This window comes from Micromonospora sp. NPDC004551 (assembly GCF_040609975.1).
Taxonomy (GTDB): Bacteria; Actinomycetota; Actinomycetes; order Mycobacteriales; family Micromonosporaceae; genus Micromonospora.
In genome coordinates, this window is record NZ_JBEXLM010000032.1 from 1 (window position 1) to 56,200 (window position 56,200).

The 56,200-nt window shown below is 67.9% G+C and carries 55 protein-coding genes and 6 pseudogenes (1 of these 61 cut by a window edge); 41 read left to right on the plus strand and 20 right to left on the minus strand.

Annotated elements, in window-relative coordinates:
• The coding region (locus ABZW14_RS28225) for a transposase (RefSeq protein WP_355352123.1) at nucleotides 1-468 on the plus strand (468 nt) is incomplete at its 5' end.
• Nucleotides 469-1,274: 806 nt separating this feature from the next.
• On the opposite strand, the gene ABZW14_RS28230 is transcribed toward ABZW14_RS28225, so the two are convergent.
• The 3 genes from ABZW14_RS28230 to ABZW14_RS28240 all read right to left on the minus strand — a co-directional run bounded on the left by ABZW14_RS28230 (nucleotide 1,275) and on the right by ABZW14_RS28240 (nucleotide 3,192).
• Nucleotides 1,275-1,622: an immunity 8 family protein gene (locus ABZW14_RS28230; RefSeq protein WP_355352126.1), complete on the minus strand. Its 348-nt coding sequence runs from the start codon at nucleotides 1,620-1,622 to the stop codon at nucleotides 1,275-1,277.
• A gap of 666 nt (nucleotides 1,623-2,288) precedes the next feature.
• The gene (locus ABZW14_RS28235; protein ID WP_355352129.1) at nucleotides 2,289-2,780 is read right to left on the minus strand and encodes a hypothetical protein; all 492 of its coding nucleotides are present in this window, start codon (nucleotides 2,778-2,780) and stop codon (nucleotides 2,289-2,291) included.
• A gap of 148 nt (nucleotides 2,781-2,928) precedes the next feature.
• Complete coding sequence (locus tag ABZW14_RS28240; protein ID WP_355352132.1) at nucleotides 2,929-3,192, minus strand: DUF2283 domain-containing protein; 264 nt, start codon at nucleotides 3,190-3,192, stop codon at nucleotides 2,929-2,931.
• Nucleotides 3,193-3,300: 108 nt separating this feature from the next.
• On the opposite strand from ABZW14_RS28240, the gene ABZW14_RS28245 reads away from it, so the two are divergent.
• From ABZW14_RS28245 to ABZW14_RS28265, 5 genes are all read left to right on the plus strand, one after another.
• Nucleotides 3,301-3,918, plus strand: coding sequence for a hypothetical protein (locus tag ABZW14_RS28245; RefSeq protein WP_355352135.1), 618 nt, complete (start codon nucleotides 3,301-3,303; stop codon nucleotides 3,916-3,918).
• Nucleotides 3,919-4,009: 91 nt separating this feature from the next.
• On the plus strand, nucleotides 4,010-4,912 hold the full coding sequence (locus ABZW14_RS28250; RefSeq protein ID WP_355352138.1) for an IS5 family transposase: 903 nt from the start codon (nucleotides 4,010-4,012) through the stop codon (nucleotides 4,910-4,912).
• A gap of 476 nt (nucleotides 4,913-5,388) precedes the next feature.
• Nucleotides 5,389-5,955: a hypothetical protein gene (locus tag ABZW14_RS28255; protein WP_355352141.1), complete on the plus strand. Its 567-nt coding sequence runs from the start codon at nucleotides 5,389-5,391 to the stop codon at nucleotides 5,953-5,955.
• 127 nt (nucleotides 5,956-6,082) lie between these two features.
• Nucleotides 6,083-6,958, plus strand: a complete 876-nt coding sequence (locus tag ABZW14_RS28260; protein WP_355352144.1) for a transposase — start codon at nucleotides 6,083-6,085, stop codon at nucleotides 6,956-6,958.
• Between the two features lie 27 nt (nucleotides 6,959-6,985).
• Nucleotides 6,986-7,450 carry a hypothetical protein gene (locus ABZW14_RS28265; RefSeq protein WP_355352147.1) on the plus strand — a complete coding sequence of 155 codons (465 nt, stop codon included), beginning with the start codon at nucleotides 6,986-6,988 and terminating at the stop codon, nucleotides 7,448-7,450.
• A 50-nt stretch (nucleotides 7,451-7,500) separates the two neighbouring features.
• Here the strand turns inward: ABZW14_RS28265 and ABZW14_RS28270 are convergent, their stop codons facing one another.
• Complete coding sequence (locus ABZW14_RS28270; protein ID WP_355352150.1) at nucleotides 7,501-8,787, minus strand: IS256 family transposase; 1,287 nt, start codon at nucleotides 8,785-8,787, stop codon at nucleotides 7,501-7,503.
• A 249-nt stretch (nucleotides 8,788-9,036) separates the two neighbouring features.
• On the opposite strand from ABZW14_RS28270, the gene ABZW14_RS28275 reads away from it, so the two are divergent.
• Nucleotides 9,037-10,071 (plus strand): IS110 family transposase, encoded by a 1,035-nt coding sequence (locus tag ABZW14_RS28275; RefSeq protein ID WP_355352153.1) that lies wholly within the window; start codon nucleotides 9,037-9,039, stop codon nucleotides 10,069-10,071.
• A gap of 30 nt (nucleotides 10,072-10,101) precedes the next feature.
• Here the strand turns inward: ABZW14_RS28275 and ABZW14_RS28280 are convergent.
• Nucleotides 10,102-10,994, minus strand: a pseudogene (locus ABZW14_RS28280) (IS5 family transposase).
• Nucleotides 10,995-11,182: 188 nt separating this feature from the next.
• Complete coding sequence (locus ABZW14_RS28285; RefSeq protein ID WP_355352156.1) at nucleotides 11,183-11,872, minus strand: class I SAM-dependent methyltransferase; 690 nt, start codon at nucleotides 11,870-11,872, stop codon at nucleotides 11,183-11,185.
• A 314-nt stretch (nucleotides 11,873-12,186) separates the two neighbouring features.
• Between ABZW14_RS28285 and ABZW14_RS28290 the strand changes: the two genes are divergently transcribed.
• The gene (locus ABZW14_RS28290) at nucleotides 12,187-12,549 is read left to right on the plus strand and encodes a DUF4262 domain-containing protein (protein ID WP_355352159.1); all 363 of its coding nucleotides are present in this window, start codon (nucleotides 12,187-12,189) and stop codon (nucleotides 12,547-12,549) included.
• Between the two features lie 288 nt (nucleotides 12,550-12,837).
• A complete protein-coding gene (locus ABZW14_RS28295) occupies nucleotides 12,838-14,301 on the plus strand; it encodes an NF041680 family putative transposase (RefSeq protein WP_355352162.1) in 1,464 nt (487 codons plus the stop codon).
• A gap of 3 nt (nucleotides 14,302-14,304) precedes the next feature.
• Here ABZW14_RS28295 and ABZW14_RS28300 read toward each other — a convergent pair whose 3' ends face one another.
• The gene (locus tag ABZW14_RS28300; RefSeq protein ID WP_355352298.1) at nucleotides 14,305-15,285 is read right to left on the minus strand and encodes an RHS repeat-associated core domain-containing protein; all 981 of its coding nucleotides are present in this window, start codon (nucleotides 15,283-15,285) and stop codon (nucleotides 14,305-14,307) included.
• Between the two features lie 661 nt (nucleotides 15,286-15,946).
• Between ABZW14_RS28300 and ABZW14_RS28305 the strand changes: the two genes are divergently transcribed.
• Complete coding sequence (locus ABZW14_RS28305; protein ID WP_355352165.1) at nucleotides 15,947-16,798, plus strand: alpha/beta hydrolase; 852 nt, start codon at nucleotides 15,947-15,949, stop codon at nucleotides 16,796-16,798.
• A 201-nt stretch (nucleotides 16,799-16,999) separates the two neighbouring features.
• On the opposite strand, the gene ABZW14_RS28310 is transcribed toward ABZW14_RS28305, so the two are convergent.
• Nucleotides 17,000-17,407, minus strand: a complete 408-nt coding sequence (locus ABZW14_RS28310; RefSeq protein WP_355352168.1) for an SIS domain-containing protein — start codon at nucleotides 17,405-17,407, stop codon at nucleotides 17,000-17,002.
• Between the two features lie 452 nt (nucleotides 17,408-17,859).
• On the opposite strand from ABZW14_RS28310, the gene ABZW14_RS28315 reads away from it, so the two are divergent.
• From ABZW14_RS28315 to ABZW14_RS28325, 3 genes are all read left to right on the plus strand, one after another.
• The gene (locus ABZW14_RS28315) at nucleotides 17,860-18,468 is read left to right on the plus strand and encodes a hypothetical protein (protein ID WP_355352170.1); all 609 of its coding nucleotides are present in this window, start codon (nucleotides 17,860-17,862) and stop codon (nucleotides 18,466-18,468) included.
• A gap of 388 nt (nucleotides 18,469-18,856) precedes the next feature.
• Nucleotides 18,857-19,576, plus strand: a complete 720-nt coding sequence (locus ABZW14_RS28320) for an alpha/beta hydrolase (RefSeq protein ID WP_355352173.1) — start codon at nucleotides 18,857-18,859, stop codon at nucleotides 19,574-19,576.
• A 144-nt stretch (nucleotides 19,577-19,720) separates the two neighbouring features.
• On the plus strand, nucleotides 19,721-20,353 hold the full coding sequence (locus ABZW14_RS28325; RefSeq protein ID WP_355352176.1) for a DUF5996 family protein: 633 nt from the start codon (nucleotides 19,721-19,723) through the stop codon (nucleotides 20,351-20,353).
• On the opposite strand, the gene ABZW14_RS28330 is transcribed toward ABZW14_RS28325, so the two are convergent.
• Nucleotides 20,334-20,387 carry a hypothetical protein gene (locus tag ABZW14_RS28330; RefSeq protein ID WP_355352301.1) on the minus strand — a complete coding sequence of 18 codons (54 nt, stop codon included), beginning with the start codon at nucleotides 20,385-20,387 and terminating at the stop codon, nucleotides 20,334-20,336. The two genes, ABZW14_RS28325 and ABZW14_RS28330, sit on opposite strands and share 20 nt — an antisense overlap.
• Here ABZW14_RS28330 and ABZW14_RS28335 point away from each other — a divergent pair.
• The 4 genes and pseudogenes from ABZW14_RS28335 to ABZW14_RS28350 form a co-directional block, all read left to right on the plus strand.
• A pseudogene (locus tag ABZW14_RS28335) lies at nucleotides 20,375-20,557 on the plus strand (DUF5996 family protein); the annotation flags it as partial. The gene ABZW14_RS28330 and the pseudogene ABZW14_RS28335 sit on opposite strands and share 13 nt — an antisense overlap.
• Before the next feature lie 349 nt (nucleotides 20,558-20,906).
• A complete protein-coding gene (locus ABZW14_RS28340; protein ID WP_355352179.1) occupies nucleotides 20,907-21,809 on the plus strand; it encodes a polyphosphate polymerase domain-containing protein in 903 nt (300 codons plus the stop codon).
• A gap of 3 nt (nucleotides 21,810-21,812) precedes the next feature.
• Entirely contained in the window at nucleotides 21,813-22,490 is a 678-nt protein-coding gene (locus tag ABZW14_RS28345) for a DUF4956 domain-containing protein (RefSeq protein ID WP_355352182.1), read from the plus strand.
• A gap of 41 nt (nucleotides 22,491-22,531) precedes the next feature.
• Nucleotides 22,532-24,181, plus strand: coding sequence for a CotH kinase family protein (locus ABZW14_RS28350; RefSeq protein ID WP_355352185.1), 1,650 nt, complete (start codon nucleotides 22,532-22,534; stop codon nucleotides 24,179-24,181).
• A gap of 81 nt (nucleotides 24,182-24,262) precedes the next feature.
• Here ABZW14_RS28350 and ABZW14_RS28355 read toward each other — a convergent pair whose 3' ends face one another.
• Nucleotides 24,263-24,532, minus strand: coding sequence for a hypothetical protein (locus ABZW14_RS28355; RefSeq protein WP_355352188.1), 270 nt, complete (start codon nucleotides 24,530-24,532; stop codon nucleotides 24,263-24,265).
• 554 nt (nucleotides 24,533-25,086) lie between these two features.
• Here ABZW14_RS28355 and ABZW14_RS28360 point away from each other — a divergent pair.
• From ABZW14_RS28360 to ABZW14_RS28410, 11 genes are all read left to right on the plus strand, one after another.
• The gene (locus tag ABZW14_RS28360; protein WP_355352191.1) at nucleotides 25,087-26,325 is read left to right on the plus strand and encodes an efflux RND transporter periplasmic adaptor subunit; all 1,239 of its coding nucleotides are present in this window, start codon (nucleotides 25,087-25,089) and stop codon (nucleotides 26,323-26,325) included.
• A 29-nt stretch (nucleotides 26,326-26,354) separates the two neighbouring features.
• Nucleotides 26,355-27,059 (plus strand): response regulator transcription factor, encoded by a 705-nt coding sequence (locus tag ABZW14_RS28365; protein ID WP_355352194.1) that lies wholly within the window; start codon nucleotides 26,355-26,357, stop codon nucleotides 27,057-27,059.
• Entirely contained in the window at nucleotides 27,056-28,552 is a 1,497-nt protein-coding gene (locus tag ABZW14_RS28370) for a HAMP domain-containing sensor histidine kinase (RefSeq protein ID WP_355352197.1), read from the plus strand. The genes ABZW14_RS28365 and ABZW14_RS28370 overlap by 4 nt, the downstream gene beginning before the upstream one ends.
• Before the next feature lie 41 nt (nucleotides 28,553-28,593).
• Entirely contained in the window at nucleotides 28,594-29,838 is a 1,245-nt protein-coding gene (locus tag ABZW14_RS28375) for a biotin/lipoyl-binding protein (RefSeq protein ID WP_355352200.1), read from the plus strand.
• On the plus strand, nucleotides 29,835-30,527 hold the full coding sequence (locus ABZW14_RS28380) for an ABC transporter ATP-binding protein (protein WP_355352203.1): 693 nt from the start codon (nucleotides 29,835-29,837) through the stop codon (nucleotides 30,525-30,527). Before ABZW14_RS28375 ends, ABZW14_RS28380 begins: the two co-directional genes overlap by 4 nt.
• Nucleotides 30,524-31,714 (plus strand): ABC transporter permease, encoded by a 1,191-nt coding sequence (locus tag ABZW14_RS28385; RefSeq protein WP_355352206.1) that lies wholly within the window; start codon nucleotides 30,524-30,526, stop codon nucleotides 31,712-31,714. The genes ABZW14_RS28380 and ABZW14_RS28385 overlap by 4 nt, the downstream gene beginning before the upstream one ends.
• Before the next feature lie 14 nt (nucleotides 31,715-31,728).
• Nucleotides 31,729-32,199, plus strand: coding sequence for a hypothetical protein (locus ABZW14_RS28390; RefSeq protein ID WP_355352209.1), 471 nt, complete (start codon nucleotides 31,729-31,731; stop codon nucleotides 32,197-32,199).
• Nucleotides 32,200-32,725: 526 nt separating this feature from the next.
• A complete protein-coding gene (locus tag ABZW14_RS28395) occupies nucleotides 32,726-35,494 on the plus strand; it encodes a LuxR C-terminal-related transcriptional regulator (protein ID WP_355352212.1) in 2,769 nt (922 codons plus the stop codon).
• 61 nt (nucleotides 35,495-35,555) lie between these two features.
• Nucleotides 35,556-37,826: a helix-turn-helix domain-containing protein gene (locus tag ABZW14_RS28400; protein ID WP_355352215.1), complete on the plus strand. Its 2,271-nt coding sequence runs from the start codon at nucleotides 35,556-35,558 to the stop codon at nucleotides 37,824-37,826.
• A gap of 103 nt (nucleotides 37,827-37,929) precedes the next feature.
• Entirely contained in the window at nucleotides 37,930-38,613 is a 684-nt protein-coding gene (locus ABZW14_RS28405; RefSeq protein ID WP_355352218.1) for an alpha/beta hydrolase, read from the plus strand.
• Between the two features lie 17 nt (nucleotides 38,614-38,630).
• The gene (locus ABZW14_RS28410; protein WP_355352221.1) at nucleotides 38,631-39,497 is read left to right on the plus strand and encodes an alpha/beta hydrolase; all 867 of its coding nucleotides are present in this window, start codon (nucleotides 38,631-38,633) and stop codon (nucleotides 39,495-39,497) included.
• A gap of 241 nt (nucleotides 39,498-39,738) precedes the next feature.
• Here the strand turns inward: ABZW14_RS28410 and ABZW14_RS28415 are convergent, their stop codons facing one another.
• Together ABZW14_RS28415 and ABZW14_RS28420 are read right to left on the minus strand one after the other, a co-directional pair.
• The gene (locus ABZW14_RS28415; protein ID WP_154226559.1) at nucleotides 39,739-39,882 is read right to left on the minus strand and encodes a hypothetical protein; all 144 of its coding nucleotides are present in this window, start codon (nucleotides 39,880-39,882) and stop codon (nucleotides 39,739-39,741) included.
• A 195-nt stretch (nucleotides 39,883-40,077) separates the two neighbouring features.
• A pseudogene (locus tag ABZW14_RS28420) lies at nucleotides 40,078-40,320 on the minus strand (transposase); the annotation flags it as partial.
• Nucleotides 40,321-40,348: 28 nt separating this feature from the next.
• On the opposite strand from ABZW14_RS28420, the pseudogene ABZW14_RS28425 reads away from it, so the two are divergent.
• Nucleotides 40,349-40,453: pseudogene (locus tag ABZW14_RS28425) on the plus strand (transposase); the annotation flags it as partial.
• A 56-nt stretch (nucleotides 40,454-40,509) separates the two neighbouring features.
• On the opposite strand, the gene ABZW14_RS28430 reads toward ABZW14_RS28425, so the two are convergent.
• The gene (locus ABZW14_RS28430; protein WP_355352307.1) at nucleotides 40,510-41,061 is read right to left on the minus strand and encodes a hypothetical protein; all 552 of its coding nucleotides are present in this window, start codon (nucleotides 41,059-41,061) and stop codon (nucleotides 40,510-40,512) included.
• Between ABZW14_RS28430 and ABZW14_RS28435 the strand changes: the two are divergent.
• Nucleotides 40,985-41,425 (plus strand): annotated as a pseudogene (locus tag ABZW14_RS28435) (ionic transporter y4hA); the annotation flags it as partial. The gene ABZW14_RS28430 and the pseudogene ABZW14_RS28435 sit on opposite strands and share 77 nt — an antisense overlap.
• A gap of 71 nt (nucleotides 41,426-41,496) precedes the next feature.
• On the opposite strand, the gene ABZW14_RS28440 reads toward ABZW14_RS28435, so the two are convergent.
• The 3 genes from ABZW14_RS28440 to ABZW14_RS28450 form a co-directional block, all read right to left on the minus strand.
• Nucleotides 41,497-41,964: a hypothetical protein gene (locus ABZW14_RS28440; protein ID WP_355352224.1), complete on the minus strand. Its 468-nt coding sequence runs from the start codon at nucleotides 41,962-41,964 to the stop codon at nucleotides 41,497-41,499.
• Nucleotides 41,965-42,673: 709 nt separating this feature from the next.
• Complete coding sequence (locus tag ABZW14_RS28445; RefSeq protein WP_154226557.1) at nucleotides 42,674-42,874, minus strand: hypothetical protein; 201 nt, start codon at nucleotides 42,872-42,874, stop codon at nucleotides 42,674-42,676.
• A 727-nt stretch (nucleotides 42,875-43,601) separates the two neighbouring features.
• The gene (locus tag ABZW14_RS28450) at nucleotides 43,602-43,781 is read right to left on the minus strand and encodes a DUF397 domain-containing protein (protein ID WP_154226556.1); all 180 of its coding nucleotides are present in this window, start codon (nucleotides 43,779-43,781) and stop codon (nucleotides 43,602-43,604) included.
• Nucleotides 43,782-44,198: 417 nt separating this feature from the next.
• Between ABZW14_RS28450 and ABZW14_RS28455 the strand changes: the two genes are divergently transcribed.
• The 5 genes from ABZW14_RS28455 (at nucleotide 44,199) to ABZW14_RS28475 (ending at nucleotide 47,547) form a co-directional block, all read left to right on the plus strand.
• Entirely contained in the window at nucleotides 44,199-44,465 is a 267-nt protein-coding gene (locus ABZW14_RS28455; RefSeq protein WP_355352227.1) for a hypothetical protein, read from the plus strand.
• A 351-nt stretch (nucleotides 44,466-44,816) separates the two neighbouring features.
• Entirely contained in the window at nucleotides 44,817-45,434 is a 618-nt protein-coding gene (locus ABZW14_RS28460) for a transposase (RefSeq protein ID WP_355352230.1), read from the plus strand.
• Nucleotides 45,383-46,171 (plus strand): transposase, encoded by a 789-nt coding sequence (locus tag ABZW14_RS28465; RefSeq protein WP_355352233.1) that lies wholly within the window; start codon nucleotides 45,383-45,385, stop codon nucleotides 46,169-46,171. Before ABZW14_RS28460 ends, ABZW14_RS28465 begins: the two co-directional genes overlap by 52 nt.
• Nucleotides 46,168-46,482, plus strand: coding sequence for a hypothetical protein (locus tag ABZW14_RS28470; protein ID WP_355352236.1), 315 nt, complete (start codon nucleotides 46,168-46,170; stop codon nucleotides 46,480-46,482). The genes ABZW14_RS28465 and ABZW14_RS28470 overlap by 4 nt, the downstream gene beginning before the upstream one ends.
• A 441-nt stretch (nucleotides 46,483-46,923) precedes the next feature.
• Nucleotides 46,924-47,547 carry a hypothetical protein gene (locus tag ABZW14_RS28475; protein WP_355352239.1) on the plus strand — a complete coding sequence of 208 codons (624 nt, stop codon included), beginning with the start codon at nucleotides 46,924-46,926 and terminating at the stop codon, nucleotides 47,545-47,547.
• A 311-nt stretch (nucleotides 47,548-47,858) separates the two neighbouring features.
• Here the strand turns inward: ABZW14_RS28475 and ABZW14_RS28480 are convergent, their stop codons facing one another.
• Entirely contained in the window at nucleotides 47,859-48,239 is a 381-nt protein-coding gene (locus tag ABZW14_RS28480) for a hypothetical protein (protein ID WP_355352242.1), read from the minus strand.
• Nucleotides 48,240-48,638: 399 nt separating this feature from the next.
• A complete protein-coding gene (locus ABZW14_RS28485) occupies nucleotides 48,639-49,685 on the minus strand; it encodes an IS110 family transposase (RefSeq protein WP_355352245.1) in 1,047 nt (348 codons plus the stop codon).
• 704 nt (nucleotides 49,686-50,389) lie between these two features.
• On the opposite strand from ABZW14_RS28485, the gene ABZW14_RS28490 reads away from it, so the two are divergent.
• The 3 genes from ABZW14_RS28490 to ABZW14_RS28500 all read left to right on the plus strand — a co-directional run bounded on the left by ABZW14_RS28490 (nucleotide 50,390) and on the right by ABZW14_RS28500 (nucleotide 51,862).
• Entirely contained in the window at nucleotides 50,390-50,725 is a 336-nt protein-coding gene (locus ABZW14_RS28490; protein ID WP_355352248.1) for a hypothetical protein, read from the plus strand.
• Nucleotides 50,726-50,733: 8 nt separating this feature from the next.
• Nucleotides 50,734-51,201 carry a barstar family protein gene (locus ABZW14_RS28495; RefSeq protein ID WP_154226551.1) on the plus strand — a complete coding sequence of 156 codons (468 nt, stop codon included), beginning with the start codon at nucleotides 50,734-50,736 and terminating at the stop codon, nucleotides 51,199-51,201.
• A 202-nt stretch (nucleotides 51,202-51,403) separates the two neighbouring features.
• Entirely contained in the window at nucleotides 51,404-51,862 is a 459-nt protein-coding gene (locus tag ABZW14_RS28500) for a DUF3592 domain-containing protein (RefSeq protein WP_163636776.1), read from the plus strand.
• Nucleotides 51,863-52,000: 138 nt separating this feature from the next.
• Here the strand turns inward: ABZW14_RS28500 and ABZW14_RS28505 are convergent, their stop codons facing one another.
• Nucleotides 52,001-52,555 carry a DUF3592 domain-containing protein gene (locus ABZW14_RS28505; RefSeq protein ID WP_355352252.1) on the minus strand — a complete coding sequence of 185 codons (555 nt, stop codon included), beginning with the start codon at nucleotides 52,553-52,555 and terminating at the stop codon, nucleotides 52,001-52,003.
• A gap of 289 nt (nucleotides 52,556-52,844) precedes the next feature.
• On the opposite strand from ABZW14_RS28505, the pseudogene ABZW14_RS28510 reads away from it, so the two are divergent.
• The 3 genes and pseudogenes from ABZW14_RS28510 to ABZW14_RS28520 all read left to right on the plus strand — a co-directional run.
• Nucleotides 52,845-52,958 (plus strand): annotated as a pseudogene (locus ABZW14_RS28510) (helix-turn-helix domain-containing protein); the annotation flags it as partial.
• 66 nt (nucleotides 52,959-53,024) lie between these two features.
• Nucleotides 53,025-53,877, plus strand: a protein-coding gene (locus ABZW14_RS28515) for an IS5 family transposase (protein ID WP_355352255.1) whose coding sequence is annotated in 2 segments (ribosomal slippage) — nucleotides 53,025-53,347 and nucleotides 53,346-53,877 — 855 coding nt in all. Because the reading frame shifts where the segments join, the coding sequence is not laid out codon by codon here.
• 322 nt (nucleotides 53,878-54,199) lie between these two features.
• A complete protein-coding gene (locus tag ABZW14_RS28520) occupies nucleotides 54,200-55,105 on the plus strand; it encodes a glycoside hydrolase family 6 protein (RefSeq protein ID WP_355352258.1) in 906 nt (301 codons plus the stop codon).
• A gap of 264 nt (nucleotides 55,106-55,369) precedes the next feature.
• Here the strand turns inward: ABZW14_RS28520 and ABZW14_RS28525 are convergent, their stop codons facing one another.
• Nucleotides 55,370-56,200 carry the 3' end of a bifunctional polysaccharide deacetylase/glycosyltransferase family 2 protein gene (locus ABZW14_RS28525; protein ID WP_355352261.1) on the minus strand. The gene runs 1,395 nt beyond the window's last position, so the window shows 831 of its 2,226 coding nt (coding positions 1,396-2,226); the start codon falls outside the window, past its right edge; the stop codon is at nucleotides 55,370-55,372.

Here is a 56,200-nt window from a genome sequence, read left to right on the forward strand (position 1 = left end):
GGCGCCGCCCGGCTGCTGGTCGAGATCGCCGACATCACCCGGTTCCCGAACCGGGCCCACTTCGCCTCCTGGAACGGCACCGCCCCCATCGACGCCTCCTCCGGTGAACAAGTACGGCACCGGCTCTCCCGTGCCGGGAACCGGCAGATCAACCGGGTCCTGCACATCATGGCCACTGTTCAGCTGCGCAACCCCACCGAAGGACGCGCCTACTTCGACCGGAAGAAAGCCTCCGGCAAGACATCAATGGAAGCGATGCGCGCCCTGAAACGACGCCTGTCCGACATCGTCTACCGATGCATGATCAGCGACGCGGTGGCCACCATGGCGGCGGGCCCGGGAGGACACCGGGGAACGACTACTGACTCCAGCGTGACCGACTCTCATCCCCCAGCCGGCTCTTCGGAGAAGTCACTTCCCGGACCCGCCGTGACCCAGGATAGAACCCTCCTCCCGGCGGTGTCTTGACACAGAGGGGAGCCATGATCGAGCGCACTACTCTCGGCATGTGCGGACGTCGTCGGCCTGTGAAGCGGAGCCACGGTTGTGACGATTTCGGGCACGCCGAAGAGCTCACCAAGTAGGAGGCCCTGGTCAGAGGCTTTCGGGTGGGATTCGCATCTCAGGCAACGGGATCCCGGCCGACGCCAGCACGGCAGTACCAGTGTCATACGTCGATGCGCGACCGCCCTCTTGACTGGCGTCAGAAGCCCCAGGACGACGGCCGGCACCAGCCAGGCGGGGAGCAGCGAACCCTGACCACTTCGGCGTTCTCTGGGAGGTCACGCCGGACCGCTCACCCACCTCACCGCAGGTCAAAGCCCTCGGCTCTGTCCAGTGTTGGTGAGCACTTCGGGCGCGGTGACCACTTCGCCAACCTGCACCCAATCTGCTCCCACTTGCAAGGCCAGGTGATTCAGCAGCTCCTTACCGCCGTGACCTGCGGACACTCCCCTACCAGGCAACATACAGCACTGTCGACTGATGCCTAAAACGGCTGAGCACTCCGTGTGAAGCAGGACGCCGCACCCACTCTGACCTGCGTAAACGAGAATCCGCAGGTCGTGGTGGGTGCAGATGAGCGCTGTCCGGCGCCGTTGGGTGCCGTTCAGCGCCGTTCAGTGCACCTGGTTGCTCCCAACCTGCTCCCCAATCTCGGGCCCGGGACCGGCGACACCTGATCGGCTGGCACGGTCGTTCGTCGCGCAGGACCCGCGCCCGTGTGGGCGCCGGACACGGGATGCCCAGCCTCCCCTGTGACGCGCGGCAGGCCATCAGCCGCGGTAGTCCTCGAACTCCCACAGGCCAATCCGACCGACCTTCTGAGCGAGCTCGACACGGCTGGGCGCCTCGATGTTCCCGATCAGCTTGCGCAAGGCTGCCTCGACCGTCGCCGGCGAGAACTCCGCCACGAACAGCCAGTGCCGCCCCAGCAGGAAGGATTGCCTGGCCAACAGGTCGACCAGGGCGGCAGGCGTGCACGCAGTGACCTGGTACTGCTCCTCGCCTGGCTCGCCGAAGACACCGACATACACCTCGGCGAGCTGCACGGTGTAGACGGGATCGAAGGGCTGGCCAGTTTCCAGGTCCGGGAACCGGACCTGCCGCACTTCCGCACGCATGGGGGCAAGCTACCGCCTGGCCCGTCCCGACGACCTGTGCATTACGAGATCAAATTGGCGGCCTAGCGTCACCTGGCCAGAGCCTGCCTGGCCTGGGGAAACACCTCTCGGCACCTTTCAACGTCGGTGGTCGCGATCAGGCCTCTTAAGGACTAATTGAGGACTGAGGCGTTGTCCCAGGTTGCCCAGAGGTCAGGCTCGCCAACCGACTCAAGACCCGTTGCCAGGAGCAGCGAGACAACAGCGACCAGACGAGTGAAGACCAAGGATGAAGAGCCATACAAGCCCTCACCGATGCCCGTGATGACCAGACCCCTAGCAAGGCCGCGACCTGCGGCGCGAAGGGCCTCCGCGTACTCCGGCTCGGTCAGCCCAAACGTGGCTTCATCGCATGGGACGGACAACGCAACGAGCGTAGCCGTGAGGTCGATCCGGATGCCTGGAGTGGCGGCAGCACATGCCATGAGTAGGCCATACGAAGACGCGTGCCCTAGGCGACCCCGATACTCGACGCCGATGACGTCAGGCTCGGCTGGCACCGGACCGTCGGCGCCGGTCCATGCCATGAGTCTGGAGGTCTCCCGCCGCGCAAACTCCCTCAGCATGGCCGGACCATATCGGAATGCCGGGGGCTGGCGGCCTTGGGTTAGAAGGTCGGTGGATGAGCTAAGCCGCCAGCGGCTTCCAGCGCTTGGTGACAACCGGGTCAGTATGCGGGGCAGGCCATACCTGCAGTCGAAGTCGCTCCGTGGTCGCCGGATCGTCGTCGGAATTAATGCCGCGACGTTCCGCTTCGGCCAAGTTGCTTCTCGCGGCTCGTACGCGAACCGGTCCCGCCGCTACCCGGAACCGTGCGGCCCCCGGCTCGTAGTCGGTGCAGCCCATGACGACGAGTCGGCCCGAGGAAACTTGCAGGCTTGCCTCCACGACGTGGTCGAACTCCGCGCTGTCGTCTTCTGGCGCTGCCTCCAACACCTCCACGGTCACGGCCACGTTGACGTTGACGGTGGTGCCGACCGCCATGGCGTCCGTGTCGACGGCAAGGTTGTCGAGCACCGCCTCTTCGGTCCAGGCGTCCCCAAGACCGGTCGCAGATCCGTCATCGAACAGGTGGACCTGGTAGTGGTCCGCGAAGAGTTCCAGCTCCGTCGAGATCAAGGCACCCTCCCAGTCTTCGCGCCCTGCTCAGTCTCGTCGCAGACCAAGGTCAACTGTCAAGCATGCAGTGGGACGGATTGTCGTACTCCACTTGACGCTTGCGTGACGGATTAGTGTCAGAGGTTGGGTGACACGTCCGGCTAGACGATCATGGCTTGTTGTTTGTCTGATCTTGGCTGTTCAGTATGGCTTGCAGGAGAGCGGGCGGTAGCCGGTTGTGGGCGCCGAGGATTTCCAGGCCGATGACGTGGCCCTCGGGGTTGAGGTCGTGGTTGAACATGCCTTGGTCGGGGTCGAACGGTATGACCCGCTGTGCGGCCGCGGGTGGGATGGGATGGTCGAGGTAGATGTATGCCGCGTCGGCGTCGCTGTCGTAGCTGCAGAGCAGCAGGATGCGTGTCTGCGTGTGCATGGTCGTCAGGTTGGCATATGGCCGGGATGGTTGGCGTGCCGCCGGGATGGCTCTGGCTTGCGTGCCTTGAACGGGGCGACGGGCTTGGCGGTGGTGCGGGGCGCTTCGGTGACCATCACCACCGTCAAACCGGTCGCCCGGTTCAAGGTCCGGAAACCCGAACCTCCGCGACCGACGGCTCCAACCGCGAAGCCACCACCCCTGCCGTCTGACACGCTGAAACGAATGCGCACCCTGGGGTCGTCTGCTGAGTTCCGCGAACAGTCATGGCCCACGATCGCCGCACGCCTACACGGCGTCCTCGACGACAGCGCCACCTACGAACCAGTGCTGGACATCGTCGACAGCGTCATCGCGTTCGAAGCCGAAGCCCTGCTGGCCGGCACGACCTCAATGTTCGACCTCATCGTCACGCCGAAACCCGTCACACCACCCCCCGTCGACGTCGTCAGGGTCCGCTCGACCAACGGCTGGATCACCGTCGAGCACATCACCCACACCGGCCGAAACGACCGGATCCAAAGACCAGCGCAGGAAGGAGTCGCCCTGTTCTGGCGGTTCATGATCGAAAAGTTCGGCATCCACCTACGCCGACCGGCGCACCACCCGACCAAGCGGCTCCATAACAGGCGGAATCAAGCCCCTCGCAGGGCATTCGCCAGGACTTGCAGCCTGAGCCGTAAGAGATCGTCTAGCCCGTGTTTCGTAAGGGCTTCCGGACGGTGAGGTAGGCCCGGCGTGGCGGTGATCTATAAAAGTTGAGGTCTCCGGTAGATCGGTTAGCGACCAAGCAAACCGAAGACCGACCGGAGACCTCGTGCCCAGGGTAGCGGCAGCGAGGCGGCACGACCTCACCGACGCTCAGTGGGCAGGGCTGCAGCCTGTCCTGCCTACGGAGTCGGGTCGGGGGCGTCCGCCGCGGTGGACGAAACGGCAGATCATCGACGGGATCCGGTGGCGGGTCCGGACCGGAACCCCGTGGCGGGACGTGCCGCAGGTGTATGCGCCGTGGCAGACCTTGTATCGCTGGTTCCGGCGCTGGCAGCGCGACGGCACGTGGGCGAAGGTCCTGGCCGGGTTGCAGGCCGGCGCTGACGCCGGCGGGAAGATCGACTGGACGGTGAGTGTCGATTCCACGATCAGCCGCGCCCATCAGCACGCCGCGGGCGCCCGCCGCAACGGCCACCTGCAGAAGGAACCACCCGGTGGTGTTGCCACCGAGCCTGACGATCATGGGCTGGGTCGATCGAGGGGCGGGTTCACCACCAAGACGCACCTGGCCTGCGAGCAGGGCCGCAAGACCCTCGCCGTGGCGATCACCGGCGGGCAGCGTGGAGACAGCCCGCAGTTCATCACCGTCCTGGACCGGATCAAGGTTTATCGGGTCGGTGGCGGCCGGCCCCGCACTCGTCCCGACCTGGTCCTGGCCGACAAGGCGTACACCAGCCGCGGTAACCGCGGGTACGCCCGCCGCCGAAAGCTGCGGGTCTGCATCCCGAGCAAGGCCGACCAGGACGCCCACCGCAAGGCCAAGGGATCCAACGGCGGCCGGCCGCCCGCCTTCAACCCAGACCTCTACCGGCTACGGCACGCCGTCGAGTGCGGCATCAACCAGCTCAAGCAGCACCGCGCCATGGCCACCCGCTACGAAAAACTCGCCGTCCGCTACGAAGCCACCGTCACCATCGCCATCATCAACCAATGGCTCCGAGCCTTATGAAACACGCGCTAGCCGGACGTGTCACCCACGTCCGGAGACTGGTCCGTCACGCACGTCCTCAGACCCGACACGCTCAGCAACGAGGCCCACACTCTGCCGACAGGCGCACATCCTCCGGGTCGGCGATGTCGGCGACGAGGATCGCGTACGTGAGGTCGAGCAGGCCCTGGGAGTGATGCTCTCATGGCCGGCCGTCGGAGCGCTCGTGCCTCATCCCGGGACCATCCGCACCGAACCATCGGACGGCCTGCACATTGTTTGGCGGCCTGATGATCCCGTCACGGGCCCAACAACCCAGCGCATGCATCGCGCCGACGTGCCCAAGCTCAGCCGCTTTGAGGTACCACTTGACCGACGTGGCCGATCCCTTCTCGTCCTGAGCTCCCCGCCGCCCGCACCTGCCGGCGGGGCGTCCGACCGCCGGTCGGAAACATCCTGCGGATTTGGTGAAGTAGTTCCCTGGGACACTGACGACGATGACGACTGACGACCTCAACCCCAGCTCACGCAAGGTCACCGCTCGATCGCGATATGGGCCGGCGATCGGCGGCGCCACACTCGCCGTTCTGGTTAGCGGCTTCCTTCCCTGGTTCCAGTCAGGTTGGGCCGTTTCCATGAACGGGGTGAGCAGCTACGAGACCAACAGCGCGTCGGCATGGGCCGCGTCCACCGCCTGGAGCACCGCCCTCATGCTCAGCGCGACCTCGGCCGCAGCCGCGATCCTGCTGGCCCGCATCGATCGTCAGCCGCCAAGCTGGGCGTACCTACGATGGGCACCTCCCACACTCTCCCTCCTTGGCATCGCGCTCGTGCTCTGGACCTGGATCGAGATTCCCCGCGCCGACACTGTCGGCGCCGGCGGGTGGACCACCGGTTCAGTCGGCCACATTGGCGACATCGCCCGTGATCGGCTACAGATCCTGCACCTCGACGGCCTGCGTTACGACGTCGGTTGGGGTCTGTACATCGGCATTCTCGCCATGTCCTCGCTGTGCACCTTGCTCGTTGGTCACGCTCTTCGCGCTCGTCGATCTGCCACCTAGAGATGTGACCACGAGCGAGGCAGTCGCTCCGCAAAGACGCACGGCGCCCCGCTGGTCGCCGCCAGCCGGAGATATCGATGGGACAAGGCACCTCTTGGCCGGCATGAGGGACTCCGTACGACAGCCGGTGCCGCCCAACAAGGCAGCCGCGCTGCCTGACCACTTCGGCCTTCCCTGGGAGGCCACGCCGCACCGCTCGACCGCATCACCGCAGGTCAAAGCCTCGTGCCTGTCCGGTGTCGGTCAGCACTTCGGACGCGGCGACTGCTTTGCCAGCCTGCACCCAATCTCCGGCCGCGCCAGCGGCACCCCGAAGACCCGTCACGCCCAGGTCGAGATGATCCGGGCTCTGCGCGTCGCCCGCCGCGGAGCGATGAAGGCTCGGATTCAAGACGGAGGCCAGGTCGAAGCGCTCATCGTCTCGGCCCCCGAACCCGTGAGACAACTGGTGCGCGGGCTGGCCGGCAAGAAACGCATCCGCGTCTGCGCCGCTCTCAGGCCTGGCACGGTGTCCGATCCGGCGACCGCCACCAAGCTCGCTCTGCGCAGCCTCGCCCGACGCTGGCTCGCCCTTCAGGCCGAGATCGACGACCTCGACAGCCACCTGGCCGCCCTCGTCACCGCCGCCGCCCCGGATCTGGTCGCGCTGCCTGGCGTCGGAGTCGACACCGCTGGACAACTCCTCGCCACCGCCGGCGACAACCCTCACCGCTTGCACTCCGAAGGGGCTTTCGCCCGGCTCTGCGGCGTCGCCCCCATCCCGGCCAGCTCCGGACGGACCGACCGCCACCGCCTACATCGTGGCGGCGACCGCGAAGCCAACCGCGCCCTCTGGCGCATCACGCTGGTCCGCATGCGCTGCCACCAGCCCAGCAAGGACTACGTCACCCGCCGCACGGCAGAGGGCAAGACCAAGACCGAGATCATGCGCTGCCTCAAGCGCTACAACGCCCGGGACGCCTACCGACTGCTCACAGCTGACCACCTAATCGAGCGTGCTTGAAGCCTCCGCAGGGACGATCATGTCCGAGTGAACTACCTGACCTGGAACGATGTCGCCGAATGGTTCGTGGGCGACTGCTCGGTGCTTGAGGCCTACGTCCTCGATGCCGACGAGACCGACTGGCAACGGATGATCGACCTCGTGAGAGCCCAGGGATGGCGGTTCGACTACACGGTCGAAGACCACTCCCTGCCACTACCACAGCAGGTCGCTGAGATCTTCGCCCGCACCTCCGAAGCGTCCATCGCCATGCGCATCTGGCCAGCGCCCAACCTGCAGGCCAACACCCACTTCTTCAGCGAAGACGAGGTCGTGTTCCACTTCGACCGCGAAGATCTACAGGGCCAGCACCAACTGGACCTCCTGTGCTGCTCCATGCGCAGCCTCGGACGCCACCTCGGAAAGCCAGTGCGCCTCACACCGGAGGACAACCCACAGCACCCTTTGATCATCTACTCACCCACGGAGGATCGGTTCACCCTGACCGCTTGACGGAAATAGGAGCGGGGCTGTCTCGCTAACGGTGTTTCCGGCGATCTTGGTTAGTAGGATTCAGCGGCTGGGAAGCGGTCGCTGAAGGTGATGGCGAAGGCGTTCAACGCGGGTTTCCAGCGCATCGTCCATCGGGTTCTGCCTGCTCCGGTGGGGTCCAGGGATCGGGTCACCAGGTACAGACACTTCAATGCGGCCTGCTCGTTGGGGAAGTGGCCGCGGGCCTTGACCGCCCGCCGGTAGCGGGCGTTGAGGGACTCGATCGCGTTGGTCGAGCAGATGACGGTGCGGATCTCCAGGTCGTAGTCGAGGAACGGGATGAACTCGGCCCAGGCGTTGTCCCACAGTCGGATCACCGCCGGATACCGGCCACGCCACTTGTCGGCCAGGTCGTCGAACGCGGCCCTGGCCGCGTCAGCGTTGACGGCCGTGTAGATCGGCTTGATGTCGCGCTTGAGTTCGTCCCAGTACTTGCGGGAGGTGAGCCGGAACGTGTTGCGGATCAGGTGGATCACGCAGGTCTGCACCACGGTCTGGGGCCACACGTTGGTGACCACCTCGGGCAGGCCCTTGAGGCCGTCGCAGACGAGGAAGAACACGTCCTTCACGCCGCGGTTGCGCAGGTCGGTCAGCACGCTCATCCAGAACTTCGCGCCCTCACCGCCGGCGCCGGCCCATAGCCCGAGGATGTCCTTCTCCCCGTCGAGGGTGACCCCGATCGCGGCGTAGAACGGCCGGTTGGCGACCTGCCCGTCCCTGACCTTGACCACGATGGCGTCGATGAACACGGCGGCGTAGATCTCATCCAAGGGCCGGTGGGACCAGTCGGTCATCTCCTCGATCACCTTGTCGGTGATCCGGGAGATAGTCTCCTTGCTGACCGCGGCGCCGTAGATCTCGGCGAAGTGCGCCGAGATCTCCCCGGTCGTCAAGCCTTTGGCATACAGCGACAACACGACCTCGTCGACGCCTGAGAGGCGCCGTTGCCGCTTGCGCACGATCTGCGGCTCAAAGGTGCCAGCGCGGTCACGTGGCACGTCGATCTGCACCGGCCCCGACGCGTCGGTCAGCACGGTCTTCGACCGGCTGCCGTTACGGATGTTGCCCGAACCGGCACCGGCCGGATCGTGCTTCTCATAGCCGAGGTGCTCGGTCATCTCCTCGTTCAACGCGGTCTCCAGGACCGTCTTGGTCAGCTGCTTGAGCAGCCCGTCCGGCCCGGTCAGCGACAGACCCTGTTCCTTAGCCGCCCGGAGCAGATCGGCGGCGGCCTTCGCCTCCGCCGACGGCTCGGGCCGCTTCTTCCGTCCGGTCGCATCGTCCAGTGTCGCGGTCATCACGGCACCCTCCTCACCAGGCACAACGCCCGATGGGTTAGGCCGGAAACACCGTTAGATCCAGTGTCATCCTCGAAGGGTCCGGCAGGTTCGCTCCACCTGTTACTTGCCTTCGTGGCTGTTGTGCATTCTGCGGCCTGCCGGACGTGAAGGACCGGCCGGTATGGCTTAAGAGGAGCGTGTCAGCGCCCGACTGGGATCTGCCTACCGACCGGCCCGCATCCCCTCGGTCAGAAGGAGACACCACCCATGGTGGTCATCGGGATCGACGCGCACAAGCGCACCCACACCGCGGTCATCGTCGACGCTAATGGGCGGCAGCTCGTGACGAGGACCTGCGGCTCCACCAGCAAGGACCACCTGGCGTTACTGCGTTGGGCAAGCCGGCACGGCGCCGACCGGGTCTGGGCACTCGAGGACTGCCGCAACATGACCCGCCGCCTCGAGCAGGATCTGCTCGCCGCCGGCGAACGCATCGTCCGGGTCCCGCCGAAGCTGATGGCCCACATGCGCGACGCCGCTCGCACCTACGGCAAGTCTGACCCGATCGATGCCCTGGCCGTCGCCCGCGCCGCTCTGCGCGAGGACAACCTGCCCGTGGCACACCTGGACGGACCCGACCGCGACGTCCGGCTCCTCGTCGACCATCGCGAAGACCTCATCGCCGAACGCACCCGGGCGGTCAATCGGCTGCGCTGGCACCTGCACGAACTCGACGCCGACTGGGACCCACCCGCTCGATCGCTGGACCGCAGCAGCAACCTCAATCGCATCAGCCAGCGCCTCGCCGGTCTGCCCGGCCTCGTCGCCCGTCTCGCCGCCGCGATCACCGAGCGATGTCGTCAGCTGACCATCGAGATCGACGCTCTTGAAGCCGAGATCAAGACACTGACCGAGCAACTCGCCCCCACGCTGATGGCCATACCCGGCTGCGCGTCGCTGACCGCGGCGAAGATCCTCGGCGAAACCGCCAGCATCCTGCGGTTCCGGTCCGCCGCCGCCTATGCCCGCCACAACGGCACCGCGCCGCTGCCCGTCTGGTCGTCGAATCGGACCCGACACCGCCTCAGCCGCACCGGCAACCGCCAGCTCAACGCTGCTCTGCACCGCATCGCCATGACCCAAGCGCGCTGCCACCCACCGGCGCGGGACCTCGTCGCTCGCCGCAAAGCCGGCGGCGACGGCGGCCTGGAGGCCCTCCGCGTCCTCAAACGGCGCCTCTCCGACGTCGTCTACCAAGCGCTACGCGCCGACCTCGTCACCCGCCAACCCGTCGCCGCTTGACAGAGGAGCAATCCACACTCCCGAAGTCGGTCACAGCCACTCGTTGATGGCTGCGAGGTGGATGGTGGCCTCGTAGCGGACGGCCAGCTTGTCGAAGCGGGTGGCCACGGCCCGGTTGCGCTTGAGTCGGTTGATGCCGCACTCCACGGCATGACGCTGCTGGTAGAGGTGCGGGTCGAAGGCCGGCGGTCGGCCACCCTTGGATCCTTTTGCTCGCCGGTGAGCGTCCTGGTCGATCTTGCTCGGGATGGTTGCGGCGATCCCACGTCGGCGCAGGTAGGCCCGGTTGGCCTTCGAGGTGTAGGCCTTGTCGGCCAGGACCCGGTCCGGGCGGGTCCTCGGGCGGCCGGTGACCAGGCGGGGAACGCGGATCGCGGTCAGGACCGGGATGAACTGCGGACTGTCGCCGCGGTGTCCGGCGGTGAGCACGACCGCGAGGGGCTTCTGTCCCTGCTCGCAGCCCAGGTGCAGCTTCGTGGTCAACCCGCCGCGGGACCGACCCAGCGCGTGGTCGGCCGGCTCAACCATGACGCCGCCGGGTGCTTCGGCCTGCAGATCCCCCTTTTCCTCGCCCCGGCCGCGTGTTGATGGGCGCGGGCGCTGGTCGAGTCCACCGACACGTCCCAGGTGATGCGTCCGACCGCGTCGGCCAAGGCCTGCAACGCCGTCAGGACTTGCTGCCAGGTGCCGTCGCGCTGCCAGCGCCGGAACAGGGCATACACCGCAGACCAGGAGCCGTACTGCGGTGGCACGTCTCGCCACGGGGCACCCACCCGGATCCGCCACCGAATCCCGTCAATCAACTGCCGCCTGGTCCATGACGACGGTCGACCTGGTCGCTTACCCGCAGGCAGCAGCGGCTGCAGCACCGCCCACTGCGCGTCAGTCAGATCGAACCGCCTCGTCACCGCTAGGGTGTCCACGAGGTCTCCGGTGGTCTCCGGTTTTTCTTGGTCGTTAAACCATCTACCGGAGACCTCGCCATATCTCGATCTCCGACACGCGAAGATCCTCAAGCCAGCTCAAGCCCTGGCACCGACTTCGACACAGGCCCTAGCGGCAATGGTTCCCCCAGATACGTGCGCGCGCCCCGATGTGGGCTGCGAAGTCATCAGCACGGCGAGTGGTCGATCGGCCGGCGCCAGATCGCTTCCCACTGGATCCACTGCCCGGGGGCGGGTGGTGTGCGCTCGGTGCTGTCAGCTCTGATCGGTAGCAACGCGGGCCATCCCTCGAACAGCTGGTGCAACTCGCCGTCACTGAAGAAATGGATGCTCAGGCCGTTCTTCGGTCCGGCGGTGTACTGCACGGTGAATCCTCCGTCCGGGTGCTGCTCCGTGACTTCGTGTGCCGGCCACACGTCCGTGCCGGTGGCGTTGACTCGCACACACAACAGGCCCCCACGTTCAACTCGCCGCTGTGCGGCCCGCACGTGCCGGTGCGCCTGCTCGCGGTTGCCGTGCTGAAACACCTGAATGCCGATGACGAGTGGCCAGGTGTCGCCGGCGGGCAGGGAGTCCAAGTCGCCATGCCAGAGACGATCCGCCCGGTCGGGACGACGTTGCGCGAGCTGTTGGACCGCCTCATCGGAGACGTCCAGGCCGAGAACGTCAATGCCGCCATCGACCAGCGGCAGGAGATTCCGGCCGTTGCCGCAGCCGACATACAGGCCAGCGGTGATGCCCTCCACCGAGGCAGTCAGAAGGATGTCGTCAACGAACGGGACGGGAGGCTCGTCAACGTACCGTCCCCGTCGGTACTCGTCGTTCCAGGCGTCAGAAGCGGACCTCGCCACACTCATCGCGCCACCCTGTCAGACAACCGTGATCTATGCGGCCCGCCGTAGAGGCTGTGTTGACCTTCGGTGCCAAAGTGAAGGGCGGATCTCCTCGTCGGGCAGTCGTCAGACCGTGCAGCCTCCCCGGACGGGGACAAGGTGGAGCGCCTCGCCAGCCGAGTCTCAATGGCGGTCGTCAAGGCCCGGCATGGCGACCGAGGGATCATGAGATCAAGATGGGCCTCCCGGCGACCTGCGCAACCAGGTCCCTGCCAGCGGAAACACCTCTCGGTATCTCTCATCACTCCCCCGCCATCCGTCGGCCTCTTGCGGAGCAGATGCGGACCGCTAGGCTGTCGGCGGCTCCCCTCACCGCACACGACTACCCCGAGCTGATCGTCGCCGGACTCGACCCGGCCACCTCTCAAGCACTGCTCAACGACCTCGCGAGCAGGGCCTACGACAAGACCGAACATTTCCATCACGGTCAGCGCATCGGCGACCTCATCGCCGGATACGACGCCGTCATCATCGACGGCGACCCGACCGCGCAGGTGCACCCAGGCGGCCCGATCGGCCGATACTGCCGCGACCGCGTCCGCCTGCAGCAGGTTGTCTGGCCTGACTGGCACAGCCGCTACCCCAGGGACACCGCCTACGCGTTCCCCTCCGCCGTGCAGCCGCTGATCGGGCAGCCTTAGACCTCGGCCCCCGAGGGGCCGGATGCGATGTCGCGTCCGGCCCCTCGCCGCGAGGTCCTTCGTCGCCGGAAACGCCTGTCAACGGCCAGCACGAGGAAGAAGATTGGCCTTTTTTGTTTTGCGGCTTTCCGTGCCACCAGGTTCGGTGGGTCGTAGAAGCGGTCGCGGTCGCTAACTTGATCTTTAACCTCCGCGAGTCCTCTGGGGACCCTGGCTGGTCACGGAAACAGCCCTTGGTCGATGATCTTCTTGTCTAGGGAAGAGCACCAATAACCAAGGGCTGTTCTGGTGACCAGTGTGCATGATCGTGCTGCGGCTGACGCCGTCGGGGACCTGGACAGGTTCCGGCGAGAGTTCTACGACTGCTTGACCGCGCGGGCTGACGCGTTGTTCGACCTGGCAGACGCGGTGTTGTGCGCCGATGGGCCGGTCCGGTCATTGGTAAGGTTGTCGCTGGTGGGTGAGCACCGCCGTGGTTTTGGGGCGTTGTACGACGCCCTCGCCTGCGGGCGGCTGGACATCGACCGGCTGCGTACTGCTCTGGCCGGTGTGCCGCTGCCTCGGGCGGCCGACGGGCGTCTCGTGCTGGCGGTGGACATCACCTGCTGGCTGCGGCCGGACGCACACACCTCGCCGCAGCGGATCCTGTGCCACACCTACGGTCGCGGCAAGGACCAGACGATCATGGTCCCGGGCTGGCCGTACTCGATGGTCGTGGCCCTCGAGGCGGGCCGCAGTTCGTGGACCGCGCCGTTGGACGCGGTGCGGCTGACGCCCGGCGCCGACGCGGCGACGGTCACCGCCGGGCAGGTGCGCGACATCGTGGGCCGGCTGGTCGCTGCCGGCCAGTGGCAGGCCGGTGACCCGGACGTGCTGGTCGTGGCCGATGCCGGCTACGACGCGCCCCGCCTGGCGTTCCTCCTGGCCGACCTGCCCGTGCAGGTCCTGGCGCGGATGCGCTCGGACCGGGTACTACGCCGGGCCGAACCGCCCCGCCTGCCGGGGACGAACGGCCGCCCACCCCGCCACGGCGGCGAGTTCGTCTTCGGCGATCCCGCCACCTGGGGCGAACCCGACGCAGCCACCGTCACCGACACCCGCCTCTACGGCACCGCATGGGCCCGAGCCTGGAACCGGCTGCACCCCCGGCTGACCCACCGGAACGCCTGGACCAACTCGGCGAAGGTGCTGCCGGTCATCGAGGGAACAGTCATTCGCTTGGAGGTCGCCCACCTGCCCAGCGGCGCGACCCCGAAACCGGTGTGGCTGTGGTGGTCCGGCGTCGACCCCACCACCGCTGACGTCGACCGGCTCTGGCAGACGTTCCTGCGCCGCTTCGACATCGAGCACACATTCCGCCTGTTCAAACAGACCCTCGGCTGGACCTGCCCGAAAATCCGCACACCGCAGGCAGCCGACCTCTGGACCTGGCTGATCCTCGCCGCCCACACCCAGCTCCGCCTGGCCCGCGCCGCGGCCGTCGACCTGCGCCGCCCCTGGGAGAAACCAGCACCACCGCAGCGCCTGTCACCCGCCCGCGTCCGGAGAGGGTTCCGACACCTCCGCGCGAAATCCACCTGCCCCGCTGGGGCACCGAAACCCTCCCGGCCAGGACCTGGACGGCCACCCGGCCGCCGCAACACCCGGCCCACCCCACGTCACGACGTCCACATCGCGACCACCAAGAAGACCAACAAACCGGGCACCAAGAAGACGAAGACCGCGAATCCCCGCCCACGCCGAACAGGTTAAAGATCAAGCTAGGGCCCCGCCCAGAACGCCGGCGAGGAGTTGTCGCCAGTCGATGGTTCCGGTTGAGACAAGCTGGTTAGTCGCGTTCTCGGAGACGCCAGCTGCTGCTCCAGCAGCAGCGAGCCGCGGGTAGGAGATCTCAGCGATGCCTGCGGTTCCGCCCAGGAGGCCGCCGACTCCACCGCCGACCGCTCCAGCAAGTCCTCCGATCAGCGCGCCTTGGGAGCGTTGGCCCCCTGGTGCGAAGGCTGCACCTAGACCGGTCCCGATGGCGGCGCCCGTCATGATGGCGCAGCCGATGCCTGCGGTGGCCGCGCAGACTGCCACCGCGGCGACGGCTGTGGGGCCCACGACCACCATGGCGCGTTGGTTGTCGCTGAGTTTGCTGCCGCCGATTCCCCAAAGCCACTCTGGAGGGAGGCCGCTGGGGTCACTGAGGGTAATGGGGTTGTGGTGTGCGTAGGCGAAGGGGTTGAGGCTGTTCGGGTTCTCGGGGTCGAGGAGGGGGTCCGGGGAGATGAAGGTGCCCGTCTCGGGGTCGTATTCGCGCGCGCCGACATCGAGGAGTTTGGTGGAGGTGTTGATGGGTGCGTTGAGGAAGCGTCGGTCGGTGGGCCAGCCGGTGGCGCCGGTGCGGTCGGCTCCGTAGGGGGTGTACCAGCGTCGTTGGATGGCGCCGGTGGTGGGGTCGACGGTGAGGTTGGCGCTGGTTTGGTGGTCAGCGGCGAGCCAGTCGAGTCCGTTCTTGGTGCGGACGGCGATGGTCGCGTCGTTGTGGGTGTAGTAGCGGTTCCCAGTTAGGTTCTTGCCTTCGAGGCGGAGTTCTTCGCTGCCGAGGTAGAGGCTTTTGCCGGTGGGGTCGGTGCGGATGAGGAGGCCGCCGTCGGCGTCGTAGAGGTGCTTGGTTTGTTCGGTGCCGTTACCGGCGGTGACGGTGGCGGTGTCGAACTGGTTTTCGGTGGTGAAGGTGTAGTCGGTTTTGATACCGGCGACGGTGCGGGTGCCGGGTCAGGCAGAACACGTCGAGGCAACCGGAGGCGACGGCCAACAGCACCAGCAGCCGCATCACAACCCGTCTCGACAGGACCGGGTCGTCGGCTTCGTCCGCGTCGCCCGGTCCAGTCAATCCCCCGGTCCGGATGTCTGTCGTACGGCTGCCCTCCTCGACCCAATGGCGCTCAGTGCGGCTCTTCCCGTGGTCGCGCCGTTCATGCCCCCGTCTGGCGGCATGCGGTGGACATGATCAGGCTGGCGAACATGGTCACGATGACCACGGCCAGGACCTTCGGCGGCGGGGCGGGGGTTCGGGGCACAGCCGCGTGTCTTCGTGGTCTAGTCGTCCGTCAGAGTGGCCGGCCGGCCCGGCCGATGCCGGCCGGAGGCTGGCAGCAGACCGGGCCGGGCCGGCGCGGCCCGCGTTGACCTGACGAAGCGAATTCGGCAACGTGCGCGGTCAGCAGGCACCGTCGGCTTCCCATCCTGCCCGATGATCACGTCGCTGCTCACACGTGTTCTCGTGTTCGGCTGCGATGACAGGCCGAGGGCAGGGAGAGTCGCTATGGCAGAAGTCCCAGGGCGACGCAGACCGGTGGGCCGATCGTCGACGGACGCGACAGCGTGAGAGCGCTGGAGAGGAGACCATCAGGTGAGCGCTGAGGCGCTTTCGCCAATTTCTACTTACTTCCGCGTCTGCGACGGGGTGCGGGTGAGGTACGCCGACAACAGGGCAGACTCCGATATCACGGTTCTGCTGCTGGCGCCGTGGCCCGAAACCCTGTGGGCCTTCCGCCGCATCTGGAGCTGCCTCTCAGCGGTCGGGCGGGTTGTCGCCATCGACATGCCGGGATTCGGCCATTCCGATGGCCGCTCGGAACTGATCGCACCGGACGCTTCGGGAGCGTTCCTGGCCCGCCTGATCGACGAATGGGCCCTCGGATCTCCTCATATCGTCGGTCCAGATGTCGGAACGGCAGCGGCCCTCTTCCTCGCGGCGAGGACACCGGAGCGAGTCACGAGCTTGACGATCGGGGGCGGCGCGGTCCGCTTTCCCATTGAGGTGGGCGGCGCACTCAAGGACATCATCGAAGCACCGAGCCTTGACGTCGTACGCGGGCTGAATGCCAGAGCCAACATCGGTCAGACAGTCGAGGCGGTCGCCGGAAGCGACAGCGAACCCGAAGTCCACGAGGACTACGTCAGCGCCTACGACCTTGGGCGATTCGCCGAGTCCGCTCGCTTCGTGCGCGACTACCCAAAACAGAACCAGGTCTTGCGCGGCCTCCTCCCGACGATCGCCACGCCGACCCAGATCCTCGCCGGACGCAATGATGACCTTGTGCCGTGGTCCAACAACCAGTACCTCCACGACCTCCTTCCCAGCAGCGAGATCCATCCTCTCGACGCCGGTCACTTCGCATGGGAACAAGCACCCGAGGCGTATGGCGGCCTGATCGCCGAGTGGATCAGCGGCGGATATCGGCACGTCGGTGCGAGCTAAAAGATGTACTTAACCCCGGCGTCCGTCCGCTTGAACGGTCGTTCAACATGCCTGGATGCAGGTGATCACGGCAGCCCACCCGGAGTGAACCCGTCAATAAACGTAATGCCCGGTACATGATGCGTCGGATGATGGAGACGGTTGCCTCCCCAGCTGTCGAACTGGGGCCACCACCGTCCGACCGCCTCAGCGCTGCGACGTCTACTGCAGGTTGGCGTGCCGTGCATGCATCAGCGCATACGCATCCGACTGGGAGCCGGTGAGATCGAGGACGACCGCGTCGAGCAGTAGCAGTGCGCTCTGCTCGAACAGGGAACCACCGAACTGACCTGTCCCGGCGGTTGGCACCTCGATGACGGCGCTCGCCAGTCGGGCGAGGGTACTGTCGGCACGGGTGGTGACGGCGAGCAGGTCAGCGCCGAAGCCGACAGCGAGTCTGGCCAGGTGGAGCGCTACCGGCGTCTCGCCCGATCCGGAGATCACCACCAAGCCGTCACCCCGGGTATCGGTCCCGGCAGTACCGCCGCTGCAGGTGATCAACGAACTGGGTGCCGTCGTCCGCCACCGCAGCCCAGATGTCGTCGTTGCCCGCTTGCAACACGACACCACCGTCGGGCTCTACGGTCAGGGTGATCTCGTCGTCACGCCGATCAGGAGCACGAGCGGCCAACTACGCCAAGTGGATGTAGCGGTAGTCGAACTCGTCGTGCCTGTCGTGCACCCAGTTGAGCCATCGGTCCACCTGCGCCAAGGTCCACCGCCGGTAGCTCCCTCCCTGGTCCCCCGCCGAGGCCACGCCACTCCCCTGCCATAGATCCGAGCCTGGTGAATGTACGGTCCAATTTCCGTGATGTCCGGCAGGGCCGACTCCTCGTCTTCGAGGATGTGACGGGCGGCCCGTATCCACGAGTCCCGGGCCGCCTCATGCGCCATCGAGGGCTGGTCTTGTCGTCCGTCACCACGGCCGGACCGCCGGAGGCTCAGTCAGCGTGGGTTGACCCCGCGAAAGTACCTTGTCCGGCCCTGCGTGAGGGGCGGCCGGCACCGGAGGGGGCGGTGGCATGGACCAGGACGCGCGAGAGCAGGGGCTGCTCAACGCCTTGACCACCGAACACTTCGTGCCCCAGACGTCGCGTAGCGCCACGATCACCGAGTCCGTCGGGCGGGCGACCGTGTTCCTGTCACTGCTTTCCGCCTCGCTGATCGGGCTGGGCTTCGTCTCTAGCAGCGCACACCTGACCAAGCCGTACCTGGGGGCGGTGCTGCCGACCCTGGTGATCACCGGGCTGCTCACCTTCGCAAGGCTGGTGGAGAACATGGTGGAGAACTCGCTGGATCTCAAGCGCATCCAGCGCATCCGCGCCTACTACCACCGCCAGTTCGCCGGCGAGCACGACTTCTTCGCCGACGCGGTGACCGGTGGGGGCGACACGCAGACGATCGCCGCGGCGGTTGGCGGCGGTGCCTCTCGCTGGCAGTTGCTACTGACCACGGCGGCTATGGTGGGCGCCGTCAACGCACTGTTGGTCGGCCTGGGCGCGACCCTGCTGACCGGAGTGGCGGGCGGATCCCCCACGTTTGCGATCGTGCTCGGCGTGGCGGTCGCACTGGTCGCCTACGCCGCCCAGCTCGCGTTCATCAAGCGGGCCTCGATCTGGCTGAGCGGCTGATCGTTGCGCGGCAACGACGAGCATGTCGGCGCGAACACGCGGTTGCGGGAGATCGCAGTGTCATCCGATGTCGCCTGCTGGCAGGGCATGCCCTCCCCGCCTTGCAAAGCCTCGTGTCGGCTCTTGCTGTTCGTATCGGTGCCTTCTCGCCGCCTTCCGTTGAGCGGCGGCCGCCGGCATCGCTGCCGAGGCTTGCGGATATAGCGGTCCGTGCGCCTGGCACGGCACTTCCGGAGCCGACAAGCCGGACGCAGCACGTTTACGCCGAGGCCGCTTTGGTATTCGCAACGTGACTGCCTCTGCTCATGGCATCGGCAGAAGGAGGCCCCATGCCTGCGGGACAGCATGGGCCGAAATGAACACCGCACCCAGTAGGGAAGGAAGCCCCATGAATGGCCGACCGAATATCGTCCTCGTCCATGGCGCATGGGCCGACGGCTCGTGCTGGAGTGGCGTCATCGAGCGTCTACAGGCCGGCGGCTACCACGTGACGGCCCCACAGTTCCCCCTAACCTCGACGGCCGATGATGTCGCCCGGCTACGCCAAGTTCTCACCCTGCAGGACGGCCCGACGATCGTGGCCGGGCACTCCTACGGCGGCCAGATCATGACCGCCCTCGGCACCGACGCGCCGAACGTGGTCGGACTGGTGTACATCGCGGCCTTCGGGCTCGACAACGGGGAATCCCTCGGCGCGCTGCTGTCGCAGGGCCCCACACCGCCGGCACTGGAGCACCTGGTCACCGACAAGCAGGGCTTCATGTGGCAGCCGCAGGACGAGTTCGTCCAGCACTTCGCGGCCGACGTCGACCCGGTCCGGGCCAAGGTGATGCACTCCGTACAGCAGCCGATCGCCGGCGCAATCTTCTCGGAGGCGATGGCCGTCCCGGCCTGGAAATCGCTACCGTCCTGGTACCTGATCGCCACGCAGGACCAGGCCATCCCGCCGGACGCGCAGCGGATGTTCGCCAGCCGCATGGGCGCGACCAGCATCGAAGTCCCTGCCAGCCACGTCGCGATGGTTTCCCACCCCGACGAAGCGGCACAACTCATCAGGACGGCGGCCGAAACCCGGACCGCGATGCCGGCAGGCCAAGCACGCAGATGACATCCAGCCGCAGGCAGCGGTGGAGCACCTCGCGGCCGGCAAGGAGCCGGGGGGCGTGCCCACGGTCAAGAACTCAGCGTCCGGTCGGCTCATCCGTCGCCTACAGAATCAGCTGGGTGAGGCCGCGGGCGGCGATGGGCCGCCATGCCTCGGGCGAAGGACCTCGACGGCGACCAGGGTCGCTGGTCAGTCGACAAGGCCGAGCGGCAAGACCAAACCCAGCGGGCACATCGACCTGACCATGGTCCAGACCGCGACCCGTATCGACGACGCCGCGCAGCGGCTGATCGCCGCGTCGGCAAGATCCGGCTGTACCAGGCAGCGCCGCGCGCCCACTGGTGGCAAGTGCCGTTCCACCTGACCGACCGCGGCATCACGTCCCGACCCACGGGTCGGGATGTGATGTTTTCCATCGACTTCGACTTCGCCGACCCCGGGCTGGTCCTCAACACCCTCGCCGGTCAGACAGGTTCCTTCCCGCTGCCCGGCCTGTCCGTCGCGGCATTCCACGAGCTTCACCGCGCTGTCGTACCCCGGCATCCGCGTCCACATCGAGGCCAAACCCTACTATCTGACCGGCAGCATCCCCTTCGTCGAGGACGCCACGCACACCGCGTACGACCGGTACTGGGTGAAACGGCCCCGGCAGGCAGGTGGGGCTTGTGCTGGAGGAGTAGGCCGCCCGGTGCGACGCCAAATCCAACCCGGGAGTACGCCTCGCGGGTCACCGGGTCGACGGCGTCCGGCTGCGGCACCTTCAGCCGGAGAAGCGGGTGACCGCAATGTCGATGGTGTGCCAGAAGTGGTGCATCGCACGAGGTGATCAGCGCCAGCTTCTGGTTCGGTGACAAGAACATTCCCGAACCGGCCTTCTGCTCCTACATCGCGCCAGAGCCCGACGGCCTCACCGACGAACCGCTGCAACCCGCGCAGGCACGCTGGGTCGAGAACCGGGGCGCCCACCTCGCGCTGCTGACGTAGGACGATGCCCGCGGCGCCGCCGACCCCCGCGCGACGGTCCTCACCTACTGGAAAGCCCACCAGGCCGGCGCCCACCGCGCCGACTGGGACACCAGCAAGCTGCGCACCCAATACGCACCCTGTCCACGGGTACCAACGTGACTCGATGCCGTCCACGCTCGGGCAACGGCGGTGTCCACCAAAGCGAATGCCTGATCATCAAAGTGGTCAACCCGTCGTACACTCCGCGTTCACTTGCAGTTCCTACCGCGTTCAAAGGCTGCTTTGAGGTTCACCTGGTTACGTCCCCGTCGTCCCGACCGTAATCAGATGGGCTACCAGGATGCGACTGCCGTTCCGACGACCTGCTGTGCCGCCGGACCGCTCCGGCGGGGGTGGACCACCAGACGCCGGCCGATCGATCCCGTCCGCCGGGCAGGACCGCAGCGACGATCACGTCGGTCATGCGCTGCGGGCACCGAGCAGGCTGCACGCCTTCAATCGCTACGAGATCAAGTATCTGATGCCGAGCGTGGCCGTGCCCGTGCTGCGTAAGGAACTCGCCCGGCGGCTCGACGCCGACAGTCACGGCGTCGGCGGCGGCTACGGCGTCTGGAGCGTCTACTACGACACCCGTGATCTCCGGTTCTACTGGGAAAAGATCGAGGGCCTGCGATTCCGGCGCAAGCTGCGGGTGCGGCACTACGGCGACCGGTCGACCGTCGACGACGACAGCACGGTGTTCGTAGAGATCAAGCAACGGGTCAACCGGGTCACGCAGAAGCGCCGCGTCGCGTTGCCGTACCACCTCGCTCGTGACCTGTGCGACCGCCGGGAGATGGTCGCGCACGAGCCGGGCCAGCGGGCATTCCTCGAGGAGGTCCTGGATCTGCTCTGTCGGCTGGACCTGCGCCCGGTGGCGATGACCGGGTATCAGCGTGAGGCGTTCGTCGGTCGCGGCGCCGAAGCCGGCCTCCGCGTCACCGTCGACCAGCGGGTCCGCGGCCGCGACCGCGACTTCGACCTCGGCGCGGACGCCGAGAACCGGCTCATCATCCCAGCCCGGCTCGCAGTCGTGGAGCTGAAGGCGAACGAGCGGGTCCCGTACTGGCTCACCGATCTCGCGGCCGAGCTGAACATGTCAGTGGTGCGGATCTCGAAGTACTGCCAGAGCGTCGAGGCGTTCGGTCGCGCGCCCCGATCTGTTTTCCATGTTTCCGATGACGACTCCTCCGGCGCTCCGGTGCCGGCTGCTGCCCGAAGTGAGGCCTGACCGATGCCATTCGACGTCCAGGATCTGTCCGGCACGTTCAGCGTCGGCGACATCGTCATCGCGCTGTCGCTGTCGTTCGTGCTCAGCGCCATGATCGGTTGGGTCTACCGGTTCACCCACCGCAACGTCTCCTACAGCCAGTCCTACGTGCAGACCCTCGTTATCCTCGGCATGCTCATCGCTCTGATCATGCTCGTGGTCGGGTCGAACATCGCCCGCGCGTTCGCGCTCGTCGGAGCGCTGTCGGTCGTACGATTCCGCAACGCCATCAAGGAGACCCGCGATGTCGGCTTCATCTTCCTGGTGATGGGCATCGGCATGGCCGCGGGCACCCGGTTCTACACCCTGGCAGTCGTCGCCGCCGTGGCGATCTGTCTCATCATCCTCGTCATGTACCGGTTCAACTGGTTCGCCTCCAGCATCCAGCGGCAGGTGGTGAAGGTCCAGGTCCCGCCGGACGGCGACTACACCGCGCAAATCCAGGACGTGCTCATTGCCCACACCAGCGAGTTCGAGCTGGTCAGCATGGAGTCGATCCGCGGCGGTGCGCTGACCGAGATGATGTACACCGTCCGGCTCAAGAAGGGCCAGGGACCTGGCGACCTGATCGCGGCCCTCGGCGAGCGGACCGGCGGGCAGCGGGTGACCGTGCTGACCGGCTACGACCAGACGGACCTGTGATGACACCATCGCAGACGTCTCCGACGCCCTCGGGTGTCGCGATGCGGCGGCGGCTGGCGCACCGGATTCCGGTGCGGGTACGGCACTACTGGAAACTGCTCGCCACCTGCGCGGCGTTCGTCGTGGTGTGCGCGGTGGTGTTCAGCACCGTACGGGTCACACCGCTGGTGACCAGCAGCGCCACCACCGCCGACCAGGTGCGCCAGAACATCGGCGGTACAACGGACCTGTTCGACGCGGCCGTGGCTCACCGGATCACGGTGACCTTTCGCGACGAGGACTACCAGCGGTTGCTCGACGAGTTCTGGCAGGAGGGCGAGAAAGGCTTCCTCGAGGCTGACCTGACGGTCGACGGCACGCGCATACCCAGCGTCGGTATCCGGTTGAAGGGCAACTCCACTCTCGCCGGCTTGACCCGTAACGGCGAAGCCCGGCAGGGGGGGTTCGGCCCCGGCCGTCCCCCTGGCGCCGGGCAGCAACCACAGCCAGGCGGCGACACCCCCGCGAGGGGCTTCCCTGGCGGGGACCCGGCGGGTGCGCCGGGCGGCAGGGCTCCGGGCGGCGCGGGTCCGGGTGGCGCGGGTCCGGGCGGATTCGCCCGGGCAGCGCTCAAGGCCGAGGAGCCGGAGAGCCTGCCGTGGCTGATCCGCTTCGACGAGTTCGTCGAGGGACGCCGCTACCAGGGCCATCGCGAGATCGCCGTGCGAGTCGCCGGTATGGGCGGCGGCTCGACTGTCCTCAACGAGGCGGTGTCGCTGAATGTGCTGGCCGCCGCGGACGAGACCGCCCAGCGGTACGCGTACACGGCTTTCACCGTCAACGACCGGCCCACCACCGCCCGGCTCATCGTCGAGCACCCGGACGAGGGCTTCGCCGACACGCTGGGCACCGACGGCGTGCTGTACAAGAGCCTGGCCACCGGGCAGTTCACCGACCAGGGCGACGACCCCACCAGCTACGCGGACGACTTCAAACAGATCACCATGAAGGGCAGCCAGGATATCCAGCCCGTCATCAACCTGATCAGGTGGGTCAACACCAGCAGCGACGCCGACTTCGACGCCCACCTGGGCGACCATGTCGACGCGCAGGCCCTCGCCCGCTATCTGGCCGTGCAGAACCTGCTGCTCAACTTCGACGACATGGCCGGGCCGGGCCGCAACTACTACCTGTGGTACGACCTGGACACGAAGAAGTTCACCGTGGTCGGCTGGGACTACAACCTCGCCCTCACCGGCGACGCCACCCAGGGCCCGCACGACGCCGGTCGGATGGGTGGCCGATTCCCGGCCGGTGGGGGCGTTGCACCCGAGGGCATGCAACCGCCCGATGGCATGCAGCTACCGGAGGGCATGCAACTACCCGAGGGAATGCAACCTCCGCAGGGTATGCCGGGTCCGGGCGGTGACGCGCAGGGCCGGCCGAACAGCTTCGGCGGCCACAGGCTCAAGGAACGTTTCCTCGCCAGCGCCGCCTTCAAGCCCGTGTACGAGAACGCGTACCGCGACCTCTACCGCAAGATCTACGCGAACGGCACCGCGTTGAACGCCGTCGACAGCATCACCAAGGTCCTGTCCACGGTCGCGGGGTACGACCAGCAGAAGACCGCGACAGACGTCGAACAACTGAAGACGCTCGTTCGGCAACGCACCGAGCACCTCGCCACCGACAGCGTCATCACCAGCGGGTGACGCGGTAGTCGGCTGACGAGACGCGGGATGCTGCGGGCGGTGATGTGCGAGCACACACCACCGCCCGCAGGCGTCGCTCCCTTACGGCGTGGCGGTGGCGGAGGCGGTGGGGCGGAGCACCCCACACGCCTTCACGGCCTCGGCCACCTTGGGATCGGTCGTCGCCGGGTTGGCCCGAAGGTCGACACCGCGGTCGGCGAGGCAGTTGCGGTAGGCCGCGCCCGCGTCACTGTTGCCGCCCGCCGGGCCGCCGGGACCTCCCGGGCCACCGGTGGGCCGCACCGACGCGCAGGCCTCCTGTGCCTTCTGCCAGGTCGCGTCGTCAACCCCTGCGGGACGGAAGCCGTCCATCCGTCCGCCACCCGGCCCGCCGGACGGGAACCCGGTGGGACGCCCGGACGGGAACGCGGTCGGGCGCCCGGACGGGAACCCGCTGGGACGCCCCGAGGGGAGGGTGTTCGAGATGTCGATGCCCTGGTCGCGGAGGCAGCCGAGGTATGCTGAGACACCCTCCGGCGCGCCCGCGGGCGCCTGGCTGGGGCCATCGGGCCCACCGTCACCATCCGAGCCGCAACCGGCCGCCATGAACAGCGCTGCCGACCCGGCAGCCACCGCCAGGGTCCATCGCGTGCGGGGAGACTGTCGCGTGCGCAGAGACACAGATCCTCCATCCTCGTCGTGCCGCCGGGGTCGGAAACGTTCCGCGGCACACCGGCCCATGCAACCGTCACCACCTCCGCGCCAGGTCAGGTCAAGCTCAAAGAACCCTTCGAATCGACTCTGAGGGAACTTCGAGGTACGGCTCAGCCATCTGCGAGGTGAGCCACCGATACTCGCCGCTTATGGGCTTCCTCCGAAGAAGATGGCGAGGCCACGGCAGGCTCGCCGTGTGCGGCCTCGCCGTGATGGTCGTGCTCGGCGTCACGGCGGTGGTATGGAGGTCGCACCGGGGAGAGCCGGCTCGGTCCGGTGCCACCAGCACCGCGCGGGTCGACCGGGGTGAGGTCGTCACGGCCGTCGCGACGACCGGAAAGCTCGAGCCCGCACAGACCCGAACGCTCGGCTTCAGCACCGATGGCACGGTGACGGCGGTCAACGTACGCCCCGGCGACGAGGTGCAGACCGGTCAGGTACTCGCCGAGATCGACGCCACCGCCGCCAAGAAGCGGGTGAACGAGCGTCGACGGTCACTCGACGACGCGCAGGACGCGCTCGACGAGGCGGAGGCGGCGGCCGACGCGGGCCCGGCTGCCTGCCCCATCACCGCCGTCCGTGGCGTGCAGGTCCTCTCGGTTGCCCTGGTCGGCGGTGGCAGCCAGACCCCGTCGCCGTCCGCCACACCGTCGCCGTCCGCGGTCCCGTCCGTGTCGCCGAGCAGCCAACCGTCGCCGTCGCGATCGGTTCGACCGCCCGCGAGCCAACCGTCCCGCTCGGCCGGCGGCCAGGAACCGGGCGGTGGCCAGGCACCCGGCGGTCAGGCGCCGGGCGGCGGCCGGAACGGCGAATGTTCCACCCAGCGGTCCGGGGATCCCGTGCTCGCCGCGCAGCAGCGGGTAACCAGCGCCGAGCTCGCCTTGGCCGAAGCGGAGGATCAGCTCGTCGGAGCCACGATCAAGGCGCCGATCGGCGGCAAGGTGCTCACGGTGGCCGGCGCGGTGGGTGCCGACGTCGGCGCCGGCAGCGCCTTCGTCACGCTTGCCGACGTGGGAGGCATGCAGGTGGCGGCGGATGTTCCGGAGGCCTACGCGGGCCGTCTGGAGATGGGCCAGAGCGCGACCGTCACGCTCGCCAACCGGCCCGGCGAGGAGTTCGCCGCCCGAATCGTGCGGGTCGACCCGGTGGGGACCGCCGACGGGAATCTGGTGCGCTACGGCGTCGTGCTCGCCTTCGAGGAGGTCCCGAGGGGGCTTCTCGTCGGCCAGAGCGCGAACGTCCGGGTGCGGACCGGTGAGGCCGCCGATGTGTTGCGGGCGCCCTCGGCCGCGGTACACGGCGATGACACCGTCGTGCTCAGGACGGCCGCCGGTGATCAGGTCCGCGCCGTCGGCATCGGGCTGCGCGGCGACCAGTACACGGAGATCACGAGCGGGCTCATCGAAGGCGACGAGATCGTCACAGCTGGCGCAAAGGGAAGTCCTAGCTGACTCCGAGGTACCTCCGATAGAAGAATGAGGTGGCTGGACGGTTGACCCGACTGCTCGTCGTCGACGACGAGCCCAATATCTGTGCCCTGCTGTCGGCGACGCTGCGGCTCATCGAGTTCGACGTGCGTGTTGCCGGCAGCGGGCACGAGGCGTTGGCGGCGGCGGTCGAGTTCGACCCCGACCTCGTGGTGCTCGACGTGATGCTGCCCGACCTCGACGGCTTCCAGGTCGCCCAGCGCCTGCGTTCCGGGCCGGGACCGCACGTACCGGTGCTGTTCCTGACCGCACGCGACGCGGTCGAGGACCGCATCTCCGGCCTGACCGTCGGCGCCGACGACTACGTCACCAAGCCGTTCAGCCTGGAAGAGGTCGTCCTCCGGATCCGGGCGATCCTGCGCCGCAGCCGCGTCGAGCCGAACGGCGACACCGGCATCCTGCGCTATGCCGACGTCGAACTCGACGAGGACGCGCACGAGGTACGCCGCGGCGGCCGGCTGGTCGACCTGTCACCGACCGAGTTCAACCTGCTCCGCTACCTGCTGGTCAACGCCGGCCGGGTGGTGAGCAAGGCGCAGATCCTCGACCGGGTCTGGAACTACGACTTCGGCGGTGACGGTCGGATCGTCGAGTCGTATGTCTACTACCTCCGCAGGAAGATCGACTGCTGGGAGCCGCCGTTGATTCACACCGTCCGTGGTGTGGGGTACGCGCTGCGCCGGCCCCCGGACGAATGAAGGTGCCCAGGTGGCGGCGCTGGACGCTGCGGTCCCGCCTCGTCGTGGCCGTGGCCGCGCTGAGCGCGGTCGCTCTGGTCGTGTCCGACACGGCCGGCATCGTACTGCTGCGTCAGTACCTCACCGATCAGATCGACAACCAACTCGTCGGGATGCGCCACATCGCGGCCCGCCCGTTGCCACCTGACCAGGCCGGCGACAATCCGTTCCCCCGTGGCCGCTTCGACCTGTACCGCACCATTCTGTTCTTCGACTCCGACGGCCGCCAGTTGCCGTCCCCGTCGCCCGACGAGATCTCACCACCTCAGGTAGGGGCGGTCGCCGCGTTGCGCGACAAGGCGGACGCCGGGCCGTACACGGTGGAATCAGTCGATGGCGAGGATCACTGGCGGGTGACGGTGGTTACCCAGCCCGACGGTGGTATAGCCGTCGCCGCCATCTCGCTTCGCCAGGTCGAGGCCACGGCGGACCTGCTGCTCGCCATCGACCTGGTCGTGATGATCATCGTGCTGTTCCTGCTCGCGCTGGTCGCCGCGGCGGTGGTCCGGATGGGACTGCGCCCACTGATCCGGATGGAGAGCACCTCTACCGCGATCACCGCAGGCGACCTGACCCACCGGGTGGACGACGCCGACCCGCACACCGAGTCGGGCCGGCTGGGCATCGCGCTGAACTCAATGCTCGACCGGATCGAGTCGGAGGTCGCCGCGAGGACCGCGTCCGAGCAGCGGCTACGGCAGTTCGTCGCGGACGCGTCGCACGAACTGCGTACCCCGCTCACGTCGATCCGCGGCTTCGCCGAGCTGTACCGGCGCGGCGGTGCCCCGCCCGGTCGGCTGCTCGACGAGACGATGTCCCGCATCGAGGCGGAGGCCGCTCGGATGGGCCTGTTGGTCGAGGACATGCTGCTGCTGGCCCGGTTGGACCGTCAGCGGGAGCCGCAGCGGCGCCCGGTCGACCTGCTCGCGATCGCCGCGGACACGATCCGTGACGCGCACGCCCGCCGCCCCGACCGCCGGGTCCAGTTGGCCAGCTTCGGCGGCGACCAGTGCGCCTTCGATCCGGTGACGGTGCTCGGCGACGAACACGGCCTCCGGCAGGTCGCCACGAACCTGGTCGCCAACGCGCTGCAGCACACGCCGCCGAACGCCGACATCACCGTGCGGGTCGGCCGGCTGGCGACGTACCGACCTCGCCGGCATATTGCCGCCGTGGCCGGCGAGGAGCCGCTACGTCGTACGCCGATCGCGGTGTTCGAGGTTGCCGACAGCGGCCCCGGCCTGCCCTCACAACACGCCGGGCGCGTCTTCGAACGGCTCTACCGGGCCGATCCGAGCCGAGCCCGGAGCAACGGCGGTTCGGGGCTCGGCCTGTCGATCGTCGCGGCGATCGTGAGCGGCCACGGCGGCCGGGTCGAACTGGAGACGAGCCCCGGCCAGGGAGCCGCGTTCCGAGTGCTGCTGCCCACCGGTTCCCAGTCAACTTTGAGCTGACGCGGGGCTCGCTCCGAGCCGTCTCCTGCAAGCTGGCGCGCATGCGCCACAGCCTCCCGAGACTGGGCAGGCCGTCGTTTGCGAGACTGCGGACGCCGCCCGCCCTGATCGTCAACCTCATACTCGCCCTGGCGGTGGCCGGCGCGGCCACCTGGGCGTACACCTCATTCAACACCGCGAAGGCCGCCGAGCCGGGTGCCGGCAGCAGCCGCACCGTCGCCGCGGCCCAGGGCACGGTAACCGCGACGGTCTCCTCCTCCGGCACTGTCCGCAGCGCGTCGACGGCGACTGCCACGTTCGGCACATCCGGAACCGTCACCGCGATCCGCGTGCAGGTCGGCGACAAGGTGACCAAGGGGCAGGTCCTGGCGTCGGTCGACGACACGGCGGCGCGGCGCCAGCTCACCGCCGCCCGGAGCAACCTCGACGCCGCCGAGGCCGCGCTCGACCGGGCACAGGACGCCGACGGCGACACCTCTGAGGCTGAATCGCAGGTGGACCAGGCCGAACTGGACGTCGACGAGGCCGAGGACGCCTTGGCCGGCACCACCTTGAAGGCGCCGATGGCGGGAACGGTGACCGCCGTCAACGGCACCGTCGGCGGATCGGCCTCGGGGAGCGCCAGCAGCGGCGGCAACGCCTCGAACGGCGGCGGCAACTCCCCGGGCGGCGCCTCCGGCGGTGGCGACGCCCAGACGTCGTCCACCGGCTTCATCGAGATCGCCGACCTGGGCCGTCTAGAGGTCTCCGCCTCGGTCGCCGAGGCCGATGCCACGAAGCTCAAGGCCGGCCAGACCGGCACCGTCACCTGGAACGCGCTACCTGGCGCGCGGTCGGCGGCGAAGCTCGCCGCCATCGACCCCAACGCGACGACGGAGAACAACGTCGTGACCTACGGGGTCACCTTCACCCTCAACGACCTGCCCGAGGGAGTACGCGCCGGCCAGAGCGTCAACGTGTCGGTCATCGTCGGCCAGGCCGACAACGTCCTGTACGTCAATTCAGCAGCCGTAACCGGCGCGGGCAACCGCCACACCGTCACCGTTATGGACAACAAGCAGCGGGTCGTCCGCGCGGTGGAGATCGGCCTCGAAGGCGACAGCACGACCGAGATCAAATCGGGGCTCACCGTCGGAGAGCAGGTTCTGATCACCATGTCGACCGACTCCAACCAGGGGACGCGGCCGGGCGGCGGTTTCCCCGGCGGAGGGGCCGGTCCCGGCGGCGGAGGGTTCCCCGGCGGCGGAGGGTTCCCCGGCGGCGGGCGTCCCGGAGGCGGCCGGTGACCGTCCTCGACGTCCGCACCATCACCAAGGTCTACGGCCAAGGCGCCGCCACCGTACACGCGCTGCGCGGAGTGTCACTGACCGTCGCGCGCGGCGAGTACCTGGCAATCATGGGATCGTCTGGCTCCGGCAAGTCCACCCTGATGAACATCCTGGGTTGCCTCGACATCCCGACCACGGGTCAATACCTGCTCGACGGCGTCGACGTGAGCCGGCTGAACGACCGCCAACTCGCTCTGGTGCGCAACCGCCGCATCGGCTTTGTCTTCCAGTCGTTCAACCTGATCCCCCGCACGACCGCGGTGGCCAACGTCGAGCTTCCGCTGGCCTACGCGGGCGTCAAGGCAGCCGAGCGTCGGCGACGGGCACGCGGCGCGCTGGACATGGTCGGCCTCGCCCAGCGCGGCGACCACGAGCCCAACCAGCTCTCCGGCGGGCAGCAACAGCGCGTCGCGGTCGCCCGGGCGCTGGTCACCGAGCCCGCGCTGGTGCTGGCCGACGAACCGACCGGCAATCTCGACAGCCGCTCGACCGAGGACATCCTCGGCATCTTCGACGACCTGCACGCCGCCGGCCGCACGATCCTGCTCATCACTCACGAGGAAGACGTCGCCGCCCGCGCGAGCCGTCTGATCCGGCTCGTGGACGGCCAGATAGTCACCGACGTCCGGCAGCGGGTGCTGGCATGAGTGCCTTCGAGGTGTTGCGTTTCGCCGTACGCGGGATCGGCGCCAACAAGCTCCGCTCCAGTCTCACCATGCTCGGCATCCTGATCGGCGTAGCGGCCGTGATCCTGCTGGTCGCCGTGGGCAACGGCTCAGCCCGTCAGGTCGCCGACCGAATCGAGGCGCTGGGCACCAAGACCCTGACCGTGCAGGGCGTCGGCGGCAGCGGCGCCCTCACCCCGGCTATCGCCGAGGCGCTGCACGACCCGGTTCTCGCACCCGACGTCGCGTCGGTCTCGCCCGTCACCAGCACTCAGGCGACCCTGACCTACCAGGGCACCGATCACTCGGTGCAACAACTGGTCGGGAGTTCCCCCAGCTACTTCGCGGCCTCGAACTCGCCGATCGGCGCCGGCGCTGCCTTCACCGCCGACGACATCGCGCAGGGCCGCCCGGTCGTCGTGATCGGGCAGACCGTCGCCGACGAACTGTTCCCCGGCGTCGACGCGGTTGGCAAGGAGATCACCGTCAACGGCGCTTTGTTCTCGGTCATCGGTGTGCTGGACGAGAAGAGCAGCGCGTCCGGCTTCATGGACGCCAACGACGTCGCGATCGCACCATTGACCGCGGTCCAGCAGGCCCTCACCGGGTACGGGCCACTCACCTCGATCGTCGTCGAGGCCCGTACCCCGGAGAAGGTGACCGACGCGCAGTCACAGGTCTCCCTGATCCTGTCCCAGCGAATCCAGGTGCCGGGCGGCTCCACCACCCAGCCGTACCGCATCCAGAACGCCTCCCAGCTCCTGCAGACGCAGACCGAGACGGCCGACACGTTCACCACGCTCCTCGGCGCGGTGGCCAGCATCAGCCTGCTGGTCGGCGGCATCGGCATCACCAACATCATGCTCGTCACGGTCACCGAACGGACCCGCGAGATCGGTATCCGCAAGGCGCTCGGCGCACCACGCCGGGTGATCCTCACCCAGTTCCTCGCGGAGGCGACGATGCTGAGCCTCATCGGGGGCGGGTTGGGCGTCGCCGCCGCGTTCATCGGCAGCAACTTCACCATCGTCGGCGTACGGCCGGTCATCGTGCCCAGCTCGATCGCCCTCGCCCTGTGCGTGTCGGTCGCCATCGGGCTCTTCTTCGGCAGCGTGCCCGCCAACCGGGCCGCCAGCCTCCGCCCCATCGACGCCCTCCGCTACGAGTGACCCGGGAGAACCTTGTGACCGTATCCACGCTGGACGCCGAACTGGCCGCCTCGGCGAACCGCCGCTGGTGGAACAGGACGACGATCGTCCTCGCTGTGGCGCTGCTCCTGGTCGGCGGTTTCATGGCCGGAACCGCGGCACAGCGGGCGTTCGGCGTGCAGCCCACCGCTACCGGGCCGGGCGGGCTCCGGGGGCAGGGAGGCTTCACCCCACCCACAGCCTTCCCGGGCGGTGGTTCGGTCGGCGCCCAGGGCAGGCCCCAGCGTGCCGAGAGCACCACCGGAACCGTGAAACTCGTCGACGGCACCACGATCTATCTCCAGACGGAGTCGGGTGCGGTGGTCACCGTCCGCACCAACGGCGACACGGCCATACAGGTCCCCGGAGACCTGAAGAGCTTCAAGGCCGGCGACAAGGTCAGCGTGGACGGCGACGCCGGCACGAACGGCTCACTGGCCGCGTCGTCGGTCACGAAAACCGGCTGAACGTCGCGGTTCAGGCCCACGGGTTACCGAGCTCCCTCCCTGCCGTCCCGCTGAGCGCGCTGGGCGCGGTACCTGGCCAGCACCTCCGCCGCCTCGTCGAGACGGCGACACCCCTCAGACGCGACGACCACCGCCGCCACCCGCGATCGCAGCCGCATCGCCTTTAGCTGGCCCGGCCCACGTTATGACCGCAGAGATAGTCACGCTGATCGCTGGCCCGGCACAGCGAGGCTAATTGCCAGCAAGGCCACGGTCTTCAACCCCGAGTACCCTGCGGTGGCTCGGGGAGTGACGGGAATGGCGTTCACCAGGCCTTCTCGCGGCGGGGTCGGCGAAAGCAGCGAGTGCCGCAACCCGTGCATCGTCATCCGGGCTCAGAGCCCGTGATCCCGTGGTGATCCCGTGGCGGCGACAGCCCCGAAAACGATCAAGGCCGCCGACCTGAGTAATGCCAGGCCAGCGGCCAAAAGCGTCTGTCGTTCCGATTGATGTCCGAGGGCAACACAAACTCTGCATCGTTGCCGGCGTGGATGAGGCCGCGGTGCGGGTCGACGCGGTACCGGAGCGCGGCAGTTGGGTCGCGGAGTCTCGACGCTGCCAGGTACTGAAGCTCACTGCTGTAGCGTGGCAAGATCGGCAGATGACGCTCTGTGGACGCGAAACTGAGCAGTCGGCTGTCGGTGGCTTGCTCGACCGGCTTCCCACTGCGGGCAGCGCGTTGGTTCTGCGGGGCCAGCCGGGGATCGGGAAGTCGTCGATCCTGGCGTATGTCCAGGCCGAGGCGGTGCGCCGGGGATTTCGTATGCGGGCGGTTTCCGGTATTCAGGCCGAGTTCCACCTGCCGAACGCGGCACTGCGGGCACTCTTGGGTTCGAGCGTTTCCGAGCAGGGCAACTCGACCGCGACGGCGTTGGAGGCGCTGAACCTGCTCTCAGGCGAGGACGCCCCGAACGTTCTGCTGGTAGACGATGCCCAGTGGGTCGATCCGTCGAGCTGGGAAACGCTGACCTTCATTGCCCGGCGTGTCGAGTCCGAGCCGATCCTGGTGTTGTTCGCCGTACGCGAGGGCGAGGTGGCGCGGCGGCGTCTGGTGGGCGCGCGGTTGCCGGAACTGGAGATCGGGGCATTGTCTCCCGAGGCCTGTGGCGTTCTCATCGATGAGGTAGCGCCGCGGTTGCCGCTGGCGCTACGGGCCCGAGTGCTCGCTGAGGCGGCTGGTAATCCGCTGGGCGTGATCGAACTGGCGAGTGCAGCGGATCGGCTCGGCGAACGAGGTGTTCCGCTGGGCCTGGTGTCTCTGGATACGCGGCTCGATCGCGCGTACCGCACGATGGCCGAGGAACTCCCCGCGCGCACGCGGACGCTGCTGTGCGTGGCAGCCGTGAACGACCGTGACCGGCTCGATGAGATCTTGAGCGCCGCGGACCAGATCGCCGAAGGCGCATCGGTCGCCGACCTCGAATCGGCTGTCGCGATAGGACTGATTGAGGTCGACGACGTATTCCGCGTGCGGTTCCGCCACCCTCTGGTGCGCTCGGCAATTCAGCAGTTGGCAGGCGTCGCAGGCCGTGCTGAGACCCATGCCGCGCTGAGCAATGTCGTGGCCGAGCCGGACCGGCGGATCTGGCATCGTGCGTCGGCGTCGGTCGGCCGCGCCCCGCATCTGGCCGACGAATTGGCGCAGGTGGCGTTGGCTGCGCGGCAGCGTGGCGAGCTTGTCACGGCGATCGCTGCCTGGCAGCGGGCGATCCAGCTGGCCGAGCCGGGGCGAGACCGGGGTGGATGGCGGGTTGCGGCGGCCAACGCTGCCGCGTACCAGGGCGACATTGGCGCGCTGGAGAGTCTGATCTCCGAGGCGGGTGCGGACGATTTGTATCCGGCTGACCGTGTCCATCTGGCCTGGTTGGCTGAGACCTATCTGACTCCGGCCTGGTCGGGTGCAGACAGGTTGCCTGCCTCGATTGAGGTGGCGTTACAACTGCAGCGGGAGGGCGACGCGGACCGGGCGCTGGACCTCCTTGCCTCGCTCGGCGTGCGCTGCTCGTTCGCCAATCCCGAGCCGCCGGTACGTGCCGCGTTCGTCGCCGCCGCCGAGCAGATGGGCGCCGACCCCGATGACGCTCGGCTGCTGTCGGTGTACGCCCTCGCGGATCCGATCGAGCGCGGCGCCCTCGCGCTGCCAGGCATGCGCCACCGGACCGGCCGGGTCGACATCCGGGGCGAAGAGTCGCAGATGATGACGACCGCTGCGTCGAACCTGGGTGCGATCGACCTGGCCGCGTCGTTCGCGGCGAGGGCGATCGCCGACTACCGCTCCCGCGGCATGCTCGGCCAGCTCGCACAGACCCTGGTGTCGCAAGCGTGGGCCGCGGCGCACATGGGCGACACGATCCTCGGGCGGACTGCCGCCGCCGAAGCCCACGAACTCGCCGCGGAAACGGCACAACCCCTGTGGGTACTCACCGCGGACATGATCGGCGCGAAGGTCGCGGCGCTGCGCGGCGATGCGCAGACTGCTCTGGACCTGGCCGCCGAAGCGGAACGGGTCTTGTTGTCCGTGGGTGTTCACCCGATGCTGGCCCTCGTCCAGGAGGTGCGAGGCATCACCGCGCTCGCAGCCGGCCGGTTCGATGAAGCTTTCGAAGAGCTGGCGCGGATTCTCGATCCGGGCGACATCGCCTACCACTATCCGACCGGTTGGGTGGTGTTCGAGCACCTCGCCGACGCCGCCATCGGCGCGGGACGCGAGAGGCAGCTCGCTGTGCTTGCGGAGAGCCTGACCCCGGTGGCGCAACGCTCGCAATCACCGGCCCTGCAAGCCGGCCTGGCGTTCGCCGAGGCGTTGCTGTCCGGCGACGACCTGTTCGGGGCGGCCTTGTCTCTGCCGACCGGCAAATGGCCGTTCTCCAGGGCTCGGCTGCATCTGGCGTACGGCGCCCGGCTGCGCCGCAACCAGCGCAGTGCCGAGTCCCGGCCCCATCTGCGGGCGGCGCTGAGCGTCTTCGAAGCGTTCGGGCTGGCCCCGTGGGCTGCCCGCGCGCAGCGAGAGCTGCGGGCCTCCGGCGAGATGGTGCGTCGCCGCGCTGACGCCCGCCAGGATCTCACGCCGCAGGAGCTGCAGGTGGCGGTGATGGCCGCGGAAGGACTGAGTAATCGGGAGATCGCCAGCCGCTTGTTCTTGTCCCCGCGAACGGTTGGTAGCCATCTTTACCGGATCTATCCGAAGGTGGGTGTGAAGACGCGTACTGAACTGGCCAGAGTGATGATGTTCATCGACGGGGACGACAGCATGTGACGGGCGGGATTCAGTCATCTGACAGACGCGACGGCTCAACCGCCGTCCATAACGTCACACCATGATCGACCGTGATTCGAGTGAGCCGACCGCCACATTTGCCGCCGCCCTGCGCACGGCACGTCACGCGCTCGCACTGAGTTTGGAGGAGCTGGCGGAGGCATCCGGGGTCAGCGTGCGCGCGCTCAGCGATATGGAACGCGGCCGAGCGCTCGGGCCGCAGCGGCGTACCGTGGCGCAGATCGCCGACGCGCTGAAGCTGGATGGCGCACCGCGGGAGGCGTTCCTGGCGTTGGCCAAGGCCGGGCGGACCCGGTCGGTGCACCTGGCCGTGGCTACGGGTCTGTGCGAGCTACCGGGGTCGGTCGGCGATTTCACCGGCCGCGCAGCCGAGCTGGCCTGGATTACCCGGGTGGTGTACCGACAGCCGGGCGCGCCCGGCCAGTCGGGTACGGCGGTGATCTCGGGCGGCGCTGGCCTGGGAAAGACCAGTCTGGTCGTACGCGCGGCGCACAGCTTGCGCGACACCTTCGCCGGTGGAGTGCACTTCGTTGACGCCGCGGGAATGGGTATACGCCCTCTAGGCAGCGACGAGATACTGTCCCGGGTCTTGCGGGCGTTGGGTGTGCGCGAGCAGCAGATCCCGCAGGAGACCGACGAGCGAGCCGGACTGTACCGGCAGTTGCTGCGCGATCGCCGAGTCCTGGTGATCGTCGACGACGCGGCGTCGGAGGCACAGGTACGCCTGCTGTTGCCCGGGGCGGGGGCCAGTCAGCTGCTGGTCACCAGTCGTCGGCTGTTGGCCGGTCTGGAAGGCGTGCAACGGCTGCACCTGGATCCGATGCCGGATGTCGACGCGTACGACATGCTGTGGCGCATCGTCGCCGAACGCGGCGATGCGCCACGGCCGCAGGAGCTGCAAACCCTCGTGGAGATGCTGGGCGGCCTGCCGCTGGCCCTGCGCATCGCTGGCAACCGTCTCGTAGCGCAGCCGCATTGGACGGTGGCGGATCTGGTGGGTCGACTTTCGAGCAGCCAGCGGCGCCTGGACCAGCTCACCGCAGGGGATTTGAAGATCGCTGCAGCGTTCGCGATGTCTTACGAGCAGCTGCCCGACGGTGCCCGTGACGTGTTCCGAGCGGCTTCAGTGGCACCGGGACTGGATTTCAGTGCACTCCTGACCGCTGTCATCGCCCAGACGGCGCTGGCCGACACCGAGGATCAGCTTGACGACCTGGTCGACTTAGGCCTTCTGGAGGCGGCCGCAGGCGGCCGATACCGCTTCCACGATCTCGTTCGGCTGTACGCGCACCAGCGCCTGGAGCGGGACAACTCCGCGGCCGAGGTCGCTGCGGCGCGTCGGCGGATGGTGACGTGGCTGTTGACGACCCTGCGCACAGCTGGGCAGTGGTTCGAACCGCGCGGGGAACACGCCACGTTCGCGTCGGCGGAGGACGCCGACGCGTGGATCCGCGTCGAAGCAGAACACTGGTTCCCTGCGCTTGGAGCCGCAGCGCTTGCCGGTGACCACGACCTCGTCGTGGCGGCGGTCGCCGCCCTGCACTGGTTCTCCGACCGATGGCTGCACTGGCAGCAGTGGCGCGATGTCTTCCAACTCGGCCACGACTCAGCTGTCTACCTGGGCGACCTCGGTTTACAGGCCGAGTTCCTCAACTACGTGGCCTGGACCTTCACCCTGCCCTGGCGAGACATCCGACCCGCACTGGACTACGCCGGGAAAGCGCTGGACCTGGCGCGTGCGGCTGGAGACACGCTCCAGGAGGCGTGGTCTTTGGACTACCTGGCCAGCGCCCACTACAAGCTCGGCGACCTGCCAGCCGCCCGCACTTGCGCCATGGCCGCAGCGGAACTATTCGACAAGCTCGGCGACATTGATGCGAGCTGCCAGAGCTGGATATCGCGCGGCCTCATCGCGCGCCGACTCGGCGACGCCGAGGAGGCCCTGACCTGCTACGCCCATGCCCACCGTCTGGCCGAGGACCCGACCTCGGGCATGACACCAATCATTGCCGACAACACCCTACCCATTGTGCTGTCGCGCATCGCACAGGTACTGGGCGACACGGGCCGCACCGACGAGGGCCTCCCGCTCATGCTGCGCGCCGTTGACCTGCTCGACGGCGCCCACAACCGCTACCAGCAAGCCACCATCCTGTGGATGCTCGCCGACCTCTACCTTCCCGACGAACCCGAGCAAGCCTGCCAAGCCCTGCTGCGGGCCGCCGAGGTCTTCGAGTCGATCGGCGAGAACGAGCGGACCGCCGAATGCCGACAGAAGGCAACCGCGATCAGCGCTGACGGAGCTTCGTAGTTCTGCATGTGGTTCTGCCTGGTTCACCGCAGCGCCACACCATGCAATGGAGATCGAAGCGGTGGGCGACCTGCCTGCCGCTCACGATGTCCAGGAGCAGCGCATGAGTACCATCCGTAACGTCGTGCTGGTGCACGGCGGCTTCGTCGACGGATCGGGCTGGCTGGGCGTGCACCGGCGCCTGACCGACGACGGCTTCAACGTCAAGATCGTCCAGAACCCGACGATGTCCCTCGAAGGCGATGTCGAAGCCACCCGGTTCATCCTCGACGGCCTCGACGGCCCGGCCGTACTCGTCGGCCACTCCTACGGCGGAGCGGTCATCAGCGAGGCCGGCACCCACCCCGCCGTGCAGGCGCTGGTCTACATCGCCGCGTTCGCGCCGGATAAGGGCGAGTCGGTCAACACCCTGATCGCCGACCCGCCGCCCGGCGCCCCGGTCCCGCCGATCCTGCCACCCCGCGACGGGTTCCTGTTCCTCGACCGGGACAAGTTCCACCACTCCTTCGCCGCTGACCTGCCCGCCGACGAAGCGGCCTTCCTCGCCGACTCGCAGGTGCCCTGGGGCGTCGGCGCCCTCGCCGGTGCGGTCACCGAACCGGCGTGGCGGCACAAGCCCGCCTTCTACCTGGTCGCCACCGAAGACCGCATGATCCCCCCGCCCGCCCAGCGCGCCATGGCCAGCCGCGCTGGTGCCGTCACCGTCGAGGCCATCGGCAGCCACGCGATCTACGCCTCCCAGCCCCAGGCCGTCGCTGACCTCATCCGCCAGGCCGCGAGCCGCTGACCCGATCGGAGAAACCCATGAATACCGACTCCACCATCTCGCGGCGCACGCTCGTCGCGGGCATCGGCGCCACCGCCGCAGCGGCCACGGCCGCCGCGATCATCGGCAGCCCCGCCGAGGCCGCCACCACCGGCACCACCGGCACCACCGGCACCACCGGCACCACCGGCACCAAGCCCACAATCGTGCTGGTGCACGGCGGCTACGCCGACTCGTCGTGCTGGAACGCCACCATCCAGGAGCTGCAGTCCAAGGGCTACACCACTGTCTGCGGGTCCAACCCGCTGCGAGGCATCCCGACCGATGCCCCGTACATCGCCAGTCTGCTGGACTCCATCCCCGGACCCGTCGTGCTCGTCGCGCACTCCATGGGAGGAACGGTCATCACCAACGCAGCCGCCGGGAAGGCCAACGTCAAGGCGCTGGTCTACATCGCGGCATTCGTGCCCGAGGTCGGCGAGACGCAGGGCGAGCTGATCACCAAGTTCCCGGGCAGCGAGGTCGGGCCGGTGAGCGTCGGGGTCCCGTACACGAAGGCCGACGGAACGACCGGCATCGACCTGTACCTGAGCAAGGACGGCAAGGCGGCCTTCGCCGCCGACATCTCCACCAGCGCCTTCCGGGTCCTGCAGGCCACACAGCGGCCGTTCGACGCCGACTCCTTCATCTTCCCGACCACGGCCGCGGCCTGGAAGACGATCCCGTGCTGGGGACTGTTCGCCGGTCAGGACAAGGCCATCCCGCCCGCGTGCGCCCGGTGGATGTACGCCCGCGCCAACATGCGCAAGGTCGTCGAAGTCCCGAACGCGTCCCACGTCGTCATGCTCAGCAACCCCCGAATCGTCGCCAACCTCATCACCGACGCCGCCAGGGCCACCTGCTGACGCCTGTGACGAGAGTGCCCCGGTCCACCACCATGGACCGGGGCACTCTCCTCGTGACGAGCCGGACTCACCGATTGAGCGTGTGGCCCAACCCGGCAACTCACCCTGGCCGCCACCCTGCGGTCAGCAGGTCCCGCGCTGCATCGGCACCGTGTGGCCGACCTGTTCATGCAGGCCGAAGCGCGGTTCGGACCCAAATGTGGGCCTCAGCATCTGGCCCTGCTACTAGGGTGGAACATTCTTACCGGTCCCTCAACTTCCGGACCAGGTAGATGATGCCGTACAAGACACCAGCGGCAACACCACCGATCAGGGCGCCGCCGAGAGCGCCGCCCGTGCGGTGGCCGTCGGCCAGGGTGTCCAGAGCATTCAGAGCGATCGTCATGGGCAGCAGGGTATTGGAGCCTGCCGTTACGTGGTGCCCTTGGTCTAGTTGATGCAGATCGACGGCTGGTACACGAGGAACACAAGCCGTGGCCGCCCATCGAACGCTTGGCGCGACCGGCGGCGGTGAGGCAGAACTATGCCGCGAAAGGAGCCATAGGAGGATGTCGACCCCAGCGCGACCTCTCGGCGCATCGCCCGGCGTGAGTCGCTGAGCATCCAGCGGCGCAGTCCAGGGACTGCGACCGGGTTCCAACGCCGTAACGAACGAACCAGGGATCATCACGTGCTGGTCCTTGCGGCGGCCGTACGTGTGGCACAGGACCCGCTCCGTCGAAGGGTGCGCGTCCGGCCGCAGCCAGCAGGTGATGTCCATGTCCACCGCCAAGACCAGGCGGCCGTCGGTGGCGCAAGGCAGCGGGAGCTTCGCCAAGCTCGTGCCGTAGGCTGACCTGGTTTAGGTGTGTGGCGCTGAGGTCTCATGGCAGACGATCTCTACGATCACCGACAAGGTCATCGACGGGATGACCGAGTGGCAGAGCCGGCCCCTGAACCCGGTCTATCCGGTGATCTCCTCGACGCGGCGCCAGGGAGACGACCGGACCAGGGCTGTAGCAGGCGGCCGCGGTCAGCGCCGCGCGGGCGCCCAGATGTACACCCACGGCGGCCCGGCACCGGCGACCGGCTCGAGCTCGTACACCCCGTCGACGTCGGCGTCCAGGAGCTCCCCGCCGTACTCCACCCACAACCATTCCTGGCCGATGCTCTCCGGCGGCAGCCCCGTGTCGTTGACGGGCACCAGCAGGGACCGGCCGTCGACCGGGCCCCCGACAGCCGGCACCTCGACCCGCTCCCACATGCCCCGATCATCAGCGCGCACGACGTGATGGCGGCGCTGTTTCGCCTTTCCGGGCAGGGGCGCTTGCTGCGACCAGCGGTGCGCCAGCGCCTCAAGCGCCGTCGCGGCGGTCTCGGCCGGCATCCGGCGCAGCTGGTCGGCGAGCGGGCGCGGCGACTCCGCGTCGGCCCGGCCGGTCCGGACCATCGCCCAGCCCGCGGACTCCTCGCCGGCGCCCACACCTGGACGGCCGCCCGGCGGCTCCTCGGCCCGGGCGGCCCTGGCGAGCCTGGCCCTGCTGATCGTGGCGCTGGTGGCGGTCGTCGGCGACGCGAAGACCATCTCATCGGACGATCGAGGCGTCGTCTCGGCGGCGAACCTGCCGCAGGCGTTCGACGGGGTGGTCATCGCCCTGCTGGTGCTGCTGCCGGAGACCCCGGCGGCGTCCCGCGCGGCCCGCCAGGACCGGGTGCAGATCGGCCTCAATCTGGCGCTCGGTTCGGCCATGGCCAGCATCGGGCTCACCATCCCGGCCATCGCGCTGGCCTCGATCTGGCTGGAGGGTCCGCTGCTGCTCGGCCTGGACGGCACCCAGCTGACGCTGCTCACGCTCACCGCGGTGGCCGGCGTGCTGACTGTGGTGCCGGGTCGCGCGACGGTGCTCCAGGGCGGCGTGCACCTGGTGCTGCTGGCGGCCTTCGTCTTTCCGCCGCCAGTCCGTAGCGGCGGGCGCCCGGGTCCGGCGGTCGCGGCCACCGCCAGAGACGCCCGCCGTGCTCACTCCGGCTGGCCCGCCGCGTACCAGTAGATGCCCGCCGCGCAGAGGTAACCCAGGACGCCGGCCGCCAGGACCAGGATCATCAGGAACGCCTTCGCGGCCGTCGACCGGTCGCTGCGTGCGATAGCGCGGTTGGCGGCGATGCAGGGCAGCGCGATCAGGCCGCCGAGCAGCGCGCCCCCGATGATCAGGAGGAACGGCAGCAGACCCAGGAGCCGGAGCGGGTACGGCACCTCCGGGCCGGTACGGTGCTTCACCCCGTCGACCTCGATGACGGGGTACGGGTCGAAGAGATTCGCCTGCTTCAGCTTGGCGCGGAGCCACCCGCCCCCGACGGCGGGCAACTGGACGACGCCTCGGCGGCCCTGCTGTGGGATTCCGCCGACCAGGACGGTGTTCTTCCAAACGCTCACGTCGACCACCACGGGGCCGGCGACTCTGTCGATCACGATGGGTTCGGTGTGCATGAGCGGCCACAGTAGACGTCTCGATCTCCCGGCGCCGCCCCCCTCCGGCGGGCTTGGGCACCGGCCCCGCGCGGCGTCCTCATAAGGTGCTGAAGCCAGGACCCGGGCCACTCGGCGCACGACGGGGAGGGAACGTGGCGCGGATTCTCGCGACATCGATGCCGTTGTGCCGCGAACAACCATGTGGCTTCATCCCGCGTCGCCACGAGCGCCGACAGCATCTGGGCACGGCAGCGGTGGCCACCAAGCTGGAGTGGCCGAAGAGACCTTGCAGGGCTCATGGGTCGGCTGGGCCACGCCAACGCCCGCTCATCCAGATCGGCGGGCAACCAACTTCGCTGCCCGCTCAGCGCGGGGACAACATCCCGGTCCATGTCGCGCACGGGTGTCACCACCAGCGGCGCCTGACCTTGATCTCGCGTACGGGCAGCGTTCACTTCCTTTCTTGAAGGCACTCGGGCGAGTGAACCATTGCCCACCTGCCGGTCTCTCGCACACGAGCACAACAGGCCCGTATGCGACCCGAAAGAATGTCTAGTGTTTGAAGAGTGCGCAAGTCAGCGGCCTGCGTTCATATCTGGAGCGTCGGGTTAGGAAGCTGGTCACAACTCAGCCAGCCTATCTGCGAGATTAGAAGCTGCGCGACCAGCGGCTTGCATGATCATTCCGGACATCTGCCGGATCATGAACAGCGGACTGCAACCATGGCTCAGGAGTAGAACCCTGCCCAGTAATCCTCGTCGCTCTGTGTGAGGTCGTCGGGACGGGTTGCTCGGAGCAATGCGTACCGTCCAGCCAGCATGTCAAGGGCATCGGGGATGATGCACTCGCGGGCTGCTCGGATCGCTTGCACAGCCTGGATCCTCCGGCCTTCGATGATGAGCCTGTCGGTTTCGTCCCAGTCCTCCACCCCCACATGATGCCCCGCGTTGGGCCGGCACATCGTCCCACCCGCCAAGCCGGAATCTCTCGATTACAAGCCTCGGCGGTCGCGTCAGGAAGCCATGCTGACGCCGGCACCCTGAGGCCGGGGCTTGAACCCTGAACCCCTCGGGCGGCCTGTGGACCATGTCAGATCGGACGGATCGGCACTCTGACCTGGGCGAGCTATCACGTTGCCTTACAGCCCTTGGCAGCTAATGTCGGCGTCAGTTGCCCGGCCTGTGCCCGATGACCTTGCCGGCCCGCAGGGTAACCCACGGCAACGCCCGCCGTGACGGCCGGTCATACGGAGGTCAACAGTCAACTGCCCCATGGACGGCCGCATGCCGGAGCAGGGGATCACTCCTCATCCGGCAGCAGAACGGGGAAATCCGGCATGCCGGAATCCGAAGGATGTAACAGGCCAGCTATGTCCGACGCCTGTCGATGGTGAAGGCCGCGGTGCGCGGCCTCCATGACCGGGCGGGGCCGCAGCCGACCCCCCAGCGGCCCCGCCCGGTCCCAACTAACCGCCGAATACTTCGGCGGGAGGCCACCGGCGGGACCTCCGGTCGGAGTGGGCCCGATCACCCAGTGGTCAGCGGCGGCTGCATTTAGAAATCCGGGGACGTCCGGCCAGGGCGCTTTAGTCCTGCAAGATGGGAGGGGGCGGCTCGTCTTCCATGAATTCCCGGGTCGCCCCGCCATCCAACCGCTCAGAGGTTCTGGCCGGCCTTCACAGAGTCGACGAAGGTCGCCCACTCCTGCGCGTCAACCTTGATCGTGACCTCCGGCCGCTGGGAGTTCCGCAACAGCCGGCCACCGTCCGGCGCGAGGGCAACTTCGAGGCAGTTCGGTCCGGAGTTATCGCATCGGTTCGGGCGAATCCACTGCATATGGTTCTCTCCTTCGGTTGGCCGGCCTGCACGCGGCGGACCGGCAGAGCAATAGGCGGTCGGTCATCTCGTCTAAGCGGCAAAGCCGACGAAGGCGTCACAGGGGCCGGAAACTCCGGCTGAACCTCGGCCTGCCGAGCAGATACGTCCGATGCCAGCAGCGCTCGTGCGCCCCACTTGTCCGGCAGGTATTGGTGGGCTTTCATGCCTGTGACCGCGTGACTACCCGGTTTAGGTCCTTCCAGGCTGGCTGTAACGGAATCTGCCCGGGTGTCGCCTCAAGGGCGATCGGCTTTGCCGGGCCGGTCACCGGCCGGGGTGGGCGCTTCCCCAAAGGGCTCACCCCAACCCACCCCGGCCACCTCCCGCAGCTCGACCGGTCCAAGTCGGACTACCACTAGAAAGGCATGTGGGCCCATGGCCGCCGGGCATCCCTCCTGGTGCGTCAGCCACGACAACGGCATCCACCGCTCTCGTTTCTGGGCCAGATCCCAGCCAGGCCACCACCCGGTCGACGTGCGGGCCTTCTTGTGGCAGCGGGACCTACCCGACGGCCCACTCGTCGGTATCGGCCTCGACATCAGGATGAGCGAGGAACAGTGCGAATGCCTGCTGGACCTGGGCCAGGCCCGCGTGCTCCGTTACGCCCTTACCCGACTGCTCGACCATGCCAAGCAGGGCTAGCCACCGTGCAACCTGACCCTGACCCTGCCTCGCCGTATCGGACCCCATAGGCTCCCCCGCGACGGAGCGGCAGTTCCCCCGTGACAGCCGCTCCGTCACTTCTCCCACCCCGGGACGTCTCGCTTAGAAGAGGGAGATGCCCCTGGCCGGGCACCCGCGCGTTTGTGAAACTCGATGTGTCGCCCGCCGACGTCGACAGAACTTGGCACCACGAGTCCGTTTACAAGAGTGACGCTGGAGCCCGTCCCGGTAGGTACCCGGGTTGCCGCTGCGAGCGCGTGTCTGAGTTTCTTGATCTTTCGCGGGTTCCGCGAGCGACGCCTTATCGGCTCAGCTCCACCTGGAGGCGTCGTGGAGATCGTGTATCCGCGGGTCGCGGCGATCGACGTGCACAAGAAGCAGATCACGGTGGCGGTCCGGGTCCCGGGCGAGCAGGTCGGGCAGCGCCGCCAACAGGTGCGCAAGTACCCCACCTTCTACAGCGCCTTGCGGGAGATGACCGCCTGGCTGCTCGCCGAGCAGGTCACGCATGTGGCGATGGAAGCCACTGGCGTTTACTGGCGTCCGGTCTTCCACGCCCTGGCCGAGGCTGACGGGCTGGAGGTCCTGCTGTGCAACGCCCACCACGTGAACGTGCCGGGTCGTAAGACCGATGCCTCCGACGCGGTCTGGCTTGCCGAGCTGTGCGAGGTGGGGCTGCTGCGCGGCAGTTTCATCCCGCCGGCCGACATCGCCGCGATCCGGGACCTGGCCCGCTACCGCAAGAAGCTGATCGAGGAACGCACCCGGGAGACCCAACGGCTGCACAAGGTCCTCGAAGACGGCGGCATCAAGCTCGATTCCGTCGCCTCCGACGCCACCGGTGTCTCCGGCCGGGCGATGATCGAAGCGCTCTCGCCGGCGAGCGGGATCCGGCGGTGTTGGCCGACCTGGCCAGAGGGGTGCTGCGCAAGAAGATCCCCGATCTGACCCTCGCCCTGGCCGGCCGGTTCGCCGACCACCACGCGCTGCTGTGTCGGCTGCACCTAACCCACATCGACCATCTCAACGACATGATCGGCAAGCTCGACGCCCGCATCGAGCAGGTCATCATCCCGTTCGCGGCACAGCGGGACCGGCTCAAGACGATTCCGGGGGTGGGTGACCGGGCCGCCCAGACGATCATTGCCGAGATCGGGGTGGACATGACCCGCTTCCCCACCCCAGCTCATCTCGCGTCCTGGGCCGGGCTGTGCCCAGGCAACCACGAATCAGCCGGCAAACGCAGGAAAGGCACCACCCGCCACGGCAACCCGCACCTCGCCACCGTGCTGGTCGAAGCGGCCTGGGCCACCTCCCGCACCCGCACCCGACTCGGCGCCCGCTACCGCCGCCTGCACCGACGCTTCGGCAAGACCGGCAGCAAGAAAGCCGCCGTCGCCATCGCCCACCGTCCTGGTCATCGTCTGGCACCTACTCGCCAACGATCAGACCTACACCGACCTCGGCGCCGACTACTACACCCAGCGAGACGACCCGGAGACCCGCAAAAAACCGCCTGCTACGCCAACTACACGACCTCGGCCACCAAGCCGAACTCACCGCACTCGCGGCATAGCCCCACACGCCGTCCGTCTAAGTTTCGTTTGACAGTGTCTCGTGCCCCCTGTGTGCCCCAGGCAGCCGCGCGCCGACCACGGGGAGACCTGGCAGGATCAGCCCGGTGATGGGTTCCGCCAGCCTGCTGCGCTGCGAGGCGATCGCATGGGTTGACGAAGACTGGCCGGGGTGGGTCCGTGTGCGCCTGGTCGACGCCGACGGACGAACGTGGTTCTTCGTCGACAAGGTCCCGATCTTCTTCGATGACGCCATCCCTCCCGGCGCTCCTTTCCCCGAGCTGGCGTTCGTGAGGTGCTATGTCGTCGGTCAGCAGGAGGATCAGGTCCTCGTCGTTAGCACTGTGCCGGACCACGTGAAAGCGGAGGACGGAACCACCCAGTTCAGGGTCCGGCCCAGCGACGTAGAGCGGCGAGCATGACCTGATCAACTCGCACTGTCAGCTTGGGAATCGGGTTAAGGCCCGGCCTCCGGGCGTGGTGCCTGCTGGTCGGGGGGCATCGGCGACCTGGCCAAAGCTCGACGATCCGCCCCTACTGGCCGATGTTGACCGCTTCGTCGGGCACGGATCGGGCACGGGCCTTGGGTGAGGCTGTTGCTAGAACCCCTTAGCCGCGACGCGGCGGCAGATCCGCCGAAAGCAGGCCTATGAATCCTCTGACCTGGCTCGCGGCCCCTCGGTGTCTCTTGACGTCTCGCATGGGTTTTCGATGTCGGCTGTGCCGGATCTGTGCCCGATGATCTTCATGAGGAGATCTTGCCCGCCTCGCTACTCGCGCTCCCACGCGGCCTCTTCAGCTCGAGTCGGGCAGGCGAGGATTGATCGATCGTTGTAGCATGCCTCGTCCAGCGAGGAGGACAAGTGGAAAGAGTTGACGTGCCCACTGCGTGGGTAAGTAGCCTCAACCCCGTCCGGCTAGAGTTGTGCGCCCGGCACGGAAAGCTGGCTGAGGACGATCGAGAAGTCGAGTTCAAACAGAAAACCCCTGAATGGGTGTGGTCTGCCCTGCCCGCATTGATTGGTGTCGCCGGTCTGGTAATCATTGTGCTCAGGGCTAAGGTTTCGCCCGTGATTACGGTCTCACCTCTGATCCTTGCCGTGTTAGCCCTCGACAGGAAGATGCTCCCACCAATGAAGGTTGACCGTTGGCCTTTCTGCGCGCGATGCCTGACTCTCGGTAGGCTGGGCGCTTTCGGCACCACCTTCGGCATTCTCGGCCTCATTAGCACCGGTCTAATTGCTTTGCGACTCGCAAACGTCGGCACCGATCGCACGACCCTGTCTCTGCTGCTCGTTCTACTCGTCGTCATGGTGATTGGAGCGGTCGTGAAAGAAAAGTATTCGTGGCGAAGGATTGCCCGAGGTCACGCGTCGAAGGATCAGGGTTCGGTGCAAGTAGAGGCGCACGATCGATTTGCGGCCGCTGTCAGGAACCAGCTCATTGCCGAGAGGGAAGCGGCCGGGGCTCAGCCAACGGGCCTATAGACTTCGATGCGTTCACTAATCCCTCGTTACCGAGCGTCAAGAGCACGAACATATCCTCTGCTCGCCCCTGTCATCCCGATGCTCCTATGGATGTCAAGCTCCGCTGGTGTCCTACTGGTGGAGCTTGACCCCTTCGTCCCGGAAGAATGATCAGCCGTCGATGAGCTGGGCGAGTAGCCGGAATGAGCTGCCGGGACAGTCCACCATCGTCCGTGAGCGTCCGGCGTCGGCCGCCCCGGTCGTCACCCAGTTGGTCACCCAGCCCGGGTGTCAGACGTTGAAGCGGAACAGGCTCCTCAAGAATTCAGCTATCAAACCCCGAAGTCAGATGGAACCTCAGTAACTTTCCTGCGAAAAGCGTCATTGACCGGCGCGCCAAGGTTGAGCGCATGCTCCAAGATTTCTTCCTTCCGCAAGTCATAATCAGAACTCCCGTAACTTTCAACCAATTCCGCGAGAAGGTTCCCGACCTCGTCTAAATCAAGGTATCGGAAACCTTCTACAGCACGCTTGAACTCGTCCGGCTCGATAACTTCCACCGCAAATCCCAGGCCGCCACTCATTATGGCATTGAAAACCCGCAGTACATGCGAGAGCTTTGCAACCCCGACCGGCGTACCGACCGGCACCGCGCCCTCGACCCCGTAGTCAACTGCCTCGTTGAACACATCAACTAACGACTTCGTCACCATTACACATCCCCCAGTTCAGGGTTCGAGCGGGCCTTGACACACGTACGGACGCTACGGAACAGACTGAAGTCGGCTCTCGTGTCTCGGACCGCGCGCCCGGCGGCCACTGCCACAGTGGCGCAGTTGACCTAACCTTGCCCGGCAGCGGACCCGGCTCCCGGGGTCGGACCTGAACACCGACGGACACCCTCCCCCTCCCAGGTGAGCGGTTGACCTGACCCTGAGCGGCTGCGGAGCCGGCTCCTGGACGACCGGCGCGCCCTCGGCGGTCGCCGCCCCCATGCTTGGGGCTTGCCGCGCGGACCCGGCGCGCGCATCCCTGCGCCGCGCTGCTCCGGCGCGGCGCGGCTGGCTGCCGGCGGTGCCGTGTCGTACTCCGCTTGACGCTTCTATGGCTCGTCAAGCCCTTCCGATGGTTTCCATGAGCCGGAACATGTGTCGGGCGGTGTAGCGCTTGAGGCAGCGGCGGATTTCGGCGTCGGATTTCTGTTGAGCGCGTCGGCGGGTGAGGTAGTGCTGGGTCGGCTCGTGGCCGTGGATCATGCGCCAGTTGACGATGGTGTGGAGGGCTCGGTTGAGTTGGCGGTCGCCGAAGCGGTTGAGCCGGTGGCGGGTGATGCGGCCGGAGGATGCCTGCAGTGGGCTGACGCCGGCGAGAGCGGCGAAGGCGGCCTCGGAGCGGCATCTGCCTGGGTGGGACCAGGCGGTGATGAGGTGTGCGGCGCTGACCGGGCCGACGCCGGGTTCGGCCAGCAACGCGGGCATGACGATGTCGACCAGGTCGTGGAGTTGGCGTTCGTTGGCGCGGATCTCTTTGTCCAGCTGACGAATGCGTTGGGCCAGGCTGCGTAGGGTCTGCCGCAGGACCCGCTCAGCGGGGGTGTGGCGGGCGTGGATGCGCAGCAGGGCGCAGGCGGCTGTCTGCCGCGGCGTTGACTGTCGGCGTAGCGGCTCGCGGAGCTGGTCGGGTGCGGTCAACAGCAGCGCCTTGAGCACGTTGATCGCGGCGGTGCGGGTCGCGTTGGCGTGTTCGCGAGCCACGAGCAGGATGCGTAACGCTTCCCGGTCGCCGTCGCTGCGCGGCTGGGCGTGCTGCTCTGCAGCTAGGGCGGTGCGGGCGGCCAGACGGGCATCGGACGGATCAGACTTGCCGCCTGGCCGACGCCCCACGCGTTGCGGCCGACCGGCCTCGACGACCTGCTGTCCTGCAGCCAGCAGCGCCCGCAGCAGGCCGGCCCCGTGCGAGCGGCAGCCTTCCACCGCCCAGGTCAACCGCGGGCCAGGCGCCTGCTGGGCGCACCAGGCGATCAGCTTGCTATAGCCGTCCGGGCTCGCCTCGACGGTGACGGTCGCGATCTCCCGGCCAGCGCCGTCGAGCAGGCAGGCGGTATGTGTGTCGGTGTGGGTGTCCACGCCGATGACGGCGTCGACCGATTCTGCAAGCATGGGCATTACACCGTTGCTCCTTCCCAGGGGCGGTGGTTGACGTTGGCACCGGCCTGGGTGGAGACACCTACGGCACATCTGTGATGAGCCACGCCGCATGGCGGGCAAGCTTCTGATCAGGCCAGACGGTGAGCCAGGCCGGTGCCGGCGATCAGAGACGACAGGTCAAGCGCAGGGCACGTCCGTAGACGGCCAGATGCGTTAGGAGTCAGCCTCGACCACCGGCACCGATCCTGGCAGCAGCCCACCCAGGACCACCACCGCGAGCCTCACAGATGCGTTACAGGCTGGCTTCACGTGATGGGTGACACGACCTGGACCGAGTGCTTCCGCGGGCGCAGGCACAGATTGGTGCGTCAGGACGCTGTTCGGGTTCTGAGCGTACGGCTGAGAGACTGCGATCCATGGGGAACTCGGCTGTCTACCGGATACATACCAGTGATGACCTTGGCGTCGCGTATGCGATGTCCCAGCGTCTGCTGGCCCGCAGGTCGATCGGCTGCCGCTGCCCCCAGGACGTCCTCGGGCGTGCAGAGACCAGTACCCATGGGCTGGTCCGGTACCTGGGCATCGGACCAGCCTTGGTGTCCCTATCCATCCCGGCACGCTTGCTCAATCAGCTAACAGGCGTTCTGGAGCCACATCTACCGCCTGGCGACCGGCCGAGTCGGCACCGTGACGGCAGCGGTTACCTGATCACGGACATGACAACCGAGGTCGTGGCAGCGCTCCGTCAACTGCCACCGATCGGCGCTCTGGTCTCCACGCCCGAGTACCCGCTGCCGAGCACCTCGGCTGCCGCCGTCCTCGCTGTGGCGGGCACGGATCCCGCATGGATCTCGTGGCAGACGTGCTGGCCGAGCGAGCACAACCGCTGCGGGTTTGAGCTCGCCGTCAACGGTGCCGAGCTGTGGCACGTTCCAGCAGCGGGCGGGCACAGCGTCTACGTACACGTGCACCCTGCACAACCCAAGCTTGCGCACGATCTTGCCGCAGGCGTGGGAGGCCAGGTCATGGGCGAGCCGGCAATGGGCTGGTGAATACGACCATGAGCGACTGGTGGAACGGCCCTGGCGAGCCGCTGACGGTGTGCGGGCCTGGAACGATCGTCCAGGTCGGGGCGATCGTGCCGGAAGCGGGAAACCTGGTTGTCGCCCGGTTGGACGGGGCGAAGATGACGGATGCGGACCATGTCTTCTACGAGTTCTCCGACGCGCTGCTCTTTCCCGGCTACTTCGGCTGGAACTGGGACGCGTTATCCGACTGCCTCCGTGACCTGAACTGGCTGCCCGCCGACTCCTACCTCATCGTCGTGGAGCGCGCGCCACTGCTCATGTCCACCAGCCCTGACGAGCGGCAGACACTCTTTCGGGTCCTGTCGCGGGCCGTTCGCACGTGGGCTAGCCCGCTCGGCCGGCCGGATGGCAAGGGCGTCCCGTTCAAGGTGCTGCTGCTGTGCGACCGGGACGACGAAGCGGTCGAGATGAAACGAGAGATCGTCAGCCTCAGCCTTTGAACGGGGCGAGATCCCCGGCGTTGTGTTAACTGACCCGTTGGGATGTGGTCTGTGACGGTAGTGCAGTCGAAGGGCATCGACTTGACGACGTTTGGCAGAGTGCGTTCGGTCCGGGATACGAAGGGGTTCGATGGCTAGAAGACGCAGGCGACCCGCTGCACCGCCGGTGCAGGACAGGCGGGGCTGGGGGGAGGTCATTGCCATGGGCCTGGTGTTCTTTCTGGGCGGATTGAGTCTGGCGGTGGCCTCGGCCGTCTACATGACGCGGGTGTCCGCGAAGGCGGATCGGTTGCGCGCCGACGGGGTGCCGGTCACGGCTACGGTCTCGCACTTCTACAACGGGTGGGGCCGGAACAGCGGGCCGGATGGCCTCATCGTGACCTACGAATATCAAGGCGGGTATTACCAGGACCGCATTCGGTGCGGCGGCGGTACTGGCTGTCAGCGGGAACCGCCTGTCGAGATGACCGTGTGGGTCGATCCAGCGAGGCCGCAGGAGTTCGTGGCCGCGAACGGTGACACCGACGATTCAGCGGCGTGGCTCAACCGTTGGTCGAGGATCGTGACGGGTGGGCTGTTCGCGGCCCTCGGCGCCGTCACACTGGTCGTGGCACTGTTCGGCGACCGCCTTCTCGCCTGGTCGAGAGCACGGGCCAAGTGAGGAACAGCGGCGGGAGTTCGGCCCGGCGCAGCCGAACCCGGTTCCCAAGCCGTCCCGCCGGATTTCGAACTGCCACGGGTGAACCGGGACGCTGAGGCTGGCCTGCTCGCTCCGCCAGGCTACAACGTCGCGTACCTGCTAGCGGCGTCGACCGCCACGGCCGCGGCGGCCCTGACTGGGCTGGTTGGCGCTGGCCCTTCCACTCCGCTTGACATGAAGGACGAGGCCGAGGCCCGCACCTCCTACGGCCGCAAACGCCCCGCCCATCGGAATGGTCGTCCAGGACATCAGGAAGGACAACGAACCATCGGTGTGCCCGTTCTCGGCCACGAACCGCTCGGGCTCTGCCGGATCGACCCACACTGTCAGTTCCGGTTCTGGAGTGCTGTGGCAGCCGGTCACCCCGGCGCAAGGGATCCACGTGTGATACTGCGCCGGCCCGTACATGTAGTAGATCTCGATGCGATCGATGCCGCTGCCACGGCCGCCACCCCCGGCTCGATCGGTAACCGTGGCGGTGACGGGAACTCCCTCGCTCCGCAGCCGGTCCGCCCGCTCCGACAACTGCCACCGGCACAAGATGGAGCCAACCACCAAGGCCGCACCAAGCAGGAGAAACACTGAGGCCATCAGCCCCGTTCTCCACCAACCGGTGTCAGCGGGGGCGGTGGCGCCGGCCTTACGTTTCGCCACGGCTCAACTCTCCTAAACAGTCCAATCAACGGTCGGCGGTCAACGCCCGCCGACGGCCTACGGTAGGAGTGGCGATCAACGGGCCGGCAGGGGCGGAAGCCGACCCGGCCCGTCCGCCGTCCTCGCTCCACCATGATCGTCTAGCCGGACGTGTCACCCGACATCTGACATCAATCCGTCACGCATCAACTGGAGTCCGACACGCCGGCAGCGGGCCTGTCCGGTCTCGGGACCTGCGTGACACATCGGTATCAGGACCTGCGTGACACTCGGCCGAGTGTTGGCGGAGATGAGCGTGATGGAACAGCGGTATCGAGCCGTCCAGGACGTGCTTGCCGGATCGACGGTCACGGACGTCGCCGAACGATTCGGGGTCTCCCGCCAGGCGCTGCATCGATGGCTGGCCTGGTATTAGAGCGTGTTTGAGAAGGTCTGTTGCGGACGGCATGGCGGCACGACTTCCACCGGCGTGACGGGCAGGGTAGCGGCGGTGTCTGCTCGCCGTGGCTACCCCTCCGACCTGACCGACGCCCAGTGGGCGCTGATCGAGCCGCTGTTGCCGGAGCCGAACACCGACGGCCGGCGGGAGAAGCACCCGCGGCGGGAGATCGTCAACGCGATCCTGTACGTGGTGCGGTCCGGGTGTCCGTGGCGGTACCTGCCCGCTGACCTGCCTCCCTGGCAGCCGGTGTACTGGTACTTCGTCCGGTGGGAAGAAGCCGGCGTGACGGAGAAACTCCTGGCCACGCTGCGGGTCAAGGCGCGGGTGCAGCAGGGCCGCCAGCCGGACGTCGGCGGGGATTATCGACTCCCAGAGCGTGAAGGGTGCCGACACCGTCGGCCGGGGCAGCCGAGGCTACGACGCTGGCAAGAAGGTCAACGGTCGGAAGCGGTTCATCATCACCGACACCCTGGGCCTGCTGGTCACCGTGACCGTGCTCGCCGCGAGCTGGCAGGACCGCGACGGCGCGAAGGCAGCCCTGCTCAGCGCCTACATGGCCGCCCCCATCCGGCACGTCTTCGCCGACCAGGGCTTCGCCGGACGACTCGTCGACTGGACCCGCGACACCCTGCGCACCACGCTGGAGATCGTCCGCAAACCCGCCGACCAGCGTGGCTTCGCCGTCCACCCACGCCGGTGGGTCGTGGAACGCACCCTCGCATGGCTCACCGCCTGTCGCCGGCTGGCCCGCGACTACGAGCGCCACCCCGCCGTATCCGAAGCCCTCGTCCGCTGGGCCGCCATCGCCGGCATGACACGGCGCATCAGCCGCGGCCAACCCGCACGCCGTCAAGCCCGTCGCACCTTCACCTGGGCCTGATCAACCCCATCTCAAACACGCTCTCAGTGCCATCGACGCAGTGTAGGGCGCTGCTAGACCCGGTGATCATGTTCGTGCTGGGCAATCATCTCGGCACGTCCGCGCGCCGCCACTCGTCAACCACTGCCGACGACGGATCCCGTAGCAGCGGAAGTACCTCGCGCACGACAACCGCCTCGAGCAGGCGCAGGCCGCGTACCGCCTCGGCGCTGGTCGAGTCGGCAGGGGCGGACACGCGGGACATCATGCCACCAGGCGATACGTCCGGGAGCCCGGACCGGCCACCGCTGCGGATGGCCGGCAACCGCCCTACCGTGACCTGGTGCGCCGAGCCCTGGTCTCCGTTGCCCTGGCCGTGGTGCTCGCCACTGCGGCTGGCTGCGGCGGAGGCGGCGAGGAGTACGCGCCGCTGCGGCACCCGTTCCGGGGGGCGACCCTGGTCGTGGACGCCGACAGCCCGGCCGCGCACTGGCGTGACGACCATGGCGCACGGTGGGTGGACCCGATCGCCGACACCCCGCAGGCCCGCTGGCTGACCGGGCCGGCGGACCTGGCCGACCTCCGGACCTACCTGGACGCCGCCCGAGATCGGCGTTCCCTGCCGCTGATCGTGATCTATCACGTGCCGAACCGGGACTGCGGCCGGGACGCGGGCGGCGCGGCTGACGCCGAGGCGTACGACCGGTTCATCGAGCGCACGGTCGCGGTGCTCGGCGACAGCCGGGCCGCCGTCGTCCTGGAGCCGGACGCCGTGGCCGACGAGTGCTACGACGATGCCCGGGCGGCTCTGCTCGTCCACGCCGTCCGCCGGCTCTCCGACGCCGGGCAGTACGTCTACCTCGACGCGGGGAATTCCCCCTGGCGCAGCCCGGAGGAGATGGCCGGACGGCTCCGCCAGGCCGGCGTGGCGCGGGCGGAGGGGCTCGCGGTGAACGTGGCCAACCGGCAGTCGACCGCGGACAGCCACCGGTGGGGACTGCGCCTGTCGGACCTGGTCGGCGACCGGGAGATGCTCATCGACACCTCGCGCAACGGCCTGCCCGCCCCGCCCGACGACCAGTGGTGCAACCCGCCCCGCCAGGCCCTCGGCCAGCCGCCGACCACCGCGCCCGGCCTGCCCCGCGTGGCGGCGCTGCTGTGGATCAAGAGTCCAGGCGAGTCGGACGGCCCCTGCGGTCGAGGCGAACCCGTGCCGGTGTCGTCTGGCCGGCGCAGGCCCAGGCCCTGATCGCGGGCTCACCCTGGCTGCCGGCCACCGCCAGGCGGGCGGCTGCCGGCGTCACCACGCCGGTCCGGTGACCGCCTGGGCACCTCCACCATCACGGACTCTGGTGGCGTCACTGCGCCGTGTCGGGGTGTGGATCGGGGCGGGCCGCGGGGGGCGGGCTGCCCGCCCCGATGCCGAGGTCACACGACCTCCATCCTTCACAGGCGTCGCCGCTGGGTGCGGCGTTACGTCCTACCGGCCCACTCCGGCCGCCCCCGCGGCTGGTTACGCAGCCTGCTCGGGGATGACGGGGGCCGGTGGAGGCGGTGCGGGCTGCGGCGTGGCGACCTCGCCGGTGCGGCGCAGTTTCTGCCACTTGAGGCGGCCCCCGCTGAGCGCCGTGATCGCGGAGTGCAGCAGCACCAGGTACATGACCTGGCGGTAGAGGAACTGCTGCAGCGGCAGGGCCCATAGCGGGCGTAACGGTTCGCGGTCGAGGCGGAACGCCAGGATCGCGGTGATGATCTGGACGGTCAGGATGGCGAGCCAGGCGATGACGGTCTCGTACCGGTCGAGGAAGAACAGGCCGTAGACGGCGAAGATGTCGACGACCGGAGCGAGTAGGGGAAGGATGACGGAGAAGAGCGCGATGAACGGCACGCCGCGCCGGCCGAAGCGTCCGGACGGCCCGGTGTCGGTGAGGGCCCGGCGGTGGCGCCAGAGGGCCTGCATGGTGCCGTAGCTCCAGCGGTAGCGCTGCCGCCACAGGTCCGGCAACATGCTCGGCGCCTCGGTGCGCGCGACCGCCTTCTCCTCGTACACCACCCGCCACCCGGCGCGGTGGATGCCCATGGTGAGGTCGGTGTCCTCGGCCAGGGTGGCCCGGCTGAGGCCACCGGCAGCGAGGACGGCCTCCCGGCGGAACGCGCCGAGCGCGCCCGGGATGGTCGGCATGCAGTGCAGCGTGTCGTAGAGCCGCCGGTCCAGGCTGAACCCGATGACGTACTCGATGTGCTGCCAGCGGCCCAGCAGCCGCCGCCGGTTGCCCACCTTCACGTTGCCGGCCACCGCGCCGACGCGGGGGTCGGCGAACGGCTGCACGAGGCGGTGGATCGC

Bases quoted from the DNA above. Each gene is read 5' to 3' on its own strand.
- ABZW14_RS28495 (WP_154226551.1), top strand. From the start codon at position 50,734: ATGAGCGACTGGTGGAACGGCCCTGGCGAGCCGCTGACGGTGTGCGGG.
- ABZW14_RS28240 (WP_355352132.1), bottom strand. From the start codon at position 3,192: ATGCACACGCAGACACGCATCCTGCTGCTCTGCAGCTACGACAGCGAC.
- ABZW14_RS28410 (WP_355352221.1), top strand. From the start codon at position 38,631: ATGAATACCGACTCCACCATCTCGCGGCGCACGCTCGTCGCGGGCATC.
- ABZW14_RS28270 (WP_355352150.1), bottom strand. From the start codon at position 8,787: ATGACCGCGACACTGGACGATGCGACCGGACGGAAGAAGCGGCCCGAG.
- ABZW14_RS28455 (WP_355352227.1), top strand. From the start codon at position 44,199: ATGGCCGCCGGGCATCCCTCCTGGTGCGTCAGCCACGACAACGGCATC.
- ABZW14_RS28415 (WP_154226559.1), bottom strand. From the start codon at position 39,882: ATGACGATCGCTCTGAATGCTCTGGACACCCTGGCCGACGGCCACCGC.
- ABZW14_RS28450 (WP_154226556.1), bottom strand. From the start codon at position 43,781: ATGCAGTGGATTCGCCCGAACCGATGCGATAACTCCGGACCGAACTGC.
- ABZW14_RS28490 (WP_355352248.1), top strand. From the start codon at position 50,390: ATGACAACCGAGGTCGTGGCAGCGCTCCGTCAACTGCCACCGATCGGC.
- ABZW14_RS28440 (WP_355352224.1), bottom strand. From the start codon at position 41,964: ATGCACACCGAACCCATCGTGATCGACAGAGTCGCCGGCCCCGTGGTG.
- ABZW14_RS28485 (WP_355352245.1), bottom strand. From the start codon at position 49,685: ATGCTTGCAGAATCGGTCGACGCCGTCATCGGCGTGGACACCCACACC.
- ABZW14_RS28350 (WP_355352185.1), top strand. From the start codon at position 22,532: ATGCGGCGGCGGCTGGCGCACCGGATTCCGGTGCGGGTACGGCACTAC.
- ABZW14_RS28320 (WP_355352173.1), top strand. From the start codon at position 18,857: ATGAATGGCCGACCGAATATCGTCCTCGTCCATGGCGCATGGGCCGAC.
- ABZW14_RS28400 (WP_355352215.1), top strand. From the start codon at position 35,556: ATGATCGACCGTGATTCGAGTGAGCCGACCGCCACATTTGCCGCCGCC.
- ABZW14_RS28430 (WP_355352307.1), bottom strand. From the start codon at position 41,061: ATGGTCTTCGCGTCGCCGACGACCGCCACCAGCGCCACGATCAGCAGG.
- ABZW14_RS28480 (WP_355352242.1), bottom strand. From the start codon at position 48,239: ATGGTGACGAAGTCGTTAGTTGATGTGTTCAACGAGGCAGTTGACTAC.
- ABZW14_RS28345 (WP_355352182.1), top strand. From the start codon at position 21,813: ATGCCATTCGACGTCCAGGATCTGTCCGGCACGTTCAGCGTCGGCGAC.
- ABZW14_RS28360 (WP_355352191.1), top strand. From the start codon at position 25,087: ATGGTCGTGCTCGGCGTCACGGCGGTGGTATGGAGGTCGCACCGGGGA.
- ABZW14_RS28500 (WP_163636776.1), top strand. From the start codon at position 51,404: ATGGGCCTGGTGTTCTTTCTGGGCGGATTGAGTCTGGCGGTGGCCTCG.
- ABZW14_RS28385 (WP_355352206.1), top strand. From the start codon at position 30,524: ATGAGTGCCTTCGAGGTGTTGCGTTTCGCCGTACGCGGGATCGGCGCC.
- ABZW14_RS28255 (WP_355352141.1), top strand. From the start codon at position 5,389: ATGACGACTGACGACCTCAACCCCAGCTCACGCAAGGTCACCGCTCGA.
- ABZW14_RS28230 (WP_355352126.1), bottom strand. From the start codon at position 1,622: ATGCGTGCGGAAGTGCGGCAGGTCCGGTTCCCGGACCTGGAAACTGGC.
- ABZW14_RS28315 (WP_355352170.1), top strand. From the start codon at position 17,860: ATGGACCAGGACGCGCGAGAGCAGGGGCTGCTCAACGCCTTGACCACC.
- ABZW14_RS28405 (WP_355352218.1), top strand. From the start codon at position 37,930: ATGAGTACCATCCGTAACGTCGTGCTGGTGCACGGCGGCTTCGTCGAC.
- ABZW14_RS28370 (WP_355352197.1), top strand. From the start codon at position 27,056: ATGAAGGTGCCCAGGTGGCGGCGCTGGACGCTGCGGTCCCGCCTCGTC.
- ABZW14_RS28325 (WP_355352176.1), top strand. From the start codon at position 19,721: ATGCCTCGGGCGAAGGACCTCGACGGCGACCAGGGTCGCTGGTCAGTC.
- ABZW14_RS28285 (WP_355352156.1), bottom strand. From the start codon at position 11,872: ATGAGTGTGGCGAGGTCCGCTTCTGACGCCTGGAACGACGAGTACCGA.
- ABZW14_RS28375 (WP_355352200.1), top strand. From the start codon at position 28,594: ATGCGCCACAGCCTCCCGAGACTGGGCAGGCCGTCGTTTGCGAGACTG.
- ABZW14_RS28355 (WP_355352188.1), bottom strand. From the start codon at position 24,532: ATGGACGGCTTCCGTCCCGCAGGGGTTGACGACGCGACCTGGCAGAAG.
- ABZW14_RS28290 (WP_355352159.1), top strand. From the start codon at position 12,187: ATGCGGACCGCTAGGCTGTCGGCGGCTCCCCTCACCGCACACGACTAC.
- ABZW14_RS28275 (WP_355352153.1), top strand. From the start codon at position 9,037: ATGGTGGTCATCGGGATCGACGCGCACAAGCGCACCCACACCGCGGTC.